57 protein-coding genes and 1 tRNA gene (1 of these 58 running past the window's edge) are annotated in these 57,671 nt (G+C 45.4%); 49 read left to right on the forward strand and 9 right to left on the reverse strand.

The window, feature by feature from the left end:
- Positions 1 to 158, forward strand: a 158-nt coding sequence (locus IT393_11025) for a hypothetical protein (protein ID MCC7203176.1), incomplete at its 5' end; no start/stop codon positions are given.
- Between the two features lie 87 nt (positions 159 to 245).
- Here IT393_11025 and IT393_11030 read toward each other — a convergent pair.
- Positions 246 to 322, reverse strand: a tRNA-Met gene (locus IT393_11030).
- A gap of 198 nt (positions 323 to 520) precedes the next feature.
- Here IT393_11030 and IT393_11035 point away from each other — a divergent pair.
- From IT393_11035 to IT393_11150, 24 genes are all read left to right on the forward strand, one after another.
- The gene (locus IT393_11035; protein MCC7203177.1) at positions 521 to 991 is read left to right on the forward strand and encodes a DUF3015 family protein; all 471 of its coding nucleotides are present in this window, start codon (positions 521 to 523) and stop codon (positions 989 to 991) included.
- Between the two features lie 18 nt (positions 992 to 1,009).
- A complete protein-coding gene (locus IT393_11040; GenBank protein MCC7203178.1) occupies positions 1,010 to 2,929 on the forward strand; it encodes a DUF4105 domain-containing protein in 1,920 nt (639 codons plus the stop codon).
- Positions 2,930 to 2,943: 14 nt separating this feature from the next.
- Positions 2,944 to 3,795 carry an alpha/beta hydrolase gene (locus tag IT393_11045; protein ID MCC7203179.1) on the forward strand — a complete coding sequence of 284 codons (852 nt, stop codon included), beginning with the start codon at positions 2,944 to 2,946 and terminating at the stop codon, positions 3,793 to 3,795.
- Between the two features lie 106 nt (positions 3,796 to 3,901).
- Entirely contained in the window at positions 3,902 to 5,671 is a 1,770-nt protein-coding gene (gene ilvB / locus IT393_11050) for a biosynthetic-type acetolactate synthase large subunit (protein ID MCC7203180.1), read from the forward strand.
- Positions 5,672 to 5,708: 37 nt separating this feature from the next.
- A complete protein-coding gene (gene ilvN / locus IT393_11055; protein MCC7203181.1) occupies positions 5,709 to 6,239 on the forward strand; it encodes an acetolactate synthase small subunit in 531 nt (176 codons plus the stop codon).
- A gap of 41 nt (positions 6,240 to 6,280) precedes the next feature.
- On the forward strand, positions 6,281 to 7,294 hold the full coding sequence (gene ilvC / locus IT393_11060) for a ketol-acid reductoisomerase (protein MCC7203182.1): 1,014 nt from the start codon (positions 6,281 to 6,283) through the stop codon (positions 7,292 to 7,294).
- 19 nt (positions 7,295 to 7,313) lie between these two features.
- Entirely contained in the window at positions 7,314 to 7,958 is a 645-nt protein-coding gene (locus IT393_11065; protein MCC7203183.1) for a phosphatidylserine decarboxylase family protein, read from the forward strand.
- Positions 7,959 to 7,979: 21 nt separating this feature from the next.
- Positions 7,980 to 8,741, forward strand: a complete 762-nt coding sequence (gene pssA, locus IT393_11070) for a CDP-diacylglycerol--serine O-phosphatidyltransferase (GenBank protein ID MCC7203184.1) — start codon at positions 7,980 to 7,982, stop codon at positions 8,739 to 8,741.
- Positions 8,742 to 8,762: 21 nt separating this feature from the next.
- Complete coding sequence (locus IT393_11075) at positions 8,763 to 10,274, forward strand: 2-isopropylmalate synthase (protein MCC7203185.1); 1,512 nt, start codon at positions 8,763 to 8,765, stop codon at positions 10,272 to 10,274.
- Positions 10,275 to 10,334: 60 nt separating this feature from the next.
- On the forward strand, positions 10,335 to 11,633 hold the full coding sequence (locus IT393_11080) for a 3-isopropylmalate dehydratase large subunit (GenBank protein ID MCC7203186.1): 1,299 nt from the start codon (positions 10,335 to 10,337) through the stop codon (positions 11,631 to 11,633).
- A complete protein-coding gene (locus IT393_11085; protein ID MCC7203187.1) occupies positions 11,630 to 12,190 on the forward strand; it encodes a 3-isopropylmalate dehydratase in 561 nt (186 codons plus the stop codon). The genes IT393_11080 and IT393_11085 overlap by 4 nt, the downstream gene beginning before the upstream one ends.
- 19 nt (positions 12,191 to 12,209) lie before the next feature.
- Positions 12,210 to 13,286, forward strand: coding sequence for a 3-isopropylmalate dehydrogenase (leuB, locus tag IT393_11090; protein MCC7203188.1), 1,077 nt, complete (start codon positions 12,210 to 12,212; stop codon positions 13,284 to 13,286).
- Positions 13,287 to 13,314: 28 nt separating this feature from the next.
- On the forward strand, positions 13,315 to 13,707 hold the full coding sequence (locus tag IT393_11095; protein ID MCC7203189.1) for an Ig-like domain-containing protein: 393 nt from the start codon (positions 13,315 to 13,317) through the stop codon (positions 13,705 to 13,707).
- Between the two features lie 47 nt (positions 13,708 to 13,754).
- On the forward strand, positions 13,755 to 14,777 hold the full coding sequence (locus tag IT393_11100; protein MCC7203190.1) for an aspartate-semialdehyde dehydrogenase: 1,023 nt from the start codon (positions 13,755 to 13,757) through the stop codon (positions 14,775 to 14,777).
- Complete coding sequence (locus IT393_11105) at positions 14,777 to 15,952, forward strand: cysteine desulfurase (GenBank protein MCC7203191.1); 1,176 nt, start codon at positions 14,777 to 14,779, stop codon at positions 15,950 to 15,952. The genes IT393_11100 and IT393_11105 overlap by 1 nt, the downstream gene beginning before the upstream one ends.
- 40 nt (positions 15,953 to 15,992) lie before the next feature.
- Entirely contained in the window at positions 15,993 to 17,009 is a 1,017-nt protein-coding gene (gene queA / locus IT393_11110; protein ID MCC7203192.1) for a tRNA preQ1(34) S-adenosylmethionine ribosyltransferase-isomerase QueA, read from the forward strand.
- An 82-nt stretch (positions 17,010 to 17,091) separates the two neighbouring features.
- Positions 17,092 to 17,670: an SPOR domain-containing protein gene (locus tag IT393_11115; GenBank protein MCC7203193.1), complete on the forward strand. Its 579-nt coding sequence runs from the start codon at positions 17,092 to 17,094 to the stop codon at positions 17,668 to 17,670.
- Positions 17,671 to 17,684: 14 nt separating this feature from the next.
- Positions 17,685 to 19,217: a YifB family Mg chelatase-like AAA ATPase gene (locus tag IT393_11120; GenBank protein MCC7203194.1), complete on the forward strand. Its 1,533-nt coding sequence runs from the start codon at positions 17,685 to 17,687 to the stop codon at positions 19,215 to 19,217.
- 228 nt (positions 19,218 to 19,445) lie between these two features.
- Positions 19,446 to 21,800 (forward strand): PBP1A family penicillin-binding protein, encoded by a 2,355-nt coding sequence (locus IT393_11125; protein ID MCC7203195.1) that lies wholly within the window; start codon positions 19,446 to 19,448, stop codon positions 21,798 to 21,800.
- Positions 21,801 to 22,035: 235 nt separating this feature from the next.
- On the forward strand, positions 22,036 to 23,046 hold the full coding sequence (gene gap / locus IT393_11130) for a type I glyceraldehyde-3-phosphate dehydrogenase (protein MCC7203196.1): 1,011 nt from the start codon (positions 22,036 to 22,038) through the stop codon (positions 23,044 to 23,046).
- A gap of 8 nt (positions 23,047 to 23,054) precedes the next feature.
- Entirely contained in the window at positions 23,055 to 24,257 is a 1,203-nt protein-coding gene (locus IT393_11135; GenBank protein MCC7203197.1) for a phosphoglycerate kinase, read from the forward strand.
- Between the two features lie 33 nt (positions 24,258 to 24,290).
- The gene (locus IT393_11140; GenBank protein ID MCC7203198.1) at positions 24,291 to 25,061 is read left to right on the forward strand and encodes a triose-phosphate isomerase; all 771 of its coding nucleotides are present in this window, start codon (positions 24,291 to 24,293) and stop codon (positions 25,059 to 25,061) included.
- Positions 25,062 to 25,083: 22 nt separating this feature from the next.
- The gene (secG, locus tag IT393_11145) at positions 25,084 to 25,491 is read left to right on the forward strand and encodes a preprotein translocase subunit SecG (protein ID MCC7203199.1); all 408 of its coding nucleotides are present in this window, start codon (positions 25,084 to 25,086) and stop codon (positions 25,489 to 25,491) included.
- 95 nt (positions 25,492 to 25,586) lie between these two features.
- Entirely contained in the window at positions 25,587 to 27,206 is a 1,620-nt protein-coding gene (locus IT393_11150) for a methyl-accepting chemotaxis protein (protein ID MCC7203200.1), read from the forward strand.
- Positions 27,207 to 27,215: 9 nt separating this feature from the next.
- On the opposite strand, the gene IT393_11155 is transcribed toward IT393_11150, so the two are convergent.
- Together IT393_11155 and IT393_11160 are read right to left on the reverse strand one after the other, a co-directional pair.
- Positions 27,216 to 28,049 carry an ABC transporter permease gene (locus tag IT393_11155; protein ID MCC7203201.1) on the reverse strand — a complete coding sequence of 278 codons (834 nt, stop codon included), beginning with the start codon at positions 28,047 to 28,049 and terminating at the stop codon, positions 27,216 to 27,218.
- Between the two features lie 8 nt (positions 28,050 to 28,057).
- The gene (locus tag IT393_11160; protein ID MCC7203202.1) at positions 28,058 to 29,032 is read right to left on the reverse strand and encodes an ABC transporter permease; all 975 of its coding nucleotides are present in this window, start codon (positions 29,030 to 29,032) and stop codon (positions 28,058 to 28,060) included.
- A 206-nt stretch (positions 29,033 to 29,238) separates the two neighbouring features.
- Between IT393_11160 and IT393_11165 the strand changes: the two genes are divergently transcribed.
- The 24 genes from IT393_11165 (at position 29,239) to IT393_11280 (ending at position 51,744) form a co-directional block, all read left to right on the forward strand.
- Positions 29,239 to 31,902 carry a bifunctional acetate--CoA ligase family protein/GNAT family N-acetyltransferase gene (locus IT393_11165; protein MCC7203203.1) on the forward strand — a complete coding sequence of 888 codons (2,664 nt, stop codon included), beginning with the start codon at positions 29,239 to 29,241 and terminating at the stop codon, positions 31,900 to 31,902.
- 7 nt (positions 31,903 to 31,909) lie between these two features.
- Entirely contained in the window at positions 31,910 to 33,523 is a 1,614-nt protein-coding gene (locus IT393_11170; protein ID MCC7203204.1) for a Na/Pi cotransporter family protein, read from the forward strand.
- Between the two features lie 105 nt (positions 33,524 to 33,628).
- On the forward strand, positions 33,629 to 34,969 hold the full coding sequence (gene ffh / locus IT393_11175) for a signal recognition particle protein (GenBank protein MCC7203205.1): 1,341 nt from the start codon (positions 33,629 to 33,631) through the stop codon (positions 34,967 to 34,969).
- Positions 34,966 to 35,835: a diguanylate cyclase gene (locus tag IT393_11180; protein MCC7203206.1), complete on the forward strand. Its 870-nt coding sequence runs from the start codon at positions 34,966 to 34,968 to the stop codon at positions 35,833 to 35,835. Before ffh ends, IT393_11180 begins: the two co-directional genes overlap by 4 nt.
- A gap of 35 nt (positions 35,836 to 35,870) precedes the next feature.
- Positions 35,871 to 36,137, forward strand: a complete 267-nt coding sequence (gene rpsP / locus IT393_11185) for a 30S ribosomal protein S16 (protein MCC7203207.1) — start codon at positions 35,871 to 35,873, stop codon at positions 36,135 to 36,137.
- 63 nt (positions 36,138 to 36,200) lie between these two features.
- Entirely contained in the window at positions 36,201 to 36,431 is a 231-nt protein-coding gene (locus IT393_11190; protein ID MCC7203208.1) for a KH domain-containing protein, read from the forward strand.
- On the forward strand, positions 36,407 to 36,955 hold the full coding sequence (rimM, locus tag IT393_11195; protein ID MCC7203209.1) for a 16S rRNA processing protein RimM: 549 nt from the start codon (positions 36,407 to 36,409) through the stop codon (positions 36,953 to 36,955). The genes IT393_11190 and rimM overlap by 25 nt, the downstream gene beginning before the upstream one ends.
- Entirely contained in the window at positions 36,945 to 37,682 is a 738-nt protein-coding gene (trmD, locus tag IT393_11200) for a tRNA (guanosine(37)-N1)-methyltransferase TrmD (GenBank protein MCC7203210.1), read from the forward strand. The genes rimM and trmD overlap by 11 nt, the downstream gene beginning before the upstream one ends.
- A complete protein-coding gene (rplS, locus tag IT393_11205) occupies positions 37,679 to 38,029 on the forward strand; it encodes a 50S ribosomal protein L19 (GenBank protein MCC7203211.1) in 351 nt (116 codons plus the stop codon). Before trmD ends, rplS begins: the two co-directional genes overlap by 4 nt.
- Positions 38,022 to 38,630 carry a ribonuclease HII gene (locus tag IT393_11210; GenBank protein MCC7203212.1) on the forward strand — a complete coding sequence of 203 codons (609 nt, stop codon included), beginning with the start codon at positions 38,022 to 38,024 and terminating at the stop codon, positions 38,628 to 38,630. The genes rplS and IT393_11210 overlap by 8 nt, the downstream gene beginning before the upstream one ends.
- Positions 38,618 to 38,989 carry a YraN family protein gene (locus IT393_11215; GenBank protein ID MCC7203213.1) on the forward strand — a complete coding sequence of 124 codons (372 nt, stop codon included), beginning with the start codon at positions 38,618 to 38,620 and terminating at the stop codon, positions 38,987 to 38,989. Before IT393_11210 ends, IT393_11215 begins: the two co-directional genes overlap by 13 nt.
- Complete coding sequence (locus IT393_11220) at positions 38,983 to 39,234, forward strand: hypothetical protein (protein MCC7203214.1); 252 nt, start codon at positions 38,983 to 38,985, stop codon at positions 39,232 to 39,234. Before IT393_11215 ends, IT393_11220 begins: the two co-directional genes overlap by 7 nt.
- Complete coding sequence (locus tag IT393_11225) at positions 39,231 to 39,866, forward strand: ATP-binding cassette domain-containing protein (GenBank protein MCC7203215.1); 636 nt, start codon at positions 39,231 to 39,233, stop codon at positions 39,864 to 39,866. The genes IT393_11220 and IT393_11225 overlap by 4 nt, the downstream gene beginning before the upstream one ends.
- Before the next feature lie 19 nt (positions 39,867 to 39,885).
- Positions 39,886 to 41,940 carry a peptidoglycan DD-metalloendopeptidase family protein gene (locus tag IT393_11230; protein ID MCC7203216.1) on the forward strand — a complete coding sequence of 685 codons (2,055 nt, stop codon included), beginning with the start codon at positions 39,886 to 39,888 and terminating at the stop codon, positions 41,938 to 41,940.
- Positions 41,941 to 41,971: 31 nt separating this feature from the next.
- Positions 41,972 to 43,342, forward strand: a complete 1,371-nt coding sequence (locus IT393_11235; GenBank protein MCC7203217.1) for a S41 family peptidase — start codon at positions 41,972 to 41,974, stop codon at positions 43,340 to 43,342.
- Between the two features lie 57 nt (positions 43,343 to 43,399).
- Entirely contained in the window at positions 43,400 to 43,729 is a 330-nt protein-coding gene (trxA, locus tag IT393_11240; GenBank protein ID MCC7203218.1) for a thioredoxin, read from the forward strand.
- A gap of 18 nt (positions 43,730 to 43,747) precedes the next feature.
- Positions 43,748 to 45,460 (forward strand): DNA repair protein RecN, encoded by a 1,713-nt coding sequence (recN, locus tag IT393_11245; protein ID MCC7203219.1) that lies wholly within the window; start codon positions 43,748 to 43,750, stop codon positions 45,458 to 45,460.
- Complete coding sequence (locus IT393_11250; GenBank protein MCC7203220.1) at positions 45,445 to 46,050, forward strand: 5-formyltetrahydrofolate cyclo-ligase; 606 nt, start codon at positions 45,445 to 45,447, stop codon at positions 46,048 to 46,050. Before recN ends, IT393_11250 begins: the two co-directional genes overlap by 16 nt.
- A 46-nt stretch (positions 46,051 to 46,096) precedes the next feature.
- Positions 46,097 to 46,954: a bifunctional methylenetetrahydrofolate dehydrogenase/methenyltetrahydrofolate cyclohydrolase FolD gene (gene folD, locus IT393_11255; protein MCC7203221.1), complete on the forward strand. Its 858-nt coding sequence runs from the start codon at positions 46,097 to 46,099 to the stop codon at positions 46,952 to 46,954.
- Positions 46,951 to 47,814: a methylenetetrahydrofolate reductase [NAD(P)H] gene (gene metF, locus IT393_11260; GenBank protein ID MCC7203222.1), complete on the forward strand. Its 864-nt coding sequence runs from the start codon at positions 46,951 to 46,953 to the stop codon at positions 47,812 to 47,814. Before folD ends, metF begins: the two co-directional genes overlap by 4 nt.
- Positions 47,815 to 48,037: 223 nt before the next feature.
- A complete protein-coding gene (gene panB / locus IT393_11265) occupies positions 48,038 to 48,826 on the forward strand; it encodes a 3-methyl-2-oxobutanoate hydroxymethyltransferase (protein ID MCC7203223.1) in 789 nt (262 codons plus the stop codon).
- Positions 48,827 to 48,901: 75 nt separating this feature from the next.
- Complete coding sequence (locus IT393_11270; protein ID MCC7203224.1) at positions 48,902 to 50,206, forward strand: FAD-binding protein; 1,305 nt, start codon at positions 48,902 to 48,904, stop codon at positions 50,204 to 50,206.
- A complete protein-coding gene (locus tag IT393_11275) occupies positions 50,203 to 51,474 on the forward strand; it encodes an MFS transporter (GenBank protein ID MCC7203225.1) in 1,272 nt (423 codons plus the stop codon). Before IT393_11270 ends, IT393_11275 begins: the two co-directional genes overlap by 4 nt.
- A 48-nt stretch (positions 51,475 to 51,522) precedes the next feature.
- Positions 51,523 to 51,744, forward strand: a complete 222-nt coding sequence (locus tag IT393_11280; protein MCC7203226.1) for a hypothetical protein — start codon at positions 51,523 to 51,525, stop codon at positions 51,742 to 51,744.
- On the opposite strand, the gene IT393_11285 is transcribed toward IT393_11280, so the two are convergent.
- The 6 genes in view from IT393_11285 to IT393_11310 are tightly spaced (at most 14 nt apart) and all read right to left on the reverse strand, a layout consistent with a single transcriptional unit that may run on beyond the window.
- The gene (locus IT393_11285) at positions 51,728 to 52,648 is read right to left on the reverse strand and encodes an NAD-dependent epimerase/dehydratase family protein (GenBank protein MCC7203227.1); all 921 of its coding nucleotides are present in this window, start codon (positions 52,646 to 52,648) and stop codon (positions 51,728 to 51,730) included. The two genes, IT393_11280 and IT393_11285, sit on opposite strands and share 17 nt — an antisense overlap.
- Before the next feature lies 1 nt (position 52,649).
- On the reverse strand, positions 52,650 to 53,951 hold the full coding sequence (locus IT393_11290) for a UDP-glucose/GDP-mannose dehydrogenase family protein (protein MCC7203228.1): 1,302 nt from the start codon (positions 53,949 to 53,951) through the stop codon (positions 52,650 to 52,652).
- A 4-nt stretch (positions 53,952 to 53,955) separates the two neighbouring features.
- Positions 53,956 to 54,918, reverse strand: a complete 963-nt coding sequence (locus tag IT393_11295; GenBank protein ID MCC7203229.1) for a GDP-mannose 4,6-dehydratase — start codon at positions 54,916 to 54,918, stop codon at positions 53,956 to 53,958.
- A gap of 1 nt (position 54,919) precedes the next feature.
- Positions 54,920 to 55,666 carry a TlyA family RNA methyltransferase gene (locus tag IT393_11300; GenBank protein ID MCC7203230.1) on the reverse strand — a complete coding sequence of 249 codons (747 nt, stop codon included), beginning with the start codon at positions 55,664 to 55,666 and terminating at the stop codon, positions 54,920 to 54,922.
- Positions 55,651 to 57,543, reverse strand: a complete 1,893-nt coding sequence (locus tag IT393_11305) for a 1-deoxy-D-xylulose-5-phosphate synthase (GenBank protein MCC7203231.1) — start codon at positions 57,541 to 57,543, stop codon at positions 55,651 to 55,653. Before IT393_11305 ends, IT393_11300 begins: the two co-directional genes overlap by 16 nt.
- Positions 57,544 to 57,557: 14 nt before the next feature.
- A protein-coding gene (locus IT393_11310; GenBank protein MCC7203232.1) for a polyprenyl synthetase family protein crosses the window boundary here: on the reverse strand, positions 57,558 to 57,671 show its 3' end. The gene runs 807 nt beyond the window's last position; only the last 114 of its 921 coding nucleotides appear in the window; its start codon lies beyond the right edge, outside the window; the stop codon is at positions 57,558 to 57,560.

Here is a 57,671-nt window from a genome sequence, read left to right on the forward strand (position 1 = left end):
AAAAGCTTTATCTGGTACGGGAGACCAAGTCTACTCTTGACCGGGATAAGCGCCGGGAAACAGAGAACAAAAAAGTTGACTGCGGCAAGGCCCACTTTAAAGCGCTTGGCGTGAACTTTAAAGATGCGACAACTATCAACGAAGTATTACGGCCATAAATCCCCAATAAGCCCGACAGGCCATGCGGTATGGGAAGGCATAATAAAAAAGGGTTACAGCGAATGCTGCAACCCCTCTCATTTTTTTGGTAGCGGGGGCCGGATTTGAACCGACGACCTTCGGGTTATGAGCCCGACGAGCTACCAGACTGCTCCACCCCGCAGTATAAGAGCTTCCTTTTCAGGAAACAAATGCATTATATATTTTCTTTCAGATGCAAGTCAAGGTATTTCCCATTTATATTATTGAAAAATAAATATTGCTCCCCCTTGATTTTAATTCCGGATTTATGTTATTTAATATATCATAGTAAAAATAGGCGAGTTGAAGATTTAAAAACATTAACCTGTAAGGAGGTATTATGAAGAAACTGTTAATCGGTGTATTAGTGACAGGGGTATTGTCATCAGGTGTAGCATATGCTGCGAGCCAGGCACAGTCTAATACAGGATGTGGTTTGGGTGCTGTACTCATTGGTGAAAAAGGCAATGATTCATTGCTTGGACAGCTCGCTATGACATTATTAAATGGAACTTCCGCTAATCAGACATTTGGTATTACGTCAGGTACTTCAGAATGTAAGGCTCCGGCAAAGATTGTAAAGAATGAGAGATTGAATGAATTTGTTGTTGCCAACATTGACAACCTTTCTAAAGACATTGCAATGGGTAATGGTGAATCCCTTGATACAATGGCTGAACTGATGGGGATTTCCATTGATAAGAGGGCTGAGGTTTATAGTAAGATACAGGCGAACTTTGCGAATATTTTCACATCTGCATCCGTAGAAGCGCCCCAGGTTGTGGATAACATTGCTGCAATTATTCAATAGTCAAAAATCTATTATTTTATGAGACATCTCAGGAAGGGGTATGGATATAAAGTTTTATCCATACCCCTTTTCTTTTTGTTTATATCACTCAATTTAATTCTTACCACACCGGCTATTGCAAAAGAAGATGCATATCTTGACAGTTTGTTAAAGGAAACTGAGATAAGAAAATTATACAGTGACCGCTACTGGGATGTTCTTCTGCACTATAAAAATTCAATATCAGGTAAACAGAGTTTAGTGGATTCACCTGTGTTTTTCCTCTCATCTGACGGGAAGAATAATCCAAAGGCCGAAATTGAAGCAACAATCAGGGCTTTATTTATGGAAGATGAAATGAATGATCAGCATCCAAGATGCCGGTTTGTCGCAAGATATGCATGGCTAAAGGAAGTACTGAATATAGATGAGACAAGATTGCCGGACGTTACGTGCAAAGAATATAATGACGCTATAAGCAGGATTAATCCCAAAAAGGCGGTTTTTATATTTCCGGTTGGATATATGAATAGTCCTGCATCAATGTTCGGTCATACATTATTGAGGATTGACAGCTCATATCAAAGCAAACTCATCTCATATGCAGCAAATTATGCGGCATGGGCAAATGACAAAAACGGATTCATTTATGCTTTCAAAGGACTGTTTGGATATTACCTCGGATATTTTACAATTCTTCCTTATTATGAAAAGGTAATGGAATATAATGAACTTGAGCAGAGGGATATCTGGGAGTATGAACTTAACTTGTCAGAGGCGGAGGTCAGGAGAATGGTAATGCACCTCTGGGAACTCAGGGATATATATTCTTATTATTATTTTTTTGATGAAAACTGTTCCTATAATCTGCTCTTTTTGCTTGAGGCTGCAAGACCTTCTCTAAACCTTACCGGGAGATTCCATGGATGGGTTGTGCCGATTGATACGATCAGGGTTGTATTGGACAGCGGTATTGCAGGAGCTGCCGAGTACCGTCCTGCAAAGGCTACAAGGATAAGATATATCGCCTCTTTAATGGATGAGGAGACACAGGAACTGACGTTAAAGATCGTTAGAAAAGAGATTAAACCGGAAGAGTTGCAGCGGGTTAGTCCTGAAGATAAAATTAAGATACTTGACCTCAGTGCTGAGATAACCCAGTATGATTACGGAAAGAAACGGATGACGAAAGATGACTATCAGAAACAGTTTTTAAGTATCCTGACTGAACGAAGCAGGCTTGGGACAACAGGTGATACTGCCTATAATATTCCTGTTCCTGCATCTCCTGAAAAAGGTCATAAAACAAGTCTGCTCAGATTAGGTGCAGGTATTAAAAAAAACAATCTGTTCTATGAGGCGGGCTACAGGACTGCCTATCATGCGTTGTCAGACTTTGATGATGGATATATTGAAGGTTCACAGATAGTATTTCTCAATACGAATGCCCGCTACTATACCAAAGACAATAAGGTCAGGCTGACTGATTTTGATATAATAGATATTGTTTCCCTCTCTCCGGGAAGTATTTTTTTTAGGTCCCCATCGTGGAAGGTAAAGACAGGGTTTACAAGAAAGACCATATCAGGGGACAAAGAAATTCTGATTTACCAGTTAAACCCAGGTGCAGGTTTTGCATTTGAGAATTCTGTGACAGGCCTGACCTACTGTATGTTCGAGACAAACCTGAACGTGTCCGGCAGCCTTAAGGACAGTTATGCCTTTGGTCCTGGTGTGTCTGTTGGTTCACTACGCCTGATTACAGACTACTGGAAGATTAATGTCAGTTTAAAAGCAATGTCTTTTTTGTTTGGCGAGAAACATGATATTTACGAGGGCAGGGTTGTTCAATCATTTAAGATAGACCGGAATAACACCTTGAAACTGGATTTTGGTCTGGGCAGGGTTCAGAATGTTCATCAGGATGAGATGACGCTGAACTGGAATCATTATTTTTAGGGCGGGTTCCGGTAATGAAACGCTGGAGTAAATCAGGCGGTAAAATCATATTTTTAACATATTTGCTGATCCTGACCACAGGTTGTTCCTCTCTCTTCTTCTATCCCCAAAGGGAATTGATAGACAATCCGGCACTACTGAACATTAATTACCGTAATATTTATTTTAAAACACCAGATGGCGTGAACCTTAATGGCTGGTTACTCAAAACAAGGGTAAACAAGAATGGCACGGTTTTATTCCTTCATGGAAATGCTCAGAACATCAGCACCCATGTTAATAGTGTACTATGGCTGCTTGATTATGGGTACGACGTCTTTCTCTTCGACTACAGGGGCTATGGCAAATCAGAAGGCCATGTCAGTTTAAAAGGATCGCACTTAGATGCCATATCTGCTCTTGATGCCTTATTGAGCATGACGGATTCCAAAAAGAAGCGGGTTGTTGTATACGGGCAGAGTCTCGGAGGGGCAATTGCGGTCTATACTGTAGCCAATTCTCCTCATAAGGCAGCAGTTGATGCCATTATATTGGACAGTGCATTCTCATCATACCGGACAATCGCAAGAGAGAAGTTGGCAGCGCTGATTCTAACATGGCCTTTTCAGTACCCACTTTCATTTTTAATAAGTGATTATTACAGCCCTGTTAGATGGATAAAAAAGGTATATCCGGTACCCGTTTTGTTGCTCCACGGAGACAAAGACAGAGTAGTGGCGGTTGATCATAGCAGGATTATTTATAACAATGCGTTATCTCCTAAGGAAATTTGGGTACTCAAAGGCCTGGATCACATAGAAGGAGTCAGGGATGAAGGCGTAAGGTTGAGACTACTGAATTATTTAGATAAGCTTCCTGCTAAATGAGAAGGCCGCTTCGTAAATCTTCATCGTTTCCTTTACTCTTATTGACGTCAAATAACAAATTATGCTAATATTTAGAACGTGTTTTTGTGTCCTTACGGGGTGAAATGTGAAGCTTTCCGGTGCAGAGATACTTATAGAATCTTTAAAAAAAGAAGGGGTTGATACTGTATTTGGCATCCCCGGCGGAGTTGTTCTGCAGATATTTGACGTCCTTTGTAATGAAAAGGACATCAAATTCATCCTGACCCGGCATGAGCAGGGAGCGACTCATGCTGCTGATGGTTATGCCAGGGCTTCCGGAAAGCCTGGTGTGGCGATTGTTACATCTGGTCCAGGCGCTACCAACACAGTAACAGGCATTGCTACTGCTCACATGGATTCCATTCCCCTTATAGTCATTACAGGGCAGGTTGCAACAAAGATGATTGGGAATGATGCCTTTCAGGAGGCTGACATAGTTGGTATAACAAGGCCATGCACAAAATATAATTTTCTTGTCAAAGATGCAGATGACCTTGCCAATACGGTTAAAGAGGCATTCTATATTGCAAAGACCGGACGCCCGGGACCTGTGCTTATTGATATCCCCAAGGATGTTTCCTCGGCAAAGACCGAGTTTATTTATCCCGACAAGGTCTCGCTAAGGAGTTACAGCCCGACTTATCATGGCAACAAGTGGCAGATAAAGCAGGCAGCCCAGGCCATTGCAAAGTCAAAGAGGCCTGTTATTTATGCAGGGGGCGGTGTAATACTCTCGAATGCCCATAAAGAGCTTGCAGAGATGGCTGAATTTAACAGGATACATGTTGCGCTTACCCTGATGGGATTAGGCGGTTTTCCCGGGACACACCCGTTATTCCTCGGAATGCTCGGGATGCACGGAACGTATGCCGCCAATATGGCTGTTCATGAGTCGGACCTGGTAATTGCTATTGGTGCGAGGTTTGATGACAGGGTTACAGGAAAGGTCACTGAATTTGCCCCCCGGGCAAAGTTTATCCATATTGACATAGACCCTACGAATATACGGAAGAATATTCATGTGGACATCCCTATTGTCGGAGATGTAAGGAATGTCCTTATTGAGTTGAATAAGGAACTGCATTTGCTAGAGGGTCAGAGGGCAGAGTGGAATGCCGACAGAAAGCCATGGCATGCACAGATAGAAGATTGGGAAGATGAGCACCCGCTCTCATACAAGAAGAGTTCCAGGAAGATTAAGCCGCAGTATGTAATTGAAAAGATATATGAACTTACAGGCGGGGACGCAATTATATCAACTGATGTCGGTCAGCATCAGATGTGGGTGGCCCAGTATTTTAAATTCGACCAGCCGAGGACATGTCTTACCTCAGGAGGACTCGGGACGATGGGATTTGGACTGCCTGCTGCAATGGGCGCACAGGCTGCATGGCCTGACAAGCTTGTATTCAATTTTGCAGGGGATGGCAGCTTTCAGATGAACTCGCAGGAAATAGCCACTGCAGTCGCAAACAATCTGCCTGTGAAAGTTGCAATCCTGAATAACGGTTCGCTCGGAATGGTGAGGCAGTGGCAGGAGCTGTTTTTTAACCGTCACTACGCCGGAAGTATCCTTGGCAATACACCTGACTATGTAAAACTTGCCGAGGCCTACGGTGCTGTCGGTCTCAGGGCTGTGACTACTTCTGAAGTTGAGGCGGTAATAAAAGAGGCTATCAGTATAAAAAGGCCTGTAATAATGGACTTTGTTGTTGATCCTGAAGAGAACGTATTTCCAATGGTTCCTGCAGGCGGCGGTAACTGTGATATGATATTCGGGCCGGAAGAGAAAACAAGACCTGAGAAAGAGGCCAGGCAGAAGAAGGATAAGTCAAACTCAGTCCTCCCTGCATGAGGTCAACTGCCTGATACAATAATATAAAGGATTAATAATGTCTGTCTCACAACATATAATCAGTATTCTTGTTGAAAACAAGTTCGGCGTCCTGTCAAGGGTGGCGGGTCTTTTCAGCGGGAGGGGGTTTAACATTGACAGCATCTCTGTCGGACCATCCGTTGAGCCCTCAACGTCACAGATTACCATTGTGACCATGGGTGATGAACGTATCATTGAGCAGATAACAAAGCAATTAAACAAACTGATAGATGTCATCAAAGTGGTGGACCTGGCTGAAAAGGATTATCTGGTCAGGGAGACTGCTCTTATCAAGATTCACACAAGCAGGGCAGAAGACAGGAGTGAGGCGCTCAGAATAACCGAGATATTCAGGGCAAGGGTGGTTGATTCAACGCCAGCAACTTATACAATAGAGATTACAGGTGATGAAAACAGGATTGAGGCGATAATAAATCTGCTGCGTCCACTTGGTATCAGGGAGATTGTGCGGACTGGCAAGATAGCTATTGCGAGGGAAGAGGTCAAGGTGCCTGCTTTACTGGAAGTAAAGCGGGTAAAGGCGTAGCAAATTGCTTTCAACTTATTGCTAAAGAAAGAGGGGGTTTAATGAATATTTATTACGACAAGGATGCTGAGCTGAAAAACATTACTGATAAAAAGGTGGCTGTCATTGGTTATGGCAGTCAGGGGCATGCCCATGCAAATAATCTTAAGGAGTCAGGAGCAGAGGTCGTTATCGGATTACGAAAGGGTAGTTCGTGGATAAAGGCTCAGGCGGCTGGTTTTGAGGTGTTATCAGTCAGCGAAGCAGTACGCGTATCAGATGTCGTAATGATACTTGTCCCTGATGAGCTGCAGGGTGATCTGTACAGGGAAGAGATCGCTCCAAATCTGCGCAAAGGCACTTACATTGCCTTTGGACATGGATTTAATATCCACTTCGGCCAGATAGTACCTGACCCGTCTCTGAATGTTTTCATGGCTGCACCGAAAGGGCCCGGACATCTTGTCAGACATGAGTATACCAAAGGAAGCGGTGTGCCTGCCCTGATTGCAATTCATCAGGACCCTTCAAGGAACACAAAGGCTGTTGCCCTTGCGTATGCCTCTGCAATTGGCAGCGGCAGGACAGGGATTATAGAAACGACCTTCAGGGATGAGACTGAGACTGACCTGTTTGGAGAGCAGGCTGTGCTCTGCGGCGGAGCTACTGCATTAATTATGGCAGGATATGAGACGCTTACAGAGGCCGGATATTCACCTGAGCTGGCGTATTTTGAGTGTCTGCATGAGCTAAAACTGATTGTTGATCTGATATATCAGGGTGGCATATCCAACATGAGGTATTCCATCAGTAATACTGCCCAGTACGGGGATCTGACACGCGGTCCCAGGGTAGTAAATGAGGAAACAAAAAAAGAGATGAAGCGAATCCTTGAAGAAATACAGAGCGGACAGTTTGCAAGGGAGTGGATGCTTGAGAACAAGGCAAACCGACCTGTATTCAATGCCCTTACAAAAAGGGGTCAGGAACATTCTATAGAGAAGGTAGGTGCGAGCCTCCGCGCAATGATGCCATGGTTATCCAAAGACAAGCTGGTTGATAAGGAGAAGAACTGAGCCCGGCATGGAGGAATAGATGAAGAGGGAGCGGTCCCCTATTGCGGTAGAAGGGATCCCGTTTGTAATTATTGCAGGGATTATATCTCTGATTTTCTGTTTTGCAGGTCTTATAATACCTGCCGGTATATTCTCTTTAGTTACCCTGTTTATAATCTGGTTTTTTCGTAACCCTGAGCGCACAACACCTCAGGGTGAACGCAATGTAATATCTCCTGCTGATGGTAAGATCATTGAAATAAAAGAAGATGCCGAGACAAGAATTCTGAAGAAGAGGATGCTGAAGATAAGCATATTTATGAACCTCTTTAATGTCCATGTAAACCGCATCCCATGTAACGGCAGGGTAATTGACATACTGTATAATCCAGGCAAGTTTGTTTCTGCAAATCTGGATAAGGCATCGCTCGAGAATGAACAGAATGCAGTCGTCCTTGAGACTCCGTCAGGTGAGAAGGTCATATTTATCCAGATCGCCGGATTAATAGCCCGAAGGATAGTCTGCTGGTTAAGAGCAGGTCAATTTGTCAGGAGGGGAGAACGGTTTGGATTGATACGGTTCGGTTCCAGGGTTGATGTCTATCTTCCTGCCGGGACTGAAGTGATGGTATCATTAGGAGATAAGGTTAAGGCCGGTGAGACTATACTTGCTGTATTGAAGTAATATTACTGAGAGGAGAATATTATGAAAGGGGAGTCGAACAAGAAGATCGGAGTATTCATCCTGCCGAGCATTCTGACAGCCGCAAATCTTTTCTGCGGTTTTTTTGCAATTGTGTCAGTGCTGAATTCGGACTATATCACAGCGGCCATTGCAATACTCGTTGCCATGCTTTTTGACGGCTTTGACGGAAAGATTGCCCGTTTGACAAATTCAACAAGCCGCTTTGGGGTGGAATTTGATTCCCTCTCAGACCTTGTTTCTTTTGGTGTGGCCCCGGGTCTTCTTATTTATACCTGGGCATTGAACGGATACGGCAAGATAGGATGGCTCGCAGTATTTCTTTTTGTCGTGTGTGGTGCAATGAGGCTGGCAAGGTTTAATGTCAGGACCTCTGTTTCGGATAATAAATATTTTCTTGGTCTGCCTATTCCGGCGGCAGCAGGAGTAATTGCGACTGTCGTAATATTCGATCATCACATACTGGAGATGGGAAAAGAGGTAAGGCCCATCGTAGTGCTAATTATGACGTATCTCCTTGCCTATCTGATGGTTAGCACCATAAAGTACAGGAGTTTCAAGGATGTCCACCTTGGAGAGAGAAAGCCCCTTTCTGCACTTGTTGCTGCCGTACTTCTGCTTATTGTGGTGGTTGCAGAGCCCCAGATTATGCTGTTTGCCATTTTCATACTTTATGCATTGTCAGGGCCTGTTGAAAGGGGATTAGTCCCATTCAGCAGGCTTGTAAGGAGAAAGTCTCACGAAACCGGAGTTCATAAGGGATAAAGAAACACAGGGAGTTTTACGTTGCGTAAGATCAGGATTTTTGACACGACCCTGAGGGATGGAGAGCAGTGCCCAGGGGCCAGCATGAATAAGGAAGAGAAGCTTACCGTTGCCCGTCAACTGGCCAGGCTGAATGTGGATATTATTGAGGCAGGGTTTCCTGTGGCATCCCAGGATGATTTTGAGGGTGTCAGACTGATTGCAAAAGAGGTAAGGGGGCCGGTGATTGCGGGCCTGGCCAGGGCCAGGAAGGAAGATATTGAGAGGGCGGGCGAGGCAGTATCTGTTGCAGAGAGGTCAAGGATACATACATTTATTGCAACTTCAGAGATTCACATGCAGAGAAAGCTCAGGATGAGCAGGGATGGCGTGCTTGAAGCGGCTGTTGCCGCTGTCAGACTTGCAAGACAGCTTACGGATGATGTTGAGTTTTCTGCTGAAGACGCATCTCGCAGTGACATTGATTTCCTGTGCAGGGTAATTGAAGCGGTAATAGGCGCCGGGGCCTCGACTGTTAACATCCCTGACACAGTAGGCTATGCACTGCCTGGTGAATTTGGGGAATTAATCTCACAAATATTTAACAGGGTGCCTAACATAGACAAGTCAGTAATCAGCGTCCATTGTCATAATGACCTTGGTCTTGCCGTTGCCAATTCCCTGTCTGCAGTTCTTTCAGGCGCTGGTCAGGTGGAGTGTACTGTCAATGGCATCGGCGAGAGGGCAGGTAATGCCTCGCTTGAAGAGGTCGTGATGGCAATTAAGACAAGAGGGCCGTTTTTCAATGCTGATACCGGAATCAACACCCAGGAGATTTATAAGACAAGCCGTCTTGTCAGCAGTATAACCGGCATGGTGGTTCAGCCCAACAAGGCCATAGTGGGTGCAAATGCCTTTGCCCATGAATCCGGTATTCATCAGGACGGCCTGCTTAAAGACAAACGGACTTACGAAATTATGACACCGGAGTCAGTAGGTATACAGATGCATAAACTTGTTCTCGGAAAGCATTCAGGCAGGCATGCATTCAAAAATAAACTTGAAGAGCTGGGATATAGTTTATCTGATGAGGAGATAAATAAGGCCTTTGACAGATTCAAGCATGTCGCAGACCAGAAAAAAGAGGTCTTTGAGGAGGACATTGAGGCTATTGTCTCAGAAGAAGTGTACCGTATTCCTGAGAAGTATGTGCTGAAATATATTTATGTTGAAAGCGGCAGCGATAAGACACCTGTAGCTACTGTAGAAATTGAGATTGACGGGAAGCGTGTCAGAGAAGTATCATCAGGCGATGGACCTGTAGATGCGACATACAGGACAATAAAGCTGATCACGAATGCATCGAGTCATCTTCGTTCATATGAAGTAAAGGCCATTACCGGAGGTACTGATGCACTGGGTGAGGTGACTGTAAGGGTGGATGAAGGCGGAAGGACTGTGGTTGGACAGGGTGCAGATACAGACATAATAGTAGCCAGTGCAAAGGCGTATCTGAATGCATTAAACAAACTGGCGTACAGGAATCGCAGGTAATCAGGTCACAGGGGACATATTTAAAATATGTCCCTGCACACTGGCAGATGGGGATTATATATGGGAATGACGCTTACAGAAAAGATATTGGCTAAACATGCAAAGAAGGGTTGTGTTTCGCCAGGTGATAATATATGGGTTGACGTTGACCTTCTTATGACCCATGATGTCTGCGGCCCGGGCACCATAGAGATATTCAGGAAGGAATTTGGCGCAGGCGCGAAGGTCTGGGACAGGGATAAGGTGGTTATTATCCCGGATCACTACATTTTTACACAGGATACTTATGCAAGGCGAAACATTGATATACTGCGTGAATTTGTCATTGAGCAGGGCATAAGTCATTTTTATGATGCCGGATCATCTGACTATAAAGGGGTGTGTCATGTAGCACTTGCTGAAGAAGGGCACACGAGGCCTGGAGAGGTGCTGTTTGGCACAGATTCGCACACCTGCACTGCCGGTGCATTCGGGGAGTTTGCAACCGGTATAGGAAACACGGACGCGGCATTTATTATGGGGACCGGAAAGCTCTGGGTCAAGGTGCCGCCTACCATGAAATTTGTTTTTGACGGAGAGGTGCCGCCCTATCTTATGGCCAAGGATTTAATACTCCACGTAATCGGTGATATTGGTGTGGATGGAGCGACATATAAGGCTATGGAATTTGCAGGAGACGGCATATCAATGCTTTCTGTCGAGGAGAGGATGACTCTTTGCAATATGGCAATAGAAGCAGGTGGAAAGAACGGGATAATTGCCCCTGACGAAAAGACACTCCGTTTTGTGTCTGAAAGGTATAAAGGCAAAGTTGAGGCAGTGTATGGTGACAAGGACGCGAGATATGCATCTGTAAAGACATATAATCTCAGAGAGCTTGAACCTGTTGTGGCAAAACCTCATTCTCCTGATAACAAGGCGCTTGTCAGCGATGTAAAGGGCACCAGGATAGACAGGTGTTACATTGGTTCATGCACCGGCGGCAAGGTGGAGGACTTCAGGGCAGCGGCAAAGATACTCCGCGGGCACAGTGTAAAGGTCGAGACATTTGTAGTGCCTGCAACCACTGAGGTTGAGAGGCGCATTAAGGATGAGACGATTGATGGTGAGAGCGTATATGCAATTTTGGAGAAGGCCGGGGCAAAGATAGCCGGAGGGCCGTCCTGTGCCGCATGTCTTGGTGGTCCTTCTGACACATTTGGCAGGACTCACGGCAATGAGGTATGCATCTCAACCACAAACAGGAATTTTCCGGGACGTATGGGATCAAGGCAGTCGCAGGTTTACCTGGCTTCCCCGCTGACAGTCGCGGCATCCGCACTGCGCGGAGTTATCACTGACCCAAGGGAGTTTATATGAAAGACACAATAAGGGGGACGGTCTACGTCCTTGGAAATGATATTGATACGGATCAGATCATTCCGGCCCGTCACCTCGTATACAGTCTCAGTGATCCTGAAGAGAGGAAACAGTATGGCAGATTTTCTTTATCAAGCGTGCCTGACGGACAGGCTGGCTTGCCTGATGGAAATATCAGGTTCGTAGCTGAAGGTGAATGCAGGTCTCAGTTCAATATCATAATTGCAGGGAAGAATTTCGGATGCGGCTCATCAAGGGAACATGCACCTGTGGCGCTGAATATTGCAGGTGTAGAGGCTGTAGTAGCAGAGTCGTATGCAAGGATCTTTTACAGAAACTCTGTAGACGGAGGGTTCTATCTGACTTTTGAAACGGGTGAGCACCTTTTCAGGGAGTTTAAGACAGGTGATGTTGCTGAAATTGATGTCAGGAAGTCTGTTGTGCACAATCGCAGAACCGGGAAATCATATCATCTGAATCCGCTTGGAGATGTGGAAGAAATATTAAGCGCAGGCGGTATCTTTGCATATGCGAGGAAAACAGGGATTATAAGTTAATGATCAGGGAAGGGAGATTATGGGCAAGAGTTATAAAATAGCTGTATTTCCGGGTGATGGCATCGGTAAAGAGATTGTGCCTCAGGCCCTGCGTGTCATTGAAAAAGTGTCAGATAAATTTGGAATAAACATCAAGACTGACGAGGCGCTCATTGGCGGAAGTGCAATAGACAAATATGGCATACCTCTTCCTGATGATGCCTTGTCCATTGCCCTAAACAGTGATGCCGTTTTATTGGGAGCTGTAGGGGGGCCAAAATGGGAGGGGCTTGACTACTCAATTCGTCCTGAAAGGGCGCTTCTTGGACTCAGGGAGAAACTCGGACTATACGGTAATCTCCGCCCTGTAAAATTATTTTCTGCGCTTGCAGATGCCTCCACACTGAAACGTGAGGTGATTGACGGTATAGACATTTTGGTGATAAGAGAGCTTACAGGGGGTATCTATTTTGGGAAGCCGAGGGGTGTGGAAAAATATGAAGGCGGGGAGAAGGGGATCAATACCGAGGTTTATACAACACCTGAGATAGAGCGGATTGCAAGGCTTGCTTTTGAAGTTGCACGGGGCCGAAGGAAGAAGGTCTGCTCAGTGGACAAGGCAAATGTACTTGAATCATCCGAGTTGTGGAGGAGGATAGTTTCTGATATTCATAAGGGATATAAGGATGTCGAACTGTCGCATATGTATGTTGACAACTGCTCCATGCAGTTGATAAGAAATCCGAGGCAGTTTGATGTTATACTTACAACCAATATGTTTGGAGACATCCTGAGCGACGAGGCTGCTATGCTTACAGGTTCTATCGGGATGCTGCCTTCTGCGAGCATTGGCGGAAAGGTTGCGATTTATGAACCCATACATGGAAGCGCTCCTGATATTGCAGGTAAGGAAAAGGCAAATCCAATTGCAACAATACTATCTGCAGGCATGATGTTCAGGTATTCCTTTAAGATTGATGAAGGATATTCAATTATTGATGATGCGGTAACAAGGGTGCTTGACAAGGGCTACAGGACGCCGGATATCTATTATCCCGGCAATAGGGCTGCAGGGACAAAGGAAATAACGGATCTGATCCTCAATGAGATTGCTTAAGATGTCATTATTTGACAAGAGACGATTTATGTGGTTAATATTTTTCATATCGGCCGGTATGGTCATTCTTTCAGGTGGCTGTGCAACGGTAGATCCCGGATTACTCAATGATGGACCTTATATAGTATCCACATACCCGTCCACCGGCGATTTTAATATATCAAGATATACAGATATAAGTATCAGATTCAGCGAAATAATGGAACCGGGCGCTGATATCGGTTTTGATTTACTGGCCCAGGGGGTTAAAATTGACGGTACATTGCGATGGATAGACTCAAATACAACACTTGTTTTCAGGCCGTATAATCCCCTGAGTGTCAATACCTTTTATCAGTGTATAGTCAAACAGGGCCAGTCGAAAGATGGTAAATATCTTACTGGAGTGCCTTACGTATGGATGTTTACCACCGGTAATTAATCACGAAATTTAATTAAAATCTGACATGTTGAATATTTGGAGGGGAGATGCGCAGGAAGGATAAATATAATGTTGCCGTTGTAGGCGCTACAGGTGCTGTAGGAAAGGAAATGACAGCGGTGCTTGAAGAGCGCAAGTTTCCGGTTGATCAACTGAGATTGTTTGCATCCGAAAGGTCGGCTGGTGAATCGCTTACATATATGAACATGGATTATGTCGTGGAACTGCTGCAGGAAGATGCCTTCAGCGGAATTGATATTGCGCTTTTCTCTGCCGGCGAGGAAATTAGCCTGCGGTTTGCACCGGTTGCTGTAAAGGCCGGCGCTGTGGTAATTGATAACAGCTCCGCTTTCAGAATGGATCCGGATGTGCCTCTCGTGGTTCCCGAGGTCAATCCGGATGCTGCCATGAAACACAGGGGAATTATTGCAAATCCAAACTGTTCCACCATACAGATGGTAGTGGCATTAAAGCCATTACATGACAAGGCAAGAATAAAACGGATCGTTGTTACGACTTTTCAGTCTGTGTCAGGCAAGGGTAAAGAGGCAATGGACGAACTATTTGAACAGACCAAGTCCCTTCTTAGTTTTCAGGATGTAAAGGTTGAGGTCTTTCCGCATCAGATTGCTTTTAATTGCCTTCCGCATATTGACATGTTTCTTGATAATGCCTATACAAAAGAAGAAATGAAGATGGTGAATGAAACGAGAAAGATACTTGGTGATGAAAGCATCAGGATTACTGCCACGACTGTAAGGGTACCTGTGTACATTGGTCATTCAGAGGCCGTTAATATCGAAACAGAAGAGAATATCAGCGCGAATGAGGCCCGGGCTATATTGTCCGCAGCGCCTGGTATTGTCGTCTATGATGACCCAAAAAGGAACATATATCCCCTTCCTGTGGATTCTGCCGGGAAGGATGAGGTCTTCGTCGGGAGGATTCGGGCAGATGAGTCTATAGCAAATGGTCTGAATCTTTGGATAGTTGCGGATAATCTTAGAAAAGGCGCTGCTACGAATGCTGTGCAGATTGCTGAGATACTGCTTGAAAGGGTAAATAATTAATGAACAGGATATATCTTGATAATGCAGCGAGCACACCTACGAGGCCTGAAGTTATAGATGCCATGCAGCCTTTTTTTAAAAACTGTTTTGGTAATCCGTCGAGTGGTCACTTTTTTGGCAAGGAAACTGCTAATGCTATAAATGAGGCACGTTCAAGAATTGCCCAGATGATTGGCGCAAGGGATGAAGAGATTATTTTTCTGAGCGGGGGGACAGAGTCTGATAATCTTGCAATATTCGGTACAGCATATGCCAACAGGGATAAGGGAAGGCATATTATAACTACAAAGATCGAACATAGCGCAGTTCTTGAACCATGCAGATTCCTTGAACGGGAAGGCTGGAAGGTTACTTATCTTCCTGTTACAGGAGATGGATTTGTGGACCCTGATGATGTTCGGGCCGCAATATCAGATGACACCATACTTATATCCGTAATGCATGCAAACAATGAGATAGGCACTATTCAGCCATTGAAGGAAATTGGTTTGATAGCAAAGAAATTTGATGTGTATTTTCACACTGATGCTGTTCAGACATTTTCACACATACCTGCAAAGGTGGATGATTATCTCGCTGACCTTCTGTCTTTTTCCAGTCATAAGTTTTACGGTCCAAAAGGTGCGGGCGGATTGTACGTGAGAAAGGGGACCGCTATATCACCTCATCTGTACGGCGGGACTCAGGAGTTCAGGCTTCGGGGCGGCACTGAGAATGTGCCTGGGATTGTCGGAATGGGGAAGGCTGCACAGATGTCCATGCTTGAGATGGATGCACAGATCAGTTACATTACTTCGCTTAGGGATAAATTGATGAAGTCACTCCTCGAGATAGAGGGCGTAAGGTTAAATGGCCATGAAAAGCAGCGCCTGCCGAACAACATCAATATTGTTGTTGACTATGTTGACAGCGAGGCTATGATCATTAATCTTGACTTCAAGGGTATAGCCGTATCATCAGGGGGTGCATGCATATCTGCAATGAAGGGCCCCTCCCATGTACTTACTGCCATAGGGTTATCCTATGAAGAGGCGAGATCTTCCCTGCGAATAACGCTGGGTAAGGATAATACTGAAGAAGAGCTGGGTTATTTCCTTGATGTATTTAAGGATGTGGTGAATAATCTCCGGGACATGTCTCCTGTATTTCAGGGCAGGCGTCCAGGAAACAATTAGTATAAATCCCCTCCGATTAAATATTAAAAGTGACTTCATGATTAATCTGAGTGATTACGATTATCCGTTTGACCCTTCATTGATTGCCCAGTATCCGGAATCAAAGCGGGATGATTCCCGCCTTCTTGTCCTGAACAGGACTGACGGGACTGCCGGACACAGGAAATTCAGCAATGTAATTGAAAGCCTGAGGCATGGCGACGTCCTTGTACTGAATAATACCCGGGTGATTCCCTGCAGGGTGACTGGTGAAAAGGAAGGCACAGGCGGCCGCGTCGAGCTGTTGTTTTTGAAGAAACTTGATGAAAACAGCTGGGAAGCCATGTCAAACAGGAAATTAAGGCCAGGGACAGGGATAAGATTTTCTGATTATTGCCGGTGCGAGGTATCAGGTGTGGCAAAGAATCATTATATCGTGAAGTTTGCTCATCCGTCGGAGCTGAAGAGATTGTTTTCAGAGATAGGGCAAATGCCTGTTCCGCCATACATCAGGAGGGAATCATGTGAAGAAGACAGGGAGCGTTATCAGACTGTGTATGCACTGGAAGACGGGGCTATTGCAGCCCCGACAGCAGGACTGCACTTTACCCGGGAGCTCATGCAGGCATTGACAAATCATGGGGTCTCTGTTGTTTACATTACTCTTCATGTCGGCATAGGTACGTTCAGGCCTGTCAAATCAGAGTATATAACGGATCACCAGATGGAGAATGAATGGTTTAAGGTTTCTGAAGAGGCTGCGGAGCATATAAGGCAGACTAAGGAAAAGGGAGGGCGTGTCATAGCAGTGGGTACGACTTCCGTCAGGGCGCTTGAACAGGCTTCAATAGATGGAGTGTTAAAGCCTGCAGAAGGTGAAACAGGGCTTTTTATTTATCCTGGTTACAAGTTTAATATTGTTGATGCAATGATAACAAACTTTCATCTCCCGAGATCTACATTATTTATGCTTGTTACAGCATTTGCAGGCAGGGAGAATATATTGAACGCCTATGCTGTGGCTGTTGAGAAGAAGTACAGATTCTATAGTTACGGCGATGCAATGTTAATCATCTGAATCATATATGGGGTGCTGATTGCGGGAATTAAGGCATATTTCAAAGAAGCAAGTCAGGAAAAAAAGGAACAAAATACGGAGAATGACAGCCGTTTTCCTGATAATGATTTTGATCCTTGCCGGAAGTGTGTATTTTCTCCGTAAAAAGCCGGGAGGTGTTAATGTTGATTTAAAGCCGGGCAATATCTACACGAAAGTTAAGGATCAGGAGCAAAATACTGATGCGGAAGAAGGCACCAATGATTTTACATTTTATAAAGTACTCAACAGCAAGGAGGGTGATGTAATTCCGTTTAAAGTTGAACCGTCGAAACCTGATGCGGATCGTAATAAATACAAAGAACCTCCGGTTGATAAAAAAACTGAAGAGATAGACAGCGAGATATTAAAAAAGATAGAGACAAGGGATAATGAGGGTATAATTTATACGGTTCAGATAGCTGCGCTGAAACAGGAAAAGGCTGCTAATGAGATTGCAGGTCTAATCATGTCAAAAGGCTTTGCCCCGTATGTAATCAGGGATGACAAATCAGCGAGTATTCCCATATTTAAGGTGAGAATCGGAAAGTTCCTGTCAATAGTGGATGCAAATGAGGTTGCTTCAGTCCTGAAAAGAGAAGGGTTTGCTACCTACGTAATAAAAACTTCCAAAAATGATTAACTCTGGTAATAATTATGCTGGCGCGGGTATTGAGCAGTATTATCACAGGGGTGGACGCTTCAATCGTTGAGGTTGAGGCAGACCTTGTTTACGGACTTCCTCTTTTTACTATAGTAGGCCTGCCTGATACCGCTGTGCGGGAGAGCAGGGAGCGGGTTAGGTCTGCACTTAGAAATGCCGGTTTTAAACTTCCCCCAAAAAAGATAACGGTGAACCTTGCTCCTGCAGATCAGAAAAAGGAAGGGGCGCTGTATGATTTACCTGTAGCAATAGCTATCCTGTGTGCAGAGGGACATGTCAGGAGTGAGGCAATTAAAGACCTTATGTTTATAGGAGAGTTGTCTCTGTATGGCCGTACAAAGCCTGTAAAGGGTGCCCTGTCTATCGCCATAGCCGCAAAGAATGCCGGACTGAAGGGGTTGTTTCTACCAGGAGATAATGTGGAAGAGGCTGCAATTATCGGCGGTATAGATATCTACGGGGTTGACACGCTGCAACAGGTTATCGGGTTGCTTGCCTGCAATGTGCTGCCGGAACCTCATCGAAGAGGCTGTCGTCTTCCATCGGTAATAAGCGCCTCATATGACACAGATATGTCGGAGGTAAAGGGACAGGAACATGCCAAGAGGGCGTTAGAGGTTGCGGCAGCAGGCGGGCACAATGTATTGATGATTGGTCCTCCCGGCTCAGGCAAGAGTATGCTTGCAAAAAGACTATCAACAATTCTTCCGGATATCAGCTTTGATGAGACGATAGAGACGACCAGAATTCACAGTCTTGCCGGAGTATTAAATCAGGATGAGCCGGTCATGAAATATCGGCCGTTCAGATACACACATCATACTATTTCCTATGCAGGTATTGCAGGCGGTGGAAGCATCCCAAGGCCAGGAGAGATCAGCCTTGCCCATAACGGAGTCCTGTTTCTGGATGAGATGCCAGAATACAGGCGGGATGTCCTCGAGGTACTGAGACAACCCATGGAGGATAGATGTATTACAATCTCGAGGGCCGGAAGCACTGTAAAATATCCGGCAAGGTTTATGCTTGTAGGCGCCATGAATCCCTGTCCGTGCGGTTACTTTTCAACGGCTGACAGGGACTGCGTGTGTTCACCAATCCAGATAAAGAGATACCGAAGCCGGATATCGGGTCCATTGCTGGACCGTATTGATATACATGTGAATCTTCCGCCTTTATCTGCAAGGGAAATCAGGACTGACTGCAGCGGAGAAACTTCTGCAGAAATCAGAAAGCGTGTCAATATGGCAAGAGAGTGCCAGAGGACAAGATACAACGGCGAGAAAGGCATATACTGCAGCGCTGACATGAAGGAATCGCATGTCAACAGGTACTGCCGTATTAATGCGGAATCAGGCAGACTGATTGAGCATTCAATGGAAAGGCTGGGAATCAGCGTCAGAGGTTATGTCAAGATTTTAAAGGTTGCAAGAACTATCGCAGATCTCGATTTGAGAGAGGACATATTGACACAGGATGTGGCTGAGGCGATAGGGTATAGAATGTTGGACAGGAATATAGTATGATATTCGATTATCCTTCCCTGCATTTGGAAGTTTGTGGGAATCAATACGACTCAGAGCTTGCAAATGGGGATGAACCGTCATGGGCCTGGGCTCACAAGGGGTCATGAAAACGTCATTCCCGCGTAAGCGGGAATCCAGACCGAGGCCTGATTCTGGATTCCCACTCCCCGCATAAATCCTGCGGGGACAGGTTTCGTGGGAATGACGGGTACATAGGAGCAATTTCAGGTGAAACGTAAGCGAAGTCTTAAGGTCAGATTAGCTGTACTTTTTGCAGCAATTATTCTGATTGCAGCCGGTATTGCCGCCGGTATTGGATTTTTTCTTGTGTACAGGAATTTGCCGCGGGTTGAGTCTCTGAGGGAATACAGACCGAGCCTTGTCAGCCGCATATATTCAGATGACAATAAAATAGTTGGTGAATTCTATGTTGAAAAGCGTGTGCTGGTTCCATTCAACGCAATTCCCTTATACCTTAAGGAGGCGGTTGTTGCTGTTGAGGATGATGCCTTCTACTCACACAAGGGATTAGACTATAAAGGCATCCTGCGGGCTTTCTGGGTTAATATTATTTCCCTCGATATAAAACAGGGGGGGAGCACAATTACCCAACAGCTTGCCCGCTCGCTCTTTCTTACTCCTGAGCAGACTATATTGAGAAAGTTGAAAGAGGCCATTTTGGCCAGACGGATTGAGAGCATCCTTTCCAAGGACCAGATACTTGAGATATACCTTAATCAGATATACCTTGGGCGGGGGGCCTATGGTGTTCAGTCAGCCTCGCAAATTTATTTTGGCAAAGACGTAAGATACCTTACACTTTCAGAATCTGCCCTTCTGGCGGCAATAATACGTTCACCGGCGCTTTATTCTCCTTATCTTTATCCTGACAGGGTGAAGATGCGGCAGAAGTTCGTTATGAAAAGGATGATGGAAGAAGGTTATATTAATGAGGAAGATTACAAAAAGGCGTATATGCAGGACATATTCCTCAGGAAGTATGAAAAACAGGAGGAAATCGCGCCGTATTTTAATGAATATATAAGGCAGTATCTCGTGTCTGTGTATGGTGTTGAGAAGGTCTACAAGGGCGGTTTGAATGTTTATACCACGATAAACTATGATCTCCAGAAAGAGGCAACTTTAGCGGTAAAGAATGGTTTGAGGGCGCTTGACAAGAGGCAGGGCTACAGAGGGCCGGTAGTTCACAAATCACCCTCAGAGATTAAAGAATGGCTTGAAGGCCGTGTGGGGACTGTGACACAGGAAGACATTCTGCCTGGAGATATAGTACAAGGCATTGTTATTAGTGTTGAGAATAGCTTTGCCACTGTCAGGGCAGGAAGGCTTACTGGCCGTATTCCTGTCGAGAATATGCTGTGGGCAAGAAAGAGACTTTCAGGCACTGGTGCCAAAAAGGTGAATTATCTGAGCGATGATTCTACAGCTAAGGATATTCTGGTCGCAGGCGATGTTGTTTATGTCAAAGTGATTAGCATTAAAGACGACAACAACGTTGTTTTTGCCCTTGATCAGGAACCTGTAGTTGAAGGGGCTCTTATTTCCATTGACCCTGCAACAGGCTATGTCAGGGCCATGGTCGGTGGTTTTGATTTTAAACGAAGTGAGTTCAACAGGGCTGTCCAGTCGCGCAGGCAGCCTGGATCTGCTTTTAAACCTTTTGTATACGGTGCAGCTATTGATAATGATTTTACTGCAGCGACTGTGCTTGATGATTCCCCTATCAGTTACAGTATCCCGGGGTGGGATAAGGACTGGACACCTGAAAACTATGACGGTAAATTTTACGGTCCTATGACTTTAAGGGATGCACTTGCCTATTCAAGGAATGTCGTAACAATTAAACTGGCAGAGAAGGTTGGTATTGACAGGGTTATTAGTTTTGCAAACAGGATGGGAATCAGGAGCAATCTTGAGAGAAACCTGTCTCTTGCGCTTGGATCTTCCGGGGTTTCTCTGATTGAACTTACAAGCGCGTATGGGGTATTTGCGAATCAGGGTATCCGGGCAGAGCCCACGTTTATAAAGTATATTACTGATAATAATGGCAGGATTCTTGAGCGGTCTGCCCCGGTTTCAGAAGACGTCCTCTCGCCTCAGACAGCCTATATTATGACCAGTATGATGGAGGATGTAATACAGAAAGGAACAGGCAGACGCGCACGCGGGCTGGGAGGTTCTGTTGCCGGCAAGACAGGGACAACAAATAATTTTACTGATGCATGGTTTGTAGGTTATACATCAAGCCTGGCAACAGGCACATGGGTGGGTTTTGATGACATGAGGAGCATAGGTCATGGCGAGGCGGGTGCTCGTGCGGCATTACCGATATGGATTGAATATATGCAGACTTCCATAAACAGGCTGCCGCCATCCTATTTCCCCATTCCAGAGGACATAATGTTTGTAAAAATTGATCCATATAACGGTCTTTTAGCATCACCATACCTGACCGACTTTCAGGTTGAGATATTCCGGAAAGGGACAGAACCCAATGAAGTATCCAGGGCATCAGGTCCGCGTCCTGGAAGGTACATAATTGACGATGAACCCGTTGACTGAATACGGACGCAATATATGGCTTTATACGGCGTTGGACTCCTCCGAAAATCCTCAACGTACAATAAAAGTACGCCTGCGGTTTTCTTGGTCGTCCGCCTTGTCTAAAGCCATATCTTGCGTCCGTATTGTGTTGCCCCGCTGATTGCAGGTGTCGTGCTAAAGGCTATATTTGGCCTTGACTTATGATGTGCTTTCTAATATTATCACAATGCAAAATATTCTGAAAGGAGTGTATATGTCTGTAAAAATTGGTATTAACGGCTTTGGCAGGATAGGTAGGAACTTCTTTCGTATTGTATTCAACAATCCTGAGATTGAGATTGCGGCAATTAATGATCTTACAGATGCAAAAACTCTTGCACACCTGCTGAAATACGATTCAGTATTCGGAATCTTGAATGCAGATGTGTACGCAAAAGAGAACAGTCTTATGGTAAACGGCAGGGAGATAAAGATACTGGCAGAGAGAGACCCGCTGAAGCTGCCCTGGGGAGACCTTGGAGTTGACGTAGTAGTTGAGTCAACAGGCCTGTTTACGAAGAGGGAGGATGCAGAAAAGCACCTGAAGGGCGGAGCGAAAAAGGTTATTATATCAGCACCTGCAAAAAATCCGGATGTAACTATAGTTTTAGGGGTAAATGACAATAAGTATAATTCGAAGAGTCACAAAATTATTTCCAATGCCTCATGTACGACGAATTGCCTTGCGCCTATAGCAAAAGTCCTCCTGAATAGCTTCGGCATCAGGCGCGGACTTATGACTACCATACACTCATATACAAACGACCAGAAGCTGCTTGACCTGCCGCATAAGGACCTTCGGAGGGCACGGGCAGCGGCAGTCTCATTGATTCCTACCTCAACAGGTGCGGCAAGGGCCATTTCCCTGGTTCTGCCGGAATTGGAGGGCAGACTCGATGGAATGGCGGTGAGGGTTCCGACTCCAAATGTTTCCATGGTGGACCTGGTTGTTGAAACAGAGAAAGACACAGATGAGGCGAAGGTAAATTCTGCGCTGAAAAAGGCTGCTGCAGGCAAACTGAAGGGATATCTTGAATATACTGAATCCCCACTTGTCTCAATAGACTTTAAGGGCAATGACCATTCGTCCATTGTAGACGGGACTCTTACAAGGGTTCTTGACAAGAGGATGGTAAAAGTTATTGCCTGGTATGACAACGAATGGGGATACTCCACAAGAATTAAGGACCTTATTCTTTTTATGAGCAGGAAAGGCATTAAATGACGCCGGTTTTGAATAAGCTTACTATCAGGGATGTTGATATCAGGAATAAAAGGGTATTCATAAGGGTGGACTTTAATGTACCGCTCAACTCAGAGCTCAATATTACTGATGACACCAGGATCCGTTCTGCACTCCCAACTATTAACTATGCTATTGATGAAGGGGCTAAGGTTATTCTCGCATCTCATCTTGGAAGGCCAAAGGGAAGGAAGAATCCGGCTTTAACCCTTTCAACCGTTGTAAGGCGTCTGCAGAGGCTTTTAAACAAGGATGTGATGTTTCTGGATGACTGTATTGGGCCTGAAGTGGAAAAAGTGGTAAACAACATGGAGCCGGGAGATGTTGTTCTTTTAGAGAATCTGAGGTTCTATCCAGGTGAGGAAGGCAAGGATGACGAGTTTGCAAAGAAACTTGCCTCATTAGCGGATGTATATGTCAATGATGCCTTTGGTACAAGCCACCGTAGCCATGCATCGGTTACAGGTATAACAAAATATGTCAGGCCTGCCGTAGCAGGATTTCTTGTCAAAAAGGAAATCGAATATGTTGACGGTGTGATGGCTAATCCAGCGAGACCATTTGTTGCTATACTGGGTGGTGCAAAGGTTTCGGGCAAGCTTGGAATGATAGAAAACCTTGGCAAGAAGGTGGACAAGGTCATTATTGGCGGAGGCATGGCGTTTACGTTCCTCAAGGCTATGGGCTATGAGGTGGGAAATTCCCTGGTAGAGCCTGAAATGCTTGATGTATCAATAAAGATCTATAATGCTGCCCGACAGAGCGGTATAAAGTTCTATCTGCCGGTTGACTGTGTAGTTGCACCCAGTATGGAACCTGGCGCAGAAACAATGATAGTCACTGTGCAGGAGGTACCGAAGGACTGGAAGGCGCTGGATATAGGGCCCGCATCAGTTAAGCTATTTACAGAGGCAATAGCCAATGCAAGGACTATATTATGGAATGGGCCAATGGGGGTGTTTGAGATTGATGCATTTTCGCGAGGCACATTCGCCGTGGCTCACGCTGTAGCAGAGTCATATGCACTTACTATCGTAGGCGGAGGTGACACGGCAAATGCCGTGGACAAGGCGAGGGAGTCGGAAAATATGTCATTCATATCAACAGGCGGAGGGGCAGTTCTCCAGATGCTTGAGGGAAAGCCGTTGCCTGGTATTATGGCCCTTGATGACAGGGAAACAACTTCGGTGTAGAGATGGCCTTTATGGACTGCCGGGAGATAAGACTTGCGTAAACATGTGATAGCTGCAAACTGGAAGATGAATAAGACAATATCCGAGGCGTTGCAATTTGTGTCTGATTTCAGAAAAATGCTCAGGGATACACCTGTAAATAATGTGGATATCATCTTATCTCCGGCTTTTACTGCTATTAATGCCATATCAGATGCAGTAAAAAGTGGTGGCAATATTGATGTTGCAGCGCAGGATCTTTACTGGGAGGAGAAGGGGGCCTATACAGGTGAAATCTCGGCAGCGATGCTTGCCGATTGCGGGTGCAAATATGTCATAGTAGGGCATAGTGAGAGAAGACAGCTTTTTGGTGAAACGGATGAACAGATTAGCAAAAAGATAAGGCGAGCAATTTACTCAGGGCTCAGGCCCCTGTTTTGTGTCGGAGAATCACTCCAACAGAGGGAAGATGACGAGACATTCCGTATTATCAGGAATCAGGTTGAAAAGGGGGTTGATGGTTTAAGCGAAGAGGCTGTGAGTAGCCTGCTGATTGCCTATGAGCCTGTTTGGGCAATAGGGACAGGCAAAAACGCAACTTCAGAACAGGCAGCGGAGGTTCATGGATTTATAAGGTCTATATTAAGAGAGACTTACGGCAGGAGTGTATCTGAGACCGTCAGGATACTATACGGCGGGAGTGTGACGCCTGAAAATGCAGGCGGACTGATAAGGCAACCCGACATTGATGGTGCTCTTGTCGGAGGCGCAAGCCTTAAAGCCGATTCATTCTTTAAGATTATTTCGAGCGCAGCTGTTAATTAATGTGTACTGGTAAGGGGGCAAAGTGACAATATTTCTTGTAATTATTCACATAATAGTATCTGTATTCCTCATTGGGGTGGTTTTGCTCCAAAGGGGAAAAGGGGCGGATATGGGTGCTGCCTTTGGAGGCGCATCAAGCCAGAGTGTTTTCGGCAGCCGCGGTCCGGGAAGTTTTTTAAGTAAACTTACGACGATCGCTGCAGTTATCTTTATATTAACATCTTTTTCCCTTGCCTTTGTAGGCAGTGACAAGGGTGGTTCATCTGTAATACCGGAACAATCACAGGCGCCTGCAATGCCTCAGTCTGTTGAACCAATGCCGCAATCAGGCGCTCCGGCATCAGCGCCAGGCTCGCCTGCAAAGACTGCTGTAATGCCGCCTGCATCATCCGGGTCTGAGTCCTCACCGACCGCACCAGCAAGGAAGTAGCAGTTTACTTAAAGATTTTCTATCGCATATCCGACAACAATTCTGCCAATTTGCCAGTATGATCCAACTAACTTAATATACAGGAGGGCGGTAGGATGTTTCTAAAGAAAATGAAAATCAAGACTCGTCTTTTGGCTGGTTTCACAATTGCATTATCACTTTTTGTAATAAGCGGGGTCATAACTGTTGTTCTTTTGCATAAGTCTGACAACAATGTGAAAACTGTTAAAGATAAGAGCCTGCCATACGCCCTTATTGCAAAAGACATAGCCTTTGATGTCGTGCAGGTTCAGCAATTTCTTACGGATGCGTCTGCAACCCGGGATAAAGAGGTTTTCAAGGAAGCAGAGGCATTTGCAGTTAAATTCAGGCAGGATGTCGCTAAATTCAAGGATATGTACAGGGCAGAAAATGATCAGGTATCTGTTATGAAGATGGAAGACCTTGAGTCTTCATTTGTCAGATACTATGACACCGGCAAGAAAATGGCCAATGCCTATATCAATGAAGGCATTGAAGCTGGCAATATAATAATGGATGAATTTGATAAAACGAGTGAGGCAATTACGGCAAGTGTTGATGAATTTGTCAAACAGCAGTCAGATGAAGTTATTGAAATGACCAGCAATGTCGAGGATTCTATAGATTTGATCATAACGGTTCTTTTGATAATATCTGTGGTGTCAATTGCTGCAGGCGTTTTTACCGCATGGTACATAACATCAAGTATAGTTAACCCGTTAGGTAAGGCAGTAAGCGTTTCAAATTCTATTGCCAATGGAGATCTTTCTGTAAAGATCGAATATGACAACAATGATGAAACAGGTCAGCTGCTCCATTCAATGGAAAATATGGTGAATAGCCTCAAGAAACTTATTTCAGACATGAAGTCGACATCAGATAACATGGCCTCTGCAAGCGAACAATTGAGCGCAAGTTCAGAGCAGATGTCCAAAGGGGTAATTTCCCAGTCAGACAGGTCTACACAGATAGCCTCTGCTGCGCACGAAATGGCTCAGACTGTCGTCGAAATAGCAAGGAATGCATCAAGCATCGCAACGTCCGCCAGTGATACGGCAAAGGTAGCCAGGGAGGGAGAAAATATTGTTGACAAGTCGGTTTCAGAGGTAAAGGATATTGCTTCAACAATGAGTGAGTCGTCAAAGTTAATGGTTTCTCTCGGTGAAAGGTCCAAACAGATCGGCGACATTATCAGGGTAATAAGTGAGATTGCAGATCAGACCAATCTGCTTGCGTTAAATGCGGCCATCGAGGCGGCGCGCGCGGGTGAGCAGGGCAAAGGCTTTGCAGTTGTTGCTGATGAAGTAAGAAAACTCGCGGAGAGAACGGCCAAGGCCACATCAGAAATTGGTTCCATGATAGGAGCAATCCAGGATGAAGTGCAAAAGAGCGTTACATCAATGGATGAGGTAAAAAAGATGGTCGGGACAGGCGTGGAATTTTCCACTCAGACAGGAGAGGCCCTGCAGAAGATCGTAGCAGCGGTAAGCGAACTCCAGATTATGGTTCAGCAGATAGCCTCGGCAACAGAGGAGATGTCTGCCACATCCGAGCAGATCAGCGGGGATATAATGGCAGTAGCAAATATCTCCAAAGAGACATCTACAGGCTCGGAGCATATAGCAGAGGCATCTTCAGAGGTTGCCAGACTCGCCTCACGACTTCTTCAGATGGGCGGGCAATTCAAGATATGATCTTATCGGTTACAGCTTCATGTGCGGGTCTATGGCATCCCGGATGCCCTCGCCAAGGAGATTGTAAGATAGGACAGTAATGAGTATTGCAAGACCGGGAAATACGGACAACCACCATGCAATCTCTATATTGTCTTTGCCTATAGTAAGTATATTGCCCCAGCTTGCCTCAGGCGGCTGAACGCCAATGCCGAGGAAGCTTAACGCAGACTCTGTCAGGATGGCGCCTGCGACCCCGAGTACTGCAGATACAAGCACAGGGGCCATGGAGTTGGGAAGGATATGCCTGAAGATTATCCTGAGGTCCCCCGAGCCTATAGCCCTTGCAGACTGAGCAAATTCCCTCTCCTTAACTGACAGAAATTCTGCCCGTACAAGCCTTGTTACACCCATCCATGATGTAAGACCGATTACAATCATTATGTTGCTTATCCCAGGCTCAAGAAAGGCGATGACTGCCAGTAACAGGAAGAATGTCGGAATTGAGAGCATAATATCCACAAATCTCATTATGACGCGATCGGTCCAGCCTCCGTAATATCCTGTAATCGCCCCAAGTATTACACCAATGAATGTGGAAATACCCACTGCCACAAATCCTACTGATAAAGAGATTCGTGATCCCCAGATGATGCGGCTCAGGATATCCCGGCCCAGGTCATCAGTACCAAACGGATGTGTAAAGCCGGGTGGTTCGAGGATATTAAGTACATTGATTGTATTTGGATCATAGGGTGTAATGGCCGGCGCCAATATTGCTATTGTAAAAAGACATGCAACGATAAAACCGCCGAGTAATGCGAGTTTGTTCTTTTTAAAACGCATCCAAAAAGATATTATCATTGGTCAACTTACCTGTTTCTGATTCTTGGGTCTGCCAGGGCATAACCGGTATCTGCAAGCATATTGCCTATTAAGGTTAATACAGCGCCAATTGTTAAAACTCCCATAATTAGCGGATAATCCCTCGTCATGACTGACATGTAAAACAATTGCCCCATGCCTGGAATGGCAAAAATGGTCTCAAATATCACACTTCCGCCGATAAGCCCTGGTACTGACAGTCCAAGGATTGTAATAACCGGCAGGAGGGCATTTCTCATTGCATGCTTATATATTACAACCCGCTCGGAAAGTCCCTTGGCCCGCGCAGTAGTGATATAATCAGCCCTTATCACCTCAAGCATGTTGCTTCTCATGTATCGTGACATACCCGCCAGACCGCCAAATGCCTCAAGCAATACAGGGAGGATCAGGTGACTTGCCATATCCAGGAATTTTCCGCCTGTAGTCAGACTGTCATAATTCAATGATTTAATGCCGGATATGGGAAGCCAGTCCAGGTAAACTCCAAACAGAATCATAAGGAGGAGGGCAAGCCAGAAGGTTGGCATGGCAAAGCCGACGAAGACAGTAATGGTAGAGATTTTGTCATAAAGTGAATATTGATGAGTGGCAGATGACACCCCTATGGGTATGGCTATCAGGATAATCAGTGCCATGGAAAGAACATTAATCAGGATTGTAACAGGCAGGCGCTCTTTTATCTTGTCCCATACAGGTCTCTTGTCTGTGGAGAATGATTCACCAAAATCAAGTTTAACCAGGCGTTTTATCCAGATTCCATACTGAACAATTACAGGTTTATCGAGACCATAATATTTTTCAAGCTTTTCCCTTGCCTCAGGTGTTATCTTTGGATTTAGCTCGGCAAGGATATCTGTAGGTTTGCCCGGGGCAAGGTGAATTATGAAAAAAGATATCAGTGTTATCCCTATAATAGTCGGAATCATCTCGAGCAGGCGTTTGGCGAAATAAATAATCATCGGGCTTCCTGCAATAATATCAATTAAGTGATGAAATTGGAAGAGGCCTGAACTGCCGGACAGTTTGCATCCTGCATCTCACTTGAATTGGGGGATAATTTGATTTATTATCGTTATAGGTTAATCTGACGATAAAAATACAGTATCTCATCTTTGAATTCAATTTAACAAAACATTATTGATACAGCATGGATTGAAAGGGGGGCATATTTGTGAAAAAGCTGTTTTCTCCTGACACCGTCGCTGTAATAGGCGCTACAGAGCGGGATGGTTCTGTAGGAAGGACGGTATTAGAAAATTTAGTCAGATCTCCGGGACGCAGGGTTTTTCCTGTAAACCCAAAAAGAAAAGAGGTCCTGGGCATTGAATGCTTTGCCTCTGTCTCAGATATCCCTGTCATTGTTGACCTTGCTGTGATCGTTACCCCTGCCAGTACGGTACCTGCAATTGTTGAAGAGTGCGGTAAGGCCGGGATAGAAGGTGTGATAATTATTTCAGCGGGCTTCAGAGAGTCCGGTGAGGAGGGCCGGGGGCTGGAAGATGAAATAAGAAAGATCAGGCGCAGATATGGCATGCGGATTGTTGGGCCAAACTGTCTCGGTGTTATCAGGCCGCACATTGATTTGAATGCATCATTCCTTAAGGTCAATCCAAAACCTGGCAAGATAGCCTTCATATCACAGAGCGGGGCCCTTGGAAGCGCTATACTTGACTGGGCTATGGAATCCCACGTAGGCTTTAGCATGTTCGCCTCACTTGGTTCCATGGTTGACGTAGATTTCGGTGACATAATTGATTTTGTGGGTGATGACCCCAATACAAGGAGCATTATGCTCTATATTGAGGGCATTGGAAATGCAAAGAAGTTTATGAGTGCAGCGAGGGGTTTTGCCCGCAGTAAGCCTATCATCGTTATTAAACCTGGCAAGTTTGCAGAGAGTGCAAGGGCCGCTGTTTCACATACCGGCGCTATGGCAGGCGACTACCATGTTTATGATGCTGCCTTTAAGAGGGCCGGCGTCATCAGGATTGAAGAAATTGCAGACCTTTTTAATGCAGCCGAGGTACTTGATTCCAAATATCTGCCTAAAGGGCCAAAACTCGCAATTATTACCAATGCAGGCGGTGTTGGCGTTATAGCGACCGACGCTCTGATGCAGTCTCATGGCGAGTTGTCAAAAATCTCTGATGAGGGCATAAAAGAGCTTGACCAGCACATGCCGGCGCACTGGAGCAGGGGGAACCCGATAGACATCCTGGGAGATGCGGACATAGATAGATATCTGCATGCTATCAAAGTATGTCTGAATGAGGATGAGGTGAATGGCATACTTGTTATCTATACACCTCAGGGGGCTGCAAAACCAGATGAACTCGCACAGCGTATAGTGGACATTGCAAAAAAGACATATAAACCCATCATTGCCGTCTGGATGGGGGGGAAGATGGCCAAAGAGGGAAGGTCTGTATTCCTCAAAAACAACATCCCTACTACTGGTACACCTGAACATGCAGTCAAGACCTATATGTATATGTATAAATACGGCAAGAACCTCCAGCTGCTGTATGAAACCCCCGCTGAATTGTCAGTTGACCAGGCACCTCCCAAGCACCACTTAAAGGCGCTGATCAGACGCAGTGTACAGGAGGGGAGGCTGCTCCTCAATGAAGATGAATCAAAGAAACTGCTTAAGGATTATGGAATACCTGTTACCAGGGCATATACTGCCGGCAGCATTGATGAGGCGCTGAGCATAGCAGGAGAAACCGGCTATCCCGTGGTACTTAAGATCGTCTCGCCGGACATCACACACAAGACTGATGTCGGAGGTGTGATAACTGGTGTAAACTCGGAGGATCAATTAAGGGAAAAGTATAACAGGTTGATAAGCAGTGTAAGGGAAAACCGGCCGGAGGCAAGGATCAGCGGTGTCTCTGTCCAGAAGATGTTCGAGCGGATTGACTATGAACTGATACTGGGTGCAAAAAAAGACAGGGAGTTCGGGACTGTAATCCTCTTTGGGATGGGGGGGATAGGGGTAGAGATCTTCCGTGATTTTTCAGTTGCGCTCCCGCCGTTAAATCAGACTCTTGCAAGAAGGCTGATGGAAGAGACAGAGGTCTTTAAAATGATACAGGGTTACCGGGGCAGACCTCCTGCAGACATCAGGCAATTAGAACAGATAATTGTTGCCTTCTCCAATCTCATAATTGATTTCCCTGAGATAGAGGAGATGGACATAAACCCTCTCGCTATTTCCGGGAGTTCGATATCAGCGCTTGACGCCAGGACTATAATAGATAAAGATGCCATAGGGTCGGCCTCTCCATATCAACATCTCGTCATAACCCCTTATCCTACAAGATATGTAATACCGTGGAAACTGATGGACGGGACAGAGGTGTTATTAAGACCCATCCGGCCTGAAGATGAACCTATGGAAAGCGAAATGCTGTCAACCCTTTCTGAACAGGCCCTTGTCGGCAGATTTTTTCAGGCAGTCAGAAAAATATCACACGATATGCTGACCAGATATTGTAATATTGATTATGACCGTGAGATGGCGATAGTGGCAGAGCTCAGGGAGGACGGAAGGAAACGGTTAATAGGAATCGGAAGGATAATTATTGAGACTGACTTCAGGAAGGGCGAGTTTGCGGTCCTTGTACATGATGATTTTCAGCGAAGGGGGTTGGGATACAAGCTCGTTGATATGTTGATAGGAATTGCTCATGAAAAGGGATTGGAAAAGGTTTATGGCATAGTTTTGACTGATAACAGGCAGATGCTGAGGATATGCAGGGAGCTTGGGTTTACTGTGCGTGACATGCCTGACGGTCTCAGCAAAGTTGAGCTGATGTTAAAATGAAACCTTAATGTCTTTCTACTCTATTATATCCTTTCTTGGCGGCATAGCCATACTGTTATACGGAATAAGACTTGCCGGCGATGGCCTTCAGAAGGCGGCCGGCGGCCGTCTCCGGGCCATTCTGACTTCCCTCACCAGAAACAGGTTCATGGGAATCGGGGTCGGCGCAGTCATTACAGCCATTCTTCAGAGCAGCAGCGCTACCACGGTGATGCTTGTCGGTTTTGTCAGTTCTGGATTGATGAGGCTGAATCAGACAATGGGTGTCATCCTTGGGGCTGACATCGGCACGACCTTCACCGTGCAGATACTGTCTTTCAGAATTTATGATATTGCAATCCTTTTCATTGCAGCCGGCGTTGCCATCATGTTTCTTGGAAAACGGACTGTTGTGCGTGATGCAGGCGAGGGTATTCTTGGTTTTTCCTTTATCTTCTATTCAATAAAGATCATATCTGAAAGCATGGTTCCGTTGAAGGACAGCGTCTTATTCAAGACAATGCTGCTTTCTGTTGGGGAGAGTCCTGTTACAGCCATACTGATTGCCGCCGTTCTTACTGCAATTGTTCACAGCAGCGCTGCTGTAATTGGCATGACGCTGGCATTATCACTTCATAATCTCATTACGCTGGATGTGGCAATTCCCATTATATTAGGCGCCAATATCGGCACATGTGTAACAGCCGTATATTCAAGCTTTGGTGCAAATATAGAGGCAAGACAGGTGGCTGCTGCCCACATTTTATTTAAGATACTCGGAGTTGTAATATTCTTTCCCTTTATTGGTTTATTTACAGGACTCGTTGAATTGACCTCTTCTGACGTGCCAAGACAGATTGCAAATGCACATACTCTTTTTAATATCGCAATCGGGATAATCTTTGTACCGCTGACGAACCCCATTGCGAACCTGATTCAGAAAATGATGCCGGAAGGGAAAGAAGAAAGATTTGCTCCGAAATATCTGGATCCGCATGTGCTGAGCACTCCTTCGCTTGCCCTTGGGCAAGCCACGCGTGAAGCGCTGAGAATGGCTGAGATAGTGCACTGGATGCTAAGGGAAAGCATAAATGTATTCAAAAACAATGACAGAGACCTTCTTCAGAGGATAGAGCAAAGGGATGATGACGTTGATTTACTCGACAGAGAGATAAGGTTTTATCTGACTAGACTTGCTCAATCGTCACTGTCGCCTTCCCAGTCACGGAGGGAATTCGAGTTAATTGCAATTACAGGCAATATGGAAAATATTGGTGATATTATTGATAAAAACCTGATGGAACTTGCAAAAAAGAAGATATATCACGGAGTTGCCTTCTCAGAAAAGGGAATGGAGGAGATTACTGAATTTCACAATAAGGTGCTTGAAAATCTTGATATAGTCATATCCGCCTTTACCAGCCATGACAAGGAGCTGGCGCATAAGGTGGTGCGTCATAATGCAAGGATGGGGGAGATTGAGAGGGATCTGCGGCAGGCTCACATCAACAGGCTCCACATGGGGCTTAAGGAGTCAATAGATACGAGTGCAATACACCTTGACATCCTGAGTAATCTCAAGAGGATTAATTCACATATTACAAATATTGCCTATCCGACACTTGAAGAGGGTGCAGAATAATTTTCACATATTCGGTTATGCAATTTACTGTGTTTACTCCTTGACAATTTCCTGAAATTTATCTAAAATCGTGCAGTTTATTCAGAAATATTAATATGGAGTAGTATGTTTGATAATCTGACATCTAAGCTGGATGCTGTGCTGAAAAAATTTAAGGGCAGGGGTGTGCTGACTGAGCAGGACATTCAGGAAGGGCTCAGAGAGGTTCGGCTTGCTCTCCTTGAGGCCGATGTCAATTTCAAGGTTGTAAAGGCATTTGTTGACCGGGTCAGGGAAAGGGCGATGGGACAGGATGTCTTAAAGAGCCTTACGCCAGGTCAGCAGGTCGTCAAAATTGTATATGAAGAACTATGTTCTGTAATGGGTGAGCACAGCGAAGGCATTCGCCTCTCACCCAACCCGCCGACAGTAATTATGCTCTCAGGACTACAGGGTTCGGGTAAGACGACCACAGCCGGTAAGCTTGCCATGATGTTTAAAGAGAAAGGCAGAAAGGTGTTGCTTGTGGCTGCTGACATCAGAAGACCGGCGGCAGTGAAGCAGTTATGCGTATTGGGGGAGAGTCTCAGGGTGCAGGTATATACTCCTGAAGGGGGAAAGGATGCCGTAGCGGTATGCCGTGAAGGAGTTGAACATGCTAAAATGTATGGTCATGATGTCGTCATACTTGACACGGCAGGACGCCTTCACATTGATGACGAGTTGATGGATGAGCTTGTACAGATAAAATCCAGTGTAAACCCCGCTGAACTGCTGCTCGTAGTTGATGCCATGACAGGGCAGGATGCAGTCAATATAGCCTCACATTTTGACAAGCTGCTTGATATAACAGGTATTATTTTGACAAAGATGGATGGCGATGCGAGGGGGGGCGCTGTGCTGTCTGTCCGGCATGTAACCGGCAAGCCTGTAAGGCTTGTTGGTATGGGTGAAAAGCTCGACCAGCTCGAACCATTTCAGCCGGATCGGATTGCTTCCAGGATACTTGGGATGGGAGATGTGCTTTCTCTGATAGAAAAAGCGCAAAATGCTTACTCTCTCGAAGAGGTCTCAAAGTTAAAGGATAAGCTGAAGGGAGATGGCTTTACCCTCGAGGATTTCAGGGCTCAGATGAGGCAGATAAGAAAGCTTGGTTCGCTTACAGACCTGATCCAGATGATACCAGGCGGCAGGAAAATGCTGCAGGCTGCCGGAGGAGATATCCCTGAAGACAGCCTTAAGCGTGTAGAGGCTATAATAAACTCAATGACTATGCGTGAGCGGGTCGATCATACTATTATAAATGGCAGCAGGCGTAAAAGGATTGCAAAAGGGAGCGGCACGAGCGTTGAAGAGATCAACAGACTGCTTAAACATTTTCTTGAGGCAAAGAAAATGATGAAAGGCCTCTCAGGGGCAAAAGGTAAACTATCAATGCTGAATAAGGCAAGAAGGTTATTTTCATGAGTTTTGACATCAACCGGTCTGTTCTTACTGGTATTTTTAACCATTCCTCTGATTGTATCTTTATTATTGATAAAGAATGGAGAATCGTGGAAATGAACGGCGCGGCTGAAACTGTTTCAGGCTGGAGAAAGTCAGAGGTCCAGTCAATGCGTCTCTGCACGGAGCTGTTTATTTGTTATGACAAGGATGGAAACCAGCTATGTGATGGTGACTGTCCAAAGCTGAGTGTTGTTGAGAATAAAAGTGGCAGGGATTCCCTGGATGTAAAGATTACTGACAAGTCAGGACAGCCGTTTATCCTGCCTGGTCTGGCTGTGCCTGTAAGCTGTGACGGAGAAATCCTTTCAGCGTTCATTGTAAGAAATGAGATTGACAGGCAGTTGCTGGAGGAACGCCTGTTGTCGCTCGAAAGACTTGACCCGCTTACTCAGCTCTATCACAGGCAGTATTTTGAAGACCTTTTTAACATTGAAGCCAAAAGGCTTCAGCGGCATGGCGGGACTATAGCACTCCTGATGCTCGACGTTGAAGGATTGAGGGAATTAAACATCAGGTATGGACACAGGGCAGGGGATGATGTGCTCAGGGGGGTTGGCAAGGTAATTAAAAAGACTATAAGGGAGGTGGACATAGCGAGCCGTTACGGTGATGACGAGTATGTCATACTTCTTTATGGCGTTGATGAGGTAAAGGGGCAGGCATTTGTTCAAAGACTCAGGGATAACATGCTTAAATTGAATCAGACTGAAAATTTCCCTGTGCCTGTTAAGTTAAATATGTGTCTGCTGGTTGAGGACAGGGAATTCCCGTCATTGCTTCAGAAAATAAAAAATGTTATAGACGAACATAAGGGAATTCCATTATAATATAAGGTCTGGTAATTTTATAAGGAGGTGTATTAGTGGCAACAACGATTAGACTGACAAGAATGGGGAGGAGAAAACGGCCTTTTTACAGGGTGGTTGTTGCAAACTCCCGCATGCCGAGAGATGGAAGATTTCTTGAAGTCCTTGGCATGTATGATCCGCTTAAGGCTGAGAATGTGGAGAGCATAAAGGAGGACAGGGCTCTTTACTGGCTTGGCAAGGGAGCTACTGTTTCGGACACAGTCCGGCAGATCTTCAAGAGGAGCGGAATCCTGCAGAAGTTTGATGACATCAATAAATAGTACGGCACCATAATGACTTTCTTCAGTTGACAGATGGTTTGACAGGAAACGGAGGCGGGAGTTATGAAAGAGCTGATAGAATTGATAGCTAAAGCGCTCGTTGACAGTCCATCGGAAGTTACTGTTGCTGAGGTTGAAGGAGAGAAGGCTACGGTTCTTGAGCTTAGAGTTGCCCGTGAAGACATTGGCAAGGTTATCGGTAAACAGGGCAGAACAGCAAGGGCGATGAGGACAATACTAAGTGCAGCCGGCACAAAGCTCGGGAAAAGGTGCGTACTGGAGATACTGGAATAGCCCCGGGAACCGACAGTGATTTTGTTGCAGTAGCCTTTATAGCGAGGATTCATGGCTTAAGAGGTGATGTCAAGGTAGTACAGCTCTCAGATGACCCGGACAGGATTTATTCTCTGAATAAAGTTTACATTGTTTCAAAAAATGGAGAAACAAAGGAATCCTGCATAAAAAATATCAAAGCCATTAAGGGTGGTTTTGTTGTGTCACTGTCAACAGTTTTATCGGCATCTGATGCACAACATATTGTTGGAAGTTACATATCCGTACCGCAAGACGAGGTTCCGGAACCTGGCAAGGATAGATGGTACCATTATGAGATAATAGGAATTGAGGTGTTTACGACCGGCGGGGTGAGGCTCGGAAAGGTCGAAGAGATTATTACAACCGGTAGTAACGATGTTTATATTGTAAGGAATAATGATCGCGAATATTTAATCCCTGCAATTCGTGATGTTATAAAGGATGTTGATACAAAGAAAAGGCGCATGGTCATTGCCGTGATGGATGGTTTAATTGAGATGTGACATTCTGACTCTCTTTCCTGGGATGATATCCCCTGTGTTTGGGGAGAGCATCCTTAAGAGGGCCCAGGCCAAAGGATTGTTAAATGTCAGGGTTGTCAATATCAGGGATTATACGTTTGACAGGCATCGTACTGCCGATGACTATCCATATGGCGGCGGCGCAGGCATGGTTTTAAAGGCAGAACCGGTACTGAAGGCGGTTGATTCAATCAGGGAAGAGGAGAATGACCTTCGCATACTCCTTATGTCCCCACAGGGAATGCGGTATAATCAGGATATGGCTTCGGAGTTGAGCAGGGATAAACGAAGGATAGTTTTAATATGCGGACATTATGAAGGTATAGACGAGCGGGTGAGGACATACCTGTCGCCCGAGGAGATATCCATTGGTGATTATGTGCTGACCGGAGGTGAGCTGGCAGCCCTTGTCATCATTGATTCTGCAGTCAGATTGATCCCGGGTGTTCTTGGAGACAGCTCTTCTGTGGTGGATGAGTCATTTAATCAACTGCTTGACTATCCGCACTATACGAGGCCCGAAGAGTTGAGAAAAATGGGCGTGCCCTCAGTCCTGAAATCAGGGAATCATGAGGAGATACGAATATGGAGAAGGCGGCAGGCGCTTGCAAATACTTTGTACAAACGTCCTGATATGCTTGACAAGGCGGTCTTGTCAGATGAAGACATAAAATTACTTGAGGAAATTAAGGAGGAAAGAGAACAATGAATGTGATAGAACGCCTGGAAAAACAACAGATGCAGAAAAACATAACGCCATACAATATTGGCGATACAGTGCAGGTGCACGTAAAGGTTATAGAGGGTGACAGGGAACGTACCCAGGTATTTGAGGGTAATATAATAGCGAGACGGGGCAAAAATAACAGAAAGACAATTACTGTCAGAAAGGTTTCGTACGGTGTGGGAGTTGAGCGTGTGTTTCCTGTCTACTCACCGTATGTGCAGGATATAAAAATCCTCAAGAGCGGTAAGGTGCGCAGGGCCAAGCTTTACTATATCAGATCGAAGAAGGGCCGGGCCATGCGTATTGCTGATAAGGACGCTATTGCCTGACCTGTCATTTGAAAATGATGCATACCGGCAGGGGTATACAAATGTCGCCGGAATTGATGAGGCCGGAAGGGGGTGTCTTGCCGGCCCGGTTGTAGCCGCTGCGGTCATATTCAATGCCGGATATTTTATTGAAGATGTTGATGATTCGAAAAAGCTGTCGCCTGTCAGAAGGGAGCGCTTATTTGATATAATAAGTGCAAATGCGATGGGCATAGGCGTCGGTATAGTAGACAATCAGGATATAGATAAGATAAATATTTATAATGCTACTATTAAGGCCATGAAATTGGCAGTAGAAGAAATTGCGATACATCCTGATTATTTGTTGATTGATGCAGTACCTCTAAAAGACCTGTCAATACCCCAGTTGTCCATTATTAAAGGTGATACATTAAGTTTTACCATAGCTGCAGCATCAATTATTGCAAAGGTAACAAGAGACCGGCTTATGGCGGAATATCATCTCTCTTTTCCGGAGTATAATTTTATCACCCACAAGGGTTATGGAACACCGGAACATATTGAGCAGTTGAGAAAATTCGGACCGTGTAAAATTCACCGTGAGAGTTTTATTGGAAAGATACCCGGATGTCAAGATTGAATAACAGGGCAAAGGGCAGGGATGGCGAGTTACTGGCAGAAGAGTACCTTGCGATAAGCGGGTATGATATCATTGCGAGGAATTACAGAAACCGTTTTGGTGAGATTGACCTTATTGCACGGGAAGGTAATACCCTCGTTTTTATTGAAGTAAAGACAAGGAATAACTATAAACATGGCCTGCCTGCAGACGCTGTTGATGAGAGGAAACAACGCAGGCTTGGGAGAGTGGCGCTATCTTATATTGCCAGTGAGGGAATAAATAATCAGCCGTGCCGTTTTGACGTATTGTCTATAATCGAGAACAGGGTAGAGTTGCTAAAGGATGCTTTTATCCTTCCGGAAGGCAGCATATGGTAACCGGTGTAAACAGTGATGTAAATTATAACGGAAAGGTATATCACGTTCAGACGGAAGATGGCGGTATTAATAATCCAATGATACTGACCAGGATATATTGCTGCGGGGTTCTCATTACGAGCAGAAAGACAAGTTATGTCTATTTGCTCGAGATGGAAGGATTCAGGGATGTTGTGGAAAGACTGATGAAGGAACAGCACAATGAAATGATTCAGGAGATTCAGAGTGGCAGGATGGCAAGGTGATACAGTTTCGCAATATAACAAAATCGTACAGAGGTATACCGGTAATTAAGGATTTTACCTGTTCCGTTGAAAAAGGAGAATTTGCATTTATTTGCGGGCCTACAGGTTCCGGCAAGAGTACCCTGCTGAAACTGCTTATGTGTATAGAAAAATGCGATTCGGGTTCCGTCATGTTTATGGACGAAGATCTCACCACAGTAAAGGAGTCACGTATCCCCTTTATTAGAAGGAGCATAGGATTTATTTTTCAGGATGGAAGACTCCTGTCCAATAAGAACGTATTTGAAAATATTGCGCTTGTGCTGAAGGTCTGCGGCCACAATAAAAAGGAGATTGATTACAGGGTAAGTGAAGCCCTGAGGCTTGTCGGGATGAGTGATAAGATTTACTCATATCCATACAGCCTATCGGGAGGGGAATTGCAGAAGGTAGCTGCAGCAAGGGCTATTGTAAATGATCCAGTACTATTGCTGGCAGATGAGCCTGCAGGCAGCCTTGATGCAGATAGTTCTCTTGAGATATACAACATCTTTAATAAAATTAATAGTACGGGTACGACAGTTATAGTTGCCACGCATAACCTGGGAACAGCCGAAAAGACAGGAAAACGGATAATCAGATTGACCCAATAAGAGGGAATTAAGCCATTTTATGCTTTTATACAGCATCCAGGAAGCAATAAAACAGATCAGATCCAACAAATACACTACCATATCAGCCGCCGGTATAATTTCAATAATCCTTCTGGTATTCGGACTATTTCTCCTGTCAATTCATAATCTGAATATTTTTGCAGATACACTGAAGAGTGATATGGAGGTAGTGGCATTTTCTTCGGGAAATGAGACAGATGAACATCTCATGGACGTCAAGTCTGAAATTGGGAAGATGCATGAGACGGAGGCTGTTGTTTTTATCTCAAAAGATGATGCTATTGGCATGTTTGCGAGGGATCTGACCAGTTTTCAGGGCGTCATTAAAGGCTTGAAGGATAATCCTTTGCCTGATGCATTCAGGATAAAATTAGTTCCTGATTCCAGAAACCCGGATGCCATGCGCAATTTTTCTGAGAAGTTGAGGAGGATTAACGGTATTGATGATGTTGAATATGGCAAGGAATGGGTGGAAAGGCTGAATGCACTTGTAACCGTATTGAGGGTGCTGAGCCTTATTGTCGGTGGAATAATGCTTCTGCTGGTATTGTTTATCGTTTCTAATGTTATAAAGCTGACATTCCTGATGAGACGGGATGAGATTGAGATAATGCAGCTTGCAGGAGCTACGAGGCTTTTTATCAGGATACCATATATTGTTGAGGGGGGTATATTGGGGTTGATTAGCGCAGGTAGTTCTGTAGTCATATTATACGGTATTTACAGGATTATAATCTATAAGATTCCGTCAACTGTGTACGTGTGGCTTGGTGGTCTTGAATTCAGTTTTATTTCATTAATGGGAGTCATTTCAATTCTAATCACTGGTGTTATCGTGGGCTGCTTTGGGAGCTGGACATCAATAGGGAGGCTGACGGGTATAGCTTTATTTTTGATTTTATGTTTAAATATTACCCATATACATGAGGTTGAGGGTAAGGAGGTTCAGGTAATTGAGAAAGAGATAGAACAGAGCCAGAAGAAGTTGCTTGATGTAGATAAAAAGATTAAGGAAAGGAAAAAAGCCACTAAAAAGGCGGTTGAAGAAGAAAAGAGGGTTAAAAGCAAGCTTCAAAGTAAGGAAATAAACCTGGGAAGCAAAAAGCAGGAGCTTAAAAAGGTAAGCAGGGATATTATAAAGAAAAAGGAGGAGATCATGACTGTGCACGAAAATGTAGAGTCATTGTCTTCTGATCTGGACAGAAAAAAAATGGAATTATCCGGAGTTGTCAAGGAGATTTATAAGTCATACATGTGGAGGCACAGCGGTTCTGCGGAGCTTCTATTGTCATCTGCCGACTATAATGATTATAAGATACGGTTAAAATATCAGGATAGTCTGATTGGTGAGGCCAACCGAATAATGACAAGCCTGAATGATGACATAGGAGAGCTGAACAGCAGGTTGTCATCATTAAACCGGAGACACCAGAATCTCATGCTTGCAAAGGGTAACATTGTTCAAGACAAGGCGACCATTGAACGTGATATCAGACAGGACAAACAGCAGCTTGTCGGCATTCAAAGGAAAAAGGCAGAGTATGAAGAAGAAATACGGCGTCTTACATCTGCGTCAGCAGCCCTCAAAAAACTTATTTCATCATACGAAAAGGAGCGCAGCCATGATCTGCCTGTTGCAGGGACCGGTTTTGGCAGGAGTAAGGGGCAGTTGACATGGCCTCTTGAGGGAGATGTCATATCCTCATTTGGCCGGCAGAGGCATCCGGAGTTTGATGCATATGTTTTTAAGAAGGGTATAGAGATTGCTGCCAGGGGCTCAAGGGATATCAGGGCTGCATTTGACGGTGTTGTAGCGTATGCAGACTGGCTTCAGGGCTATGGGCTCACACTTATAATTGATCATGGAAACAGTTATTATTCAATTTACGGACATGCATCAAAGATTAATGTTTCAAGAGGCGGAAAAGTGAAGAAAGGACAGATTGTGGCTGTTGCCGGAAGAGGTAATAATGCAGGCAGAGATGGCATATACTTTGAACTCAGGCATCAGGGAGAGGTTATAGACCCTATTGCCTGGCTTGCAAAAGGGTGACCTGGAAATCGGGAGGATAAATAGTATGTCAATGAAAAAGCAGAGGGTGAGAACAGGGGTTGTCGTATTATTGTTTCTACTCCTGGCCGGTGTGTGGGTAATATTCGGGAAGGGCTTCGGGAACCCTGTATTCGGTGGTGAGAGCTATGAAAATCTCAGGGTCTTTGCAGAGGCGCTGTCGCTTGTAGAAAAAAACTATGTAGATGAAACGAAGACAAAGGACCTTGTTTACGGGGCAATCAAGGGAATGCTTTCAGAACTTGACCCTCATACCAGTTTTATGTCGCCTGAAAGTTACAAGGAAATGCAGGTTGATACCAAGGGGGAATTTGGCGGATTAGGCATACAGATAGGTATGAAAGACAAGAAACTTGTAGTCATTGCACCAATTGAAGACACCCCTGCATGGCGGGCCGGTATCAAAGCAGGCGATCATATTTTCAAGATAGATGACACTGTAACAAAGGATCTTGATATGGAAGATGCCGTCAATAAGATGCGGGGTCCGAAGGATACAAAGGTAAAACTGACAATCGTGAGGGAGGGCGAGAAAGAACCGCTTGAATTTACTATCGTAAGGGACATTATCAAGATAAAGAGCATTAAACACAAGGTAATTGAGGGGGATATCGGTTATGTGCGAATTACTCAATTTCAGGAGCGTACGGGAGAAGATCTGAGAAAGGCTCTTGACGACCTTGATAAACAGAAAATCAAGTCACTCATCATAGATATGAGGAACAATCCAGGAGGATTGCTGAAGGTGGCAATCCAGGTTTCTGAATTGTTTCTCAGGGAAGGTAAGCTTGTTGTCTCTGTAAAAGGCAGGAATGACGAGAAGGAAGAATATCTGGCCTCTGAAGCACATGCCAGGGAAGATTATCCTATTGTTGTGCTTGTTAATGAGGGGAGTGCAAGCGCTTCAGAAATTGTTGCCGGCGCTCTTCAGGATTGGGGAAGGGCTGTTGTGTTAGGGACTCAGACGTTCGGCAAGGGGTCTGTTCAGACAGTGTTTACGCTAAGTGATGGTTCCGGGATGAGGCTTACTACAGCAAAGTATTATACGCCAAAGGGTATATCCATTCAGAATACTGGAATCACTCCGAACATTGTAGTCAAGCCGGCATCAGGGCGTGATGAAGCGGATGGCAAATTTATCAGGGAAAAAGACCTGAAAAAGCACCTGAAGAATGAGATGATTGATGAAGATTTGGATAGTGGAGCGAAACCTTCAGACAAAGACAGGGGAAGTGGTAATGGTGATAATGTAACTGAACAACCTCAGGAAGGTGATATTGAAAAGCAGGATTATCAGCTGCAAAGGGCTGTGGATTTATTAAAAGGCTGGAATATTTTTAAAGGAATTGCGCCTTCAGAAACGCAGGCAAAATCTGCCAGATAGAATATTATGACATGACAACGCCGGATTGTATGATTGACATGAAAGGAGACGATTCTTATGGGAAATGTAAGCGCGGTTACAAAAGATACATGGGATGCTGAGGTATTGCAGGCAAAGGGACTGGTGGTCGTAGATTTCTGGGCAGTCTGGTGTGGTCCCTGCAGAATGGTCTCACCTATCGTTGACGAACTTGCAAAAGATTATGAAGGCAGGGCCAGGATTGTAAAACTCAATACCGATGAAAACCCGGAGATTGCAAGCCGTTATCAGATTATGGGCATACCTACAATAATGTTTTTTAAAGACGGTAAGGGCGTTGATAAATTAGTCGGGGCTCTGTCTAAAGTTCAGTATAAGGAAAAGATAGATTCCCTTTTAGCATCCTGATTATTTCCTAACTTCAAAATGCTCAGGGCATTGAGGATTAAAGACCTTGCCATTATTGATGAGCTTAATCTTGAATTCACTGAAGGTTTTGCCGTATTTACTGGTGAAACAGGAGCAGGCAAGTCAATAATTGTTGATGCGCTCGACCTGCTGACCGGCGGCAGAGGCTCTGCGGACGTTATCCGGGACAGTTGTGACGAGGCCATTGTAGAAGGTGTTTTCTACAGCGAAGTCCCTGAGCAAAATCAGTATAAGTTAAAATTAAACAAGTATGGAATTGAGGATAACGGTCAGGAACTTCTTGTGAGGCGGTGTATCAGCAGGAGCGGCAGGAACCGCCTGTATATCAACGGGGTCTTGTCAACTCTTTCAGTCCTGAGTGATCTGTGCAGTCAGTTGATTGACATACATGGCCAGCATGAGCACCAGTCTTTGCTGAATAAAGAGACGCACGTTAATTATCTGGATGCGTTCGGCAAGTTGACAGAACTGAGGGGCAGGTTTGCAGAAAGGTTCAGAACGCTTGATGACCTTCAGCGACGCCTCAGCATGCTTGAGGACAATATTATCAGGAAGAAGGAAAGAGAGGATCTGATAAGATTTCAGCAAGCAGAGATTAAGACCGCTTCACTCAGGATTGGTGAAGACACTGATCTTGCCGCGGAACGCAATATCCTTGACAATTCTCAAAATCTCTCAGCTTTAAGTCATGATGCATACTGTATTCTTTATGAAAACGACGAGTCAGTGCTTGCATTGCTCAGCAGGGCAGAACGTTTGTTGTCTGATATATCATGTATTGATCAAGGGATGACCGGTACTGCTGAGCTGGTCAGGACATCCAGGGTAAATATTAAAGAGGCATCCGAAGGCATAAGGAGGTTTTTGGACAGGATCAGGCATGATCCGGAGAGATTGGAAAGAGTTAATGAACGCATATATCTCATTGACAAAATGAAGAAGAAATATGGTCCTGCCATTGAAGATATTCTGTCTCTACAGGAGAGGCTTGAAAGGGATCTGAAATCTATTGAGTCAATAGACCATGATGTCTCGCTCATCACTGAAGAGATCGGGATAGTGCGTAAGGATGTATGCGCGCTTGCAGATGAGCTTTCAGAAAAGAGGAAGGATGCTGCGGGCAGGTTTGAAAAAGAGGTTATGAGTGAATTATCCAGTCTTGCCATGGAGAAGACAGGATTCGTGATTAATATTGAGGATACTCCCTTATCTCAGGATGGCGTTGATTCAGTAGAATTCATGATCGCAAATATGAATGAGGGACCCAGGCAATTGACAAGGGTGGCGTCAGGCGGCGAGCTTTCAAGGATACTCCTTGCTATCAAGAGCAGGATTCATTCCATTAATTGTGCTCAGACTCTTATATTCGATGAGGTTGATGCCGGTATCGGCGGCAGGGTAGCTGAGGAGGTAGGCAAAAGGCTTAAGTCACTGTCAGGCGGCAATCAGTTATTTTGTGTAACTCATCTCCCTCAGATTGCTGCGTTCGCTGATTCGCATTTCCATGTGGAAAAGGTTGTTGCAGGTGAAAGGGCAGTGACAAGGGTGAGGCTGCTGGACCGGGAGGAAAGGATTGAAGAAATAAGCCGGATGCTTGGAGGAAGTGAAAAAACGGGAACTGCATTAAGGTATGCTGAAGAGATGATTAACAGGGTTACTGACGGAAATGAACCAGGGCCGGCAAAAAACAGGATATGCTCGCAACATTAAAAAAGGAGATCAGGCATCAGGTATTGACAAAGCGTGACAACCTGACCACAGAAGAGAGAATCAATCTTAGCCGGAAAATATGCAATAATCTAATGAGTCTTGATGAATTTAAGAAGGCTGATACAGTACATTTTTTTCTTACAATAAAGAGTGAGGTCATAACAGAGGAGGCCGTACGGAAGTCATTGCTGCTGGGTAAGGATGTTGTAGTGCCTGTGACAGACAGAAGGCAAAGACGCCTGCTGCTTTCAAGATTGTCAGATTATGACAGGGACCTGATGCTCATGCACCATGGTATCCATGAACCCAGACCTGAAGCCATAAGGCATATTGACCTTAAAGATGTGGATCTCATGGTGCTTCCGGGTGTTGCATTTGATCAGACGGGTCACAGGCTTGGTTATGGTGCAGGTTATTACGACAGACTTCTCGAAGCTGAACATACAAGACCGGTACTGACGGCCCTCGCTTTTGAACTGCAGATGGTTGACTATATCCCGGTAGGGCTGCATGATGTAGAAGTGGACATGATAGTAACTGAAGATCGCGTAATACGTTGTAAGCAGTGCAGGCCTTCAGAGCCGGCATGATGTTGCCCATAAGAGGCAACGTTACATGTTTGAAAGGATGAGGATTATGTCAGCAAAGATTATTGATGGAAAGTCAGTAGCAAGGCATATCATAGAAAATATAGCAAAAGAGGTTAATAAACTCAGGCACGAGGGTATTCACCCGGGTCTTGCAGTAGTGCTTGTGGGAAACAATCCTGCTTCTATGGTTTATGTAAGAAATAAGGGAGAGGCCTGCCGGTCTGCTGGCATCTATTCGGAAGAGCACAGACTTCCTGAGGATGCATCAGAGGACGAGTTGCTTCGCCTTATTGAAAGGCTTAATAACGACAACAAAATTAATGGCATACTGGTGCAGCTTCCTCTTCCGGAACGGATTAATAAAGATAATGTGCTGAAAGCAATTTCTCCTGAGAAGGATGTGGATGGTTTTCATGAAATCAACATGGGGAGGCTGATTACCGGACAGGATGGGCTTGTACCATGTACTCCGCTTGGAATTATCAAATTGCTTGATCATTATCATATAACCGTTGAAGGGAAAAATGCCGTTATAGTAGGCAGAAGCAACATAGTAGGCAAGCCGGTAGCGCTTATGCTCCTGAACAGAAATGCGACTGTTACAATATGCCATACAAGGACTAAAAACATGCAGGAGGTTTGCAGGCAGGCGGATATCCTGATAGCAGCGGTCGGACGTTCTCACATGATATCAGGCGATATGATAAAGGAAGGGGCTGTGGTTGTTGATGTTGGAATCAACAGGCAGGCTGACGGCAAGCTGGCTGGAGACGTTGATTTTGAACGTGCATCAGAAAAGGCGTCATGGATAACTCCGGTCCCGGGCGGAGTAGGGCCTATGACGATAGCAATGCTGCTATATAATACGGTAAAGGCTGCAAGGCATATGGCAGGCAAGCAATGAAAATAAGCAGGCTCCTGAATAATAAGCCTCCCCTGTTTTCTTTTGAGTTTTTTCCGCCTAAAAGTCCTGAGGGCGAAAAAAACCTGTATGAGACTATCAAAAACCTGCGCAGGCTGGAACCCGCATTTGTGTCCGTAACTTACGGAGCAGGTGGAAGTACAAGGGAAAAGACTGTTGACCTTGTAATAAGGATTAAACATGAACTGGGTATTGAGCCTATGGCACACCTTACCTGTGTGAACAGCTCAGAAAAAGAAATAAACAGCATTTTGTCAAAACTGCGGGACCAGGGCATAGAGAACATACTTGCACTGAGAGGGGACATCCCACAGCAGGAGGGGCTTGACAGAGGGCATGAGGCCTTCCACCACTCCAATGAATTAATAATGCACATAGTTAAAAACTACGACTTCTGCATCGGTGCAGCGGCCTTTCCTGAAGGACATAAGGAGAGCAGGAGTCTCGAGGAAGATACAAACTGCATGAAGATGAAGGCAGAGGCAGGGGCGGATTTTTTCATAACTCAACTTTTCTTTGATAACAGGTACTACTTTGAGCTTATTGAGCGGACTCAAAAGATCGGGCTTGCCATACCGGTTATACCGGGCATAATGCCTATCACGAGTGTGGACCAGATTGAACGCTTTACATCATTATGCGGAGCCACAATACCGGTGGACCTGAAAAACAGGCTCGAATCTGCAAGTGATAATCCGGCGGCTGTAATGGACATAGGCATCAGATATGCGACAGATCAATGCCGGGAGCTTCTGAAAAGAGGAGTCCCTGGAATACATTTCTACACACTGAACCGCTCCCCGGCAACTATTGCAATATTGAGAGAGTTAAAGATGATGTAATCACAGAGATTTCACGTAAACCGTCATGAGCCCTTCGACTGTTCGACAAGCTCACAGCACAGGGCTCACCAGGGTTCATGAAAATGTCATTCCCTCGTAAGCGGGAATCCAGACCGACGGCATGGTTCTGGATTCCCACTTATGTGGGAATGACGGGTACTCAAATCCTGCGGGGACAGGTTCTGTGGGAATTACGGGTGAATAGGAGCATTTTCAGGTGAAAATTACTGTACCGGACATACGTCGAAGAAAGCATGATGGCCGGAAGATTACCATGCTTACGGCATATGACTGCACCTTTGCCAGGCTGATTGATGAAGCCGGCATTGACATTGTCCTTGTCGGAGACTCACTCGGAACTGTTGTGCAGGGTTATCCAACGACATTGCATGTCACAATGGATGAGATGATATATCATACCAGGATTGCTTCAAGGGGGGTTCAAAATGCCCTTGTTGTAGGGGACATGCCTTTTATGTCATATCAGACGTCAGTATCAGATGCGGTGCGAAATGCCGGAAGGTTTCTTAAAGAAGGCTCGGCAGCAGCAGTCAAGATTGAAGGAGGATCTGCTGTTATAGACAAAATCAGGGCAATAATTTCATCAGGAATTCCGGTTATGGGACATCTGGGTCTTCTTCCCCAGTCAGTCCATCAAATGGGCGGGTATAAGGTGCAGGGGAGGGAGGATTCCTCTGCAGAGAAGATTCTGAGTGATGCAGCAATGCTTGAAGATGCCGGAGTCTTTGCAGTTGTACTTGAGGGCATTCCGGCAGGTCTCGCATCAAAAATTACAAATACGCTGACCATACCCACTATTGGAATCGGCGCCGGGGCCCAATGTGGCGGTCAGGTGCTTGTCATAAATGATCTTCTTGGTTTGTCTCCTCAGCCTGTACCCAGATTTGTAAGACAATATGCCGCAATGAGGAATATATGCACTGATGCAGTAAAACGCTTTAAGGAAGATGTAGAAAACGGCATATTTCCTTCCGCTGACGAGAGTTACTGAGTGATATCACCTTCAATCATAGACAGATTGCGGAATGAACTGGGCAGTGATGCAGTCATAACCGACCCGGAACACATGATATGTTACTCCTATGACGCAACCCGCATTGAGAAATTGCCTGATGCCCTGTTGATGCCGAAGTCTCCTGAGGATATTGCGTCAATTTTAAAAATTGCGAATAGTCAAAAGATCCCCGTGATACCAAGAGGAGCCGGCAGCGGATTTGCAGGTGGCTCTGTACCTGCAGAAGGCGGGATAATTCTGTCATTACAACGGATGGACAGGATCCTTGAGGTGAACACGAAAGACTTTTATATCGTTGCCGAGCCAGGGGTAGTTACAAGAGATATTCAAAAGGCCGCTGAAGCTGAGGGATTGTTCTATCCGCCTGACCCATCGAGTGTGAATTTCTGCACAATAGGTGGAAATATTTCCACTGGAGCCGGGGGTGCCAGAGGGGTCAAATACGGTACGACCAAGGACTATGTTATGGGGCTTGAAGTAGTCCTGCCCACAGGAGACATCATCTTTACCGGGACAAAGGCGCCCCGCAGTGTGGCCGGATACGACCTCACAAGGCTCCTGACAGGTTCAGAAGGAACACTCGGGGTTATTACAAAGGCGATACTAAGGCTCATACCTTTACCGGAAAAGACGGCTACTGCAGCAGCGATATTTACCTCGGTTAATGATGCCATAGCGGCGGTTGATCATATAATAATGTCTGGTATAAGGCCGTCAGTAATCGAGTTTATGGATAACTCATCAATAAGTGTAGTACGTGAACTCCTTCCGGAATCTGTAAGGGAACAGGGCGAGGCAATGATCATTTGTGAAGTTGACGGCCCGGGGACACAGCTTGAAGAGGGGTTGCACAGTATAGAGGATGTGTGCAGGAAGTCAGGGGCTGTCATTGTTTCTGCCGCACGGACTCCTCAGGACAGGGAGAGGCTCTGGACAGCCCGCAGGTCTGTGTCGCCTGCGCTCTATAAGATAAATCCTACAAAGATCAATGAGGATATTGTAGTCCCCCGCAGCAGACTTTGTGATTTGATGAACGGGGTCGGCATGATTGCATCAGGCAATAAGGTACAGATAGTCTCCTTTGGTCATGCCGGAGACGGCAATCTCCACATCAATGTAATGACAGATGACAAAAATAAAGAGGAGTTCAGGCGTGCCAAAAAGGCGGTACACGAGTTATTTGAGCTTACATTAAGCCTCGGAGGCAGCATTTCCGGAGAGCATGGCATAGGAATGACCAAGGCCCCTTTCCTTCCTATGGAAGTATCCGATAAGGTGATAGGGATCATGAAGGGAATTAAACGTACCTTCGACCCGAACAACATCCTGAACCCTGGTAAGATTTGGCCGTCTTGAATAAACAACATAGTTTAGAGAGTAAGCTCTGCATTCCATTTCCTGCCCTGAGGGTGCGTAATTACCAGCTCTACTTCAGCGGACAACTTATCTCTCTTTGCGGCACCTGGCTTCAAACAGTTGCACAGGGCTGGCTCGTGTTACAGCTTACCAGCTCTGCATTTCTCCTTGGCCTTGTAGCTGCGGCATCTATGCTTCCAAGCCTGTTGTTCTCTCTCCTGGGAGGCGTGATGGTGGACCGTTTCCCAAAAAGAAAGATCCTGCTTTTCACGCAGACAGCCTCGATGTGTTTTGCGCTTATCCTGGGTGTTCTTACATTACTCAATATCATTACTGTGACTGAGATTGTCATACTGGCGTTTCTCCTCGGCACTGTAAACGCTGTTGATGTCCCTGCCAGGCAATCCTTTGTCATTGAAATGGTAGGCAGGGATGCGCTTGCATCGGCTATTGCGCTCAACTCCGGAATTTTTAATGCTGCCCGTGTCATCGGCCCTGGTTTTGCAGGAATACTTATTGCCCTTGTCGGTACAGGCGGGACATTTATCATCAATGGCCTCAGCTACATCGCGGTCATTATCGCCTTGCTTTTCATCCGAATTGATAACGAGAGGGCTCAGGTGCCTGAGATAAGTACCCTGACAGCTATCAGGGAGGGAATACAGTATGCCTTTTCCGAGCCGGTAATCCGTACCCTCTTGTTATTCGTGGGCGTAACCTCAGTCTTTGGATGGTCCTATTCTTCGATGCTTCCCATAATAGCCCGGAATATCTATCGTGCAGATGCCACAGTCCTCGGCCACTTCTATTCCGCAACCGGTATCGGCGCCGTGATTGCCATGGTCCTTGTATCCGCCTATTCGAGACAAATCAGGGCATCATGGTTCATCCTCGGTGGTAACATTCTTTTTGTCCTGAGTCTGGTTATGTTCACGTTTACGGTTAATCTGGCAATTGCGCTTCTTCTTCTGTTATTTGCCGGTCTGGGGCTTATTTCACAGATGGCCATGATAAATACCACGATACAGCGACTGGCTGATGACAGGCTGCGTGGACGCGTGATGGCGATATATGCCCTTATGGTCATGGGGCTTGCCCCGCTCGGTCATCTTGAAGTCGGCTATTTCACTGAACACTACGGCCCCAGGTTTGCGATACGCTTTGGTGCAGCCGTAGTATTTATATTTGCTGTGATCCTTTTCCTGAGTCGAAACAGGATAAGAACTGCCCATAAGCGCTATCGCCAGATTAAAAATGAAACAGCGTAGGTTTATGTCAAACTTGCTACACATTCTTATGTTTGCTATAGTGACGATATGTACGAAAATCCTATTAACTCAATGACAGGCAAGAGGGTAAGGATTATAGCAAACGATATTGCGTACACAGGTCTGTTAGTCGAAGTGACGGAAACTTCAGTTGAATTGCAGGGTGATGGTCAGTGGGTCACGATTCCTGTTGACTGTATAAGTTCGATTTCTGCAGAAGAAGATGCTCCTGATGGCGGGCAGTTTCCGCCCGCTACTGCCGGTTTCTGAAAAACGCAACAGTATTTGCAAGACCGGTCCTGAGTGGCACTGATGGCTCCCAGTCCAGTGTTTTTCTTGTCTTGTCAAAGCTCAGACAACTCCGCATCTGCTCCCCCTTCTTTGCAGGCCCGTGCATCTCGCGCACATTGCTCCCTGTCAGTTCAACCAGGATCCTGAAAAGCTCATTTACTGTTGTCTCTATGCCTGTGCCGACATTAAAGATATCGCATATGTCATTCTCTATAGCCCGCATTACTGCATTAACAACATCCTCTACATAAACATAATCGCGTGTCTGCATCCCATTTCCGTTGATCAGCGGCTGGTCATTTCTAAGCATCTTCTTTGTAAATATGGCTACTACACCGGCCTCCCCAAAAGGGTCCTGTCTCGGGCCATAGACATTTGCATATCTCAGTGAAACATACTTTAAACCATGCATCACCTGATAATAATAGAGATAATGTTCGCCGGTTAATTTACTTATTCCGTAGGGGCTGACAGGTCGTGCCGCGTGGTCCTCTGCCGTAGGGTAGGGGCCTCCCTCACCGTATATAGCCCCGCCTGTTGACGAGAAGATGACCTTTCTGGTTCCATAACGAACGGCGTATTCAAGGAGATTAATCATCCCTAGTATGTTTGTCTTTGCATCGAATGCAGGATCGGCAACTGATCTCCTGACATCCATCTGTGCGGCCAGATGACAGATTACCTCAGGTTTTTCCTTCTTAAATACCTTCTCAATCCTCGGATTTTCAATGTCCAGTTTATAGAATTCAGCTGCAGGATTGAGGTTTTCGGTTTTGCCTGTTGAGAGGTTATCTATAACAGATACCGTATGTCCTTCCAGTATAAGCCTGTCAACTATATGAGATCCTATGAACCCAGCACCGCCTGTAACAAGAACACGCATTTCAGCTCCTCCCTACTGAATAATAGTCAAACCCGTTTTTCCTCATCCTATCAGGTTCATACACATTCCTTAAATCTATAAATACCGGATGTTTCAACAGACCTCTTAATCTCTCCAACTCAAGGTTTCTGAACTGATTCCATTCTGTGATGAGTATTATGGCATCAGCATTAGTAGCTGTATCATAGGCATCATTGCAATAAGTGACTTTATTTCCGAGTACGGCTTTTGCATCATCCATTGCAGCCGGATCAAAAACTCTTATGTTTGCGCCAATATCAACAAGACCATCTATAATATGAATGGCAGGCGATTCCCTGATATCATTTGTATTTGGCTTGAAAGAAAGGCCAAGTACACCGAGTGTCTTGCCTCCTGCTCCACGGAGCGCATGTTCGATCCTGGTGATCATGTGATTCTTCTGTGTTATATTGACCTCAATTACACTGCGTGCAATCTTGAAGTCATAACCGTGGCTCTCACCAATCTGCAGCAGCGCCCTGACATCCTTTGGAAAGCATGAACCCCCAAATCCTGGTCCGGCATGAAGGAACTTTGGGCCTATCCTTTTATCCAGTCCCATTGCCTTTGCCACCACCTGGACATTAGCTCCGACCTTTTCACACAGGTTGGCCATCTCGTTGATGAATGATATCTTTGCTGCGAGAAACACGTTTGAGGCGTACTTTATCATCTCTGCCGTTTCTATGTCGGTCATAATAAACGGAGTCTCAATTATGTAGAGGGGACGGTAGAGGTCTCTGACTATAGATGCTGCCCGTTCACTGCCGGAGCCTATAACTATCCTGTCAGGCCTCATAAAATCCTCGACAGCAGACCCCTCACGAAGGAACTCAGGGTTGGATACAATATCAAATTCACAATTGCTGTTTATATTTTTGATAATATCTCTTATTCTTTCGCCTGTCCCCACAGGCACAGTGCTCTTTGTAACTATTACTTTGTAACTTTGAAGATTTTCTGCTATTGTTTTTGCAACAGAGTCCACGTAAGAGAGGTCAGCCGAGCCATCCTCAAGTGACGGTGTTCCAACGGCAATGAAAATAACATCTGATTTTCTTATAGTATCCGCTGTATTTCCCGAAAATTGCAGCCTGCCCTCGTTGATATTCTTTCGCATCAGCTCTTCAAGTCCGGGTTCATAGAAAGGTACGACCCCCTTTTGCAGGAGGTTGACCTTCGCCTCATTCATATCAACGCAGGTAACGTTCAATCCGAACTCTGCAAAGCATGTTCCTGTAACAAGACCAACATACCCAGCGCCAATCACGCCTATGTCCATAATTTCATTTCCTCCCTTTTTCCCTTTTTAAAAACCATTCTGCAAACCTGCCCACACCTTCCTTAATGTCCACAGACGGGGTATAACTGAGTAGTTTCCTTGCCTTATTAATATCGGCAAATGTAACCGGCACATCTCCTGGCTGTTCAGGAAGCCATTCAATGACAGCCTTCTTCTTTAAATTTACTTCAATAAGCGAAATCAGCTCATTGAGTCTAATGGTCTTTGACTCACCAAGGTTGACAATCTCATACCCAAATTCTGTGTTGAGAGATGCCATTATGCCCGCGATGATATCATCAATATATGTGTAGTCCCGCCTCGATGTCCCATCACCATACACGGGTATCTCTTTACCCTCATAGATCAGCCTGGTAAATTTGTGTATAGCCATCTCCGGTCTCTGGCGGGGTCCGTAAACAGTGAAGAATCTGAGGCAGCACACGGGTATCCCGTAAAGGTGATGATATGTAAAAGAAATAAGCTCTCCTGCCTTCTTTGTTGCAGCATAAGGAGATATCGGGAAATCCACATTGTCATCTTCACTGAACGGGACTTTTTTATTTTCGCCATATACTGATGATGATGATGCAAATATAAATTTCTTTATATGATGGTTTTTTGCCATTTCAAGAAGGTTCATCGTACCCCTTTCATTAACATCGTAATACAAAAGAGGCTCTTTAATTGATGGCCTGACCCCTGCACGCGCAGCAATATGGACTATAACATCTATATTGTTTGCGTTGAATATATCGGCAAGGAGTTTTAAATCCCTGATATCACCTTCAATCAATGTAAACTGTCTGTTTTCATGAAGGGTTCTGATATTTTCCCTCTTTATCTGAGGGTCATAGAATGTATCAAAGTTGTCAAGGCATATTACCCTTGAACCTTCCTTAAGGAGCATTTCACTGAGATGAGACCCTATGAATCCTGCACCGCCTGTAATAAGGATATTTTTCAAATCATTTCTCCATTACCACCAGATATTCCCTGTTCCCCTTTTGGCCGGGGATAGGGGAGGGGGCGCTCCCCCTGATCCTGAACCCAATCCCTTCGGCAAACTGAATGACTTTATTTACGGCGCTCAATATTTTGGCGGTATCCCTTACGATACCCCCTTTCCCGACCTCTCCCTTTCCAACCTCAAACTGAGGCTTGACAAGCGCAACAATCAAAGAGGGAGGAGAAAGATGCTCCCATACGGATGTCAAAATCCTTGTAAGAGAAATAAACGATACGTCAATAGTAACTATATCAATTGCTTCTGTAACGGCTGCCCAGTCAAACTTAAGTATATGGGTCTTTTCCAGATTAATCACCCTTGGGTCGTCCCTTAGCTTCCAGTGCAATTGGCCGTAGCCGACGTCAATGGCATAGACCTTTTTAACCCCATTTTGTAATAAACAGTCTGTAAAACCCCCGGTTGATGCGCCTATGTCCATTGCCGTCATACCCGTTAAATCCAGATTAAAATGCCTTACAGCCTCTTCCAGTTTAAGTCCGCCCCGGCTGACGTACGGCATCTGATACCTGATGCTGATCTCAGCGCTCTCATTGCATAAAGTGCCCGCCTTATCTGTCAGGGTGCCGTCAACGTACACACTGCCGGAGAGTATGACCCCCAGGGCCTTCTGTCTTGTTTCTGCAAGTCCGCGTTCAACAAGGAGGACGTCAAGCCGCAGACGTCGCTCTTTCACACCTTCCCCCATTTTACTAAACGGGGGATGAAGAAAGATACTACCTTCGCAATGCTGTCTGCATCAAGACCATATAGCTGGTGTAATTCCTTTATAGTGCCATGCTCGATAAACTTGTCAGGAAGTCCAATCCTTTTTACGTGAATATCCGCTGCCCCGTGTTTCTCAAGGGCCTCCATGACTGCGCTGCCAAATCCACCTGCGAGGGTGCCATCCTCTACAGTGACGATATAACCGCATTTATTTGCAAGCTCTAAAATCATTTCCTCGTCAAGAGGTTTTGCAAATCTTGCATTTGCAACAGCAGCGTCAATTCCATTCTTCTTAAGAATCCGGGCTGCATCTAATGCGGGATAGACCATATTGCCCAGCGCAATTATGGCTACATCACTTCCATCCGTAATAATCTCTCCCTTTCCGATTTCTACGGGCATAAACTGCTGTTTCATTTCCACCCCCACACCCGCCCCCCGCGGATAGCGGACGGCAGAGGGGCCATTGTAGCTGATTGATGCAGAAAGCATGTGCTGTAATTCATCTTCATCCTTGGGCGACATTATCACAATATTGGGTATATGCCTCAGAAAGTTTATGTCAAATGTCCCATGGTGTGTAGGCCCGTCTTCTCCGACCACACCCGCCCTGTCAATCGCAAATGTCACAGGGAGGTTTTGAAGACATACGTCGTGAACTATCTGGTCATATGAGCGTTGAAGGAATGTAGAGTAGATTGCAACGACAGGATGATATCCTCCTGAAGCCAATCCTGCGGCAAATGTCACCCCATGTTGTTCTGCAATGGCTACATCGTAGAACCTGTCCGGGAATTTCTCTGCAAAGGCATTAAGTCCGGTACCCTCGGGCATGGCGGCTGATATCGCAACTATTTTATCATTTATCTCAGCAAGTCTTGTCAAAGCCTGGCTGAATATTTTTGTATAGGTCGGGACAACAGATTTCTTCAACGGTTTCCCTGTCTTAATATCAAAAGGCGGGATGCCGTGGAAAGATGCCGGGTCATTCTCTGCAGGAGGATAACCCTTCCCCTTCCTTGTGACAACGTGCACGAGAACAGGTCCCTTAAGATTCGCTATGTTCTCAAGAGTCGGGAAGAGGTGATCAAATCTGTGTCCGTCAATAGGGCCGATATACCTAAACCCAAGTTCCTCGAATAATGTCCCGGGACCTACCAGTCCTTTTACAGATTCTTCAGCTTTTTTCGCAACCTTCAGCATAGGCTCTCCTATGCGGGGGATATTCTTTATAATAAACTCTGTTTCCTGTTTGACCTTTGTGTAAAATGATCCTGTTATAATCTTGCTCAAATAGGATGATATGGCCCCGACATTGCGGGAAATAGACATCTCATTGTCATTTAGGATGACGATAATGTCTTTCTTTAAGTCACCTGTGTGATTAAGCCCCTCAAATACCATGCCGGCTGTCATGGACCCGTCGCCTATCACAGCTACAATCTTGTTGGATTTGCCCAGTTTGTCCCGAGCCTCAACCATTCCAAGCGCCGCTGATACGGATGTCCCGGCATGTCCGACATTGAATGAGTCATAGCTGCTTTCATCCATTTTTGGAAAACCGCTTATGCCTCCATGTTGTCTGAGTGTATGAAACTCGCTCCTGCGGCCGGTTAACATCTTGTGAACATATGCCTGATGGCCGACGTCCCAGACAATCATGTCTTCAGGGGTATCGAGGATATAGTGGAGGGCAATTGTCAGCTCGACAACACCAAGATTTGAAGCAAGATGCCCGCCTGTACGGGAGACTACTTCCAGCAAACGCTCACGAATCTCTTCTGCGAGCTGCGGAAGATGTTCCTTGGGTATTTTTTTAAGGTCCTGAGGGCTGTTTATTGTGTCGAGGTATTTCACTTTATAATTCCCGTTCAACTGTTCCTTGCTATGATATAGCCGGCAATCATCCTGAGGTGGTTTGCCTTATCATCGAAAGAGTCCAGGGCAGCCAGAGCCTCGTTTATGAGTTTTTCTGCCAGGATCTT

Source organism: Nitrospirota bacterium (assembly GCA_020851375.1).
Taxonomy (GTDB): Bacteria; Nitrospirota; 9FT-COMBO-42-15; order HDB-SIOI813; family HDB-SIOI813; genus RBG-16-43-11.

Excerpts from the sequence above, each read along its gene's own strand:
- IT393_11035 (MCC7203177.1), top strand. The coding sequence starts at position 521 with ATGAAGAAACTGTTAATCGGTGTATTAGTGACAGGGGTATTGTCATCA.
- IT393_11040 (MCC7203178.1), top strand. The coding sequence starts at position 1,010 with ATGAGACATCTCAGGAAGGGGTATGGATATAAAGTTTTATCCATACCC.
- IT393_11045 (MCC7203179.1), top strand. The coding sequence starts at position 2,944 with ATGAAACGCTGGAGTAAATCAGGCGGTAAAATCATATTTTTAACATAT.
- ilvN (MCC7203181.1), top strand. The coding sequence starts at position 5,709 with ATGTCTGTCTCACAACATATAATCAGTATTCTTGTTGAAAACAAGTTC.
- ilvC (MCC7203182.1), top strand. The coding sequence starts at position 6,281 with ATGAATATTTATTACGACAAGGATGCTGAGCTGAAAAACATTACTGAT.
- IT393_11065 (MCC7203183.1), top strand. The coding sequence starts at position 7,314 with ATGAAGAGGGAGCGGTCCCCTATTGCGGTAGAAGGGATCCCGTTTGTA.
- pssA (MCC7203184.1), top strand. The coding sequence starts at position 7,980 with ATGAAAGGGGAGTCGAACAAGAAGATCGGAGTATTCATCCTGCCGAGC.
- IT393_11080 (MCC7203186.1), top strand. The coding sequence starts at position 10,335 with ATGGGAATGACGCTTACAGAAAAGATATTGGCTAAACATGCAAAGAAG.
- IT393_11085 (MCC7203187.1), top strand. The coding sequence starts at position 11,630 with ATGAAAGACACAATAAGGGGGACGGTCTACGTCCTTGGAAATGATATT.
- leuB (MCC7203188.1), top strand. The coding sequence starts at position 12,210 with ATGGGCAAGAGTTATAAAATAGCTGTATTTCCGGGTGATGGCATCGGT.
- IT393_11095 (MCC7203189.1), top strand. The coding sequence starts at position 13,315 with ATGTGGTTAATATTTTTCATATCGGCCGGTATGGTCATTCTTTCAGGT.
- IT393_11100 (MCC7203190.1), top strand. The coding sequence starts at position 13,755 with ATGCGCAGGAAGGATAAATATAATGTTGCCGTTGTAGGCGCTACAGGT.
- IT393_11105 (MCC7203191.1), top strand. The coding sequence starts at position 14,777 with ATGAACAGGATATATCTTGATAATGCAGCGAGCACACCTACGAGGCCT.
- IT393_11115 (MCC7203193.1), top strand. The coding sequence starts at position 17,092 with ATGACAGCCGTTTTCCTGATAATGATTTTGATCCTTGCCGGAAGTGTG.
- IT393_11120 (MCC7203194.1), top strand. The coding sequence starts at position 17,685 with ATGCTGGCGCGGGTATTGAGCAGTATTATCACAGGGGTGGACGCTTCA.
- gap (MCC7203196.1), top strand. The coding sequence starts at position 22,036 with ATGTCTGTAAAAATTGGTATTAACGGCTTTGGCAGGATAGGTAGGAAC.
- IT393_11150 (MCC7203200.1), top strand. The coding sequence starts at position 25,587 with ATGTTTCTAAAGAAAATGAAAATCAAGACTCGTCTTTTGGCTGGTTTC.
- IT393_11155 (MCC7203201.1), bottom strand. The coding sequence starts at position 28,049 with ATGATAATATCTTTTTGGATGCGTTTTAAAAAGAACAAACTCGCATTA.
- IT393_11160 (MCC7203202.1), bottom strand. The coding sequence starts at position 29,032 with ATGATTATTTATTTCGCCAAACGCCTGCTCGAGATGATTCCGACTATT.
- IT393_11170 (MCC7203204.1), top strand. The coding sequence starts at position 31,910 with ATGTCTTTCTACTCTATTATATCCTTTCTTGGCGGCATAGCCATACTG.
- ffh (MCC7203205.1), top strand. The coding sequence starts at position 33,629 with ATGTTTGATAATCTGACATCTAAGCTGGATGCTGTGCTGAAAAAATTT.
- IT393_11180 (MCC7203206.1), top strand. The coding sequence starts at position 34,966 with ATGAGTTTTGACATCAACCGGTCTGTTCTTACTGGTATTTTTAACCAT.
- IT393_11190 (MCC7203208.1), top strand. The coding sequence starts at position 36,201 with ATGAAAGAGCTGATAGAATTGATAGCTAAAGCGCTCGTTGACAGTCCA.
- rplS (MCC7203211.1), top strand. The coding sequence starts at position 37,679 with ATGAATGTGATAGAACGCCTGGAAAAACAACAGATGCAGAAAAACATA.
- IT393_11215 (MCC7203213.1), top strand. The coding sequence starts at position 38,618 with ATGTCAAGATTGAATAACAGGGCAAAGGGCAGGGATGGCGAGTTACTG.
- IT393_11220 (MCC7203214.1), top strand. The coding sequence starts at position 38,983 with ATGGTAACCGGTGTAAACAGTGATGTAAATTATAACGGAAAGGTATAT.
- IT393_11230 (MCC7203216.1), top strand. The coding sequence starts at position 39,886 with ATGCTTTTATACAGCATCCAGGAAGCAATAAAACAGATCAGATCCAAC.
- IT393_11235 (MCC7203217.1), top strand. The coding sequence starts at position 41,972 with ATGAAAAAGCAGAGGGTGAGAACAGGGGTTGTCGTATTATTGTTTCTA.
- trxA (MCC7203218.1), top strand. The coding sequence starts at position 43,400 with ATGGGAAATGTAAGCGCGGTTACAAAAGATACATGGGATGCTGAGGTA.
- recN (MCC7203219.1), top strand. The coding sequence starts at position 43,748 with ATGCTCAGGGCATTGAGGATTAAAGACCTTGCCATTATTGATGAGCTT.
- IT393_11250 (MCC7203220.1), top strand. The coding sequence starts at position 45,445 with ATGCTCGCAACATTAAAAAAGGAGATCAGGCATCAGGTATTGACAAAG.
- folD (MCC7203221.1), top strand. The coding sequence starts at position 46,097 with ATGTCAGCAAAGATTATTGATGGAAAGTCAGTAGCAAGGCATATCATA.
- metF (MCC7203222.1), top strand. The coding sequence starts at position 46,951 with ATGAAAATAAGCAGGCTCCTGAATAATAAGCCTCCCCTGTTTTCTTTT.
- IT393_11270 (MCC7203224.1), top strand. The coding sequence starts at position 48,902 with ATGATATGTTACTCCTATGACGCAACCCGCATTGAGAAATTGCCTGAT.
- IT393_11280 (MCC7203226.1), top strand. The coding sequence starts at position 51,523 with ATGTACGAAAATCCTATTAACTCAATGACAGGCAAGAGGGTAAGGATT.
- IT393_11285 (MCC7203227.1), bottom strand. The coding sequence starts at position 52,648 with ATGCGTGTTCTTGTTACAGGCGGTGCTGGGTTCATAGGATCTCATATA.
- IT393_11290 (MCC7203228.1), bottom strand. The coding sequence starts at position 53,951 with ATGGACATAGGCGTGATTGGCGCTGGGTATGTTGGTCTTGTTACAGGA.
- IT393_11300 (MCC7203230.1), bottom strand. The coding sequence starts at position 55,666 with ATGGGGGAAGGTGTGAAAGAGCGACGTCTGCGGCTTGACGTCCTCCTT.